42 protein-coding genes, 1 tRNA gene and 6 pseudogenes (2 of these 49 cut by a window edge) are annotated in these 57,671 nt (G+C 55.4%); 24 read left to right on the plus strand and 25 right to left on the minus strand.

The annotated features are described in order from the left end of the window. The 5 genes and pseudogenes from N6V40_RS15650 to N6V40_RS15670 form a co-directional block, all read right to left on the minus strand. Positions 1-321, minus strand: the 5' end (the start) of a protein-coding gene (locus N6V40_RS15650; RefSeq protein WP_131090116.1) for a PP2C family protein-serine/threonine phosphatase. The gene continues 612 nt to the left of window position 1, outside the view; 321 of the gene's 933 nt are visible here — the first part of the coding sequence; the start codon lies at positions 319-321; its stop codon lies off the left edge, out of view. Next, positions 321-1,531 (minus strand): annotated as a pseudogene (locus N6V40_RS15655) (adenylate/guanylate cyclase domain-containing protein). Before N6V40_RS15655 ends, N6V40_RS15650 begins: the two are co-directional and overlap by 1 nt. Then, on the minus strand, positions 1,528-2,076 hold the full coding sequence (locus tag N6V40_RS15660) for a hypothetical protein (protein WP_262198183.1): 549 nt from the start codon (positions 2,074-2,076) through the stop codon (positions 1,528-1,530). Before N6V40_RS15660 ends, N6V40_RS15655 begins: the two are co-directional and overlap by 4 nt. An 85-nt stretch (positions 2,077-2,161) precedes the next feature. Beyond that, positions 2,162-3,028: a biotin--[acetyl-CoA-carboxylase] ligase gene (locus N6V40_RS15665; RefSeq protein ID WP_131090119.1), complete on the minus strand. Its 867-nt coding sequence runs from the start codon at positions 3,026-3,028 to the stop codon at positions 2,162-2,164. A gap of 40 nt (positions 3,029-3,068) precedes the next feature. Beyond that, complete coding sequence (locus N6V40_RS15670) at positions 3,069-3,926, minus strand: SDR family oxidoreductase (RefSeq protein ID WP_131090120.1); 858 nt, start codon at positions 3,924-3,926, stop codon at positions 3,069-3,071. Positions 3,927-4,121: 195 nt separating this feature from the next. Between N6V40_RS15670 and N6V40_RS15675 the strand changes: the two are divergent. From N6V40_RS15675 to N6V40_RS15685, 3 genes and pseudogenes are all read left to right on the plus strand, one after another. Next, a pseudogene (locus N6V40_RS15675) lies at positions 4,122-5,731 on the plus strand (acyl-CoA carboxylase subunit beta). A 43-nt stretch (positions 5,732-5,774) separates the two neighbouring features. Beyond that, a complete protein-coding gene (locus tag N6V40_RS15680; protein ID WP_165477360.1) occupies positions 5,775-5,996 on the plus strand; it encodes an acyl-CoA carboxylase subunit epsilon in 222 nt (73 codons plus the stop codon). 197 nt (positions 5,997-6,193) lie between these two features. Beyond that, positions 6,194-7,860, plus strand: a pseudogene (locus tag N6V40_RS15685) (DUF885 domain-containing protein). Positions 7,861-7,908: 48 nt separating this feature from the next. Here N6V40_RS15685 and N6V40_RS15690 read toward each other — a convergent pair. Next, on the minus strand, positions 7,909-8,298 hold the full coding sequence (locus N6V40_RS15690; RefSeq protein WP_131090124.1) for a VOC family protein: 390 nt from the start codon (positions 8,296-8,298) through the stop codon (positions 7,909-7,911). 322 nt (positions 8,299-8,620) lie between these two features. Here N6V40_RS15690 and N6V40_RS15695 point away from each other — a divergent pair, with 322 nt between their 5' ends. From N6V40_RS15695 to N6V40_RS15725, 7 genes are all read left to right on the plus strand, one after another. Then, the gene (locus N6V40_RS15695) at positions 8,621-10,000 is read left to right on the plus strand and encodes a dicarboxylate/amino acid:cation symporter (RefSeq protein ID WP_131090125.1); all 1,380 of its coding nucleotides are present in this window, start codon (positions 8,621-8,623) and stop codon (positions 9,998-10,000) included. A 122-nt stretch (positions 10,001-10,122) separates the two neighbouring features. Then, on the plus strand, positions 10,123-10,794 hold the full coding sequence (locus N6V40_RS15700) for a TetR/AcrR family transcriptional regulator (protein ID WP_131090126.1): 672 nt from the start codon (positions 10,123-10,125) through the stop codon (positions 10,792-10,794). Positions 10,795-10,798: 4 nt separating this feature from the next. Continuing rightward, the gene (locus tag N6V40_RS15705; protein ID WP_262198187.1) at positions 10,799-11,275 is read left to right on the plus strand and encodes a hypothetical protein; all 477 of its coding nucleotides are present in this window, start codon (positions 10,799-10,801) and stop codon (positions 11,273-11,275) included. Positions 11,276-12,026: 751 nt separating this feature from the next. After that, positions 12,027-14,300, plus strand: coding sequence for an MMPL family transporter (locus N6V40_RS15710; protein ID WP_262198189.1), 2,274 nt, complete (start codon positions 12,027-12,029; stop codon positions 14,298-14,300). Then, positions 14,297-14,938, plus strand: a complete 642-nt coding sequence (locus N6V40_RS15715) for a Maf family protein (protein ID WP_131090128.1) — start codon at positions 14,297-14,299, stop codon at positions 14,936-14,938. The genes N6V40_RS15710 and N6V40_RS15715 overlap by 4 nt, the downstream gene beginning before the upstream one ends. 260 nt (positions 14,939-15,198) lie before the next feature. Further along, on the plus strand, positions 15,199-15,717 hold the full coding sequence (locus tag N6V40_RS15720) for a CGNR zinc finger domain-containing protein (RefSeq protein ID WP_131090130.1): 519 nt from the start codon (positions 15,199-15,201) through the stop codon (positions 15,715-15,717). A 268-nt stretch (positions 15,718-15,985) separates the two neighbouring features. Continuing rightward, positions 15,986-17,767, plus strand: a complete 1,782-nt coding sequence (locus tag N6V40_RS15725; protein WP_131090131.1) for an acetyl/propionyl/methylcrotonyl-CoA carboxylase subunit alpha — start codon at positions 15,986-15,988, stop codon at positions 17,765-17,767. 83 nt (positions 17,768-17,850) lie between these two features. Here N6V40_RS15725 and N6V40_RS15730 read toward each other — a convergent pair whose 3' ends face one another. The 3 genes from N6V40_RS15730 to N6V40_RS15740 all read right to left on the minus strand — a co-directional run bounded on the left by N6V40_RS15730 (position 17,851) and on the right by N6V40_RS15740 (position 21,861). Next, the gene (locus N6V40_RS15730) at positions 17,851-18,591 is read right to left on the minus strand and encodes an SDR family oxidoreductase (protein WP_165477361.1); all 741 of its coding nucleotides are present in this window, start codon (positions 18,589-18,591) and stop codon (positions 17,851-17,853) included. Between the two features lie 146 nt (positions 18,592-18,737). Then, entirely contained in the window at positions 18,738-20,126 is a 1,389-nt protein-coding gene (locus tag N6V40_RS15735) for an MFS transporter (RefSeq protein WP_131090133.1), read from the minus strand. A gap of 331 nt (positions 20,127-20,457) precedes the next feature. Continuing rightward, positions 20,458-21,861 carry an NAD(P)H-quinone dehydrogenase gene (locus tag N6V40_RS15740; protein WP_131090134.1) on the minus strand — a complete coding sequence of 468 codons (1,404 nt, stop codon included), beginning with the start codon at positions 21,859-21,861 and terminating at the stop codon, positions 20,458-20,460. A gap of 123 nt (positions 21,862-21,984) precedes the next feature. Between N6V40_RS15740 and N6V40_RS15745 the strand changes: the two genes are divergently transcribed. From N6V40_RS15745 to N6V40_RS15765, 5 genes are all read left to right on the plus strand, one after another. Continuing rightward, on the plus strand, positions 21,985-22,794 hold the full coding sequence (locus N6V40_RS15745) for a purine-nucleoside phosphorylase (protein WP_396268018.1): 810 nt from the start codon (positions 21,985-21,987) through the stop codon (positions 22,792-22,794). Between the two features lie 52 nt (positions 22,795-22,846). After that, a complete protein-coding gene (locus tag N6V40_RS15750) occupies positions 22,847-24,577 on the plus strand; it encodes a phospho-sugar mutase (RefSeq protein ID WP_262198195.1) in 1,731 nt (576 codons plus the stop codon). A 59-nt stretch (positions 24,578-24,636) separates the two neighbouring features. Next, complete coding sequence (deoC, locus tag N6V40_RS15755; protein WP_131090137.1) at positions 24,637-25,323, plus strand: deoxyribose-phosphate aldolase; 687 nt, start codon at positions 24,637-24,639, stop codon at positions 25,321-25,323. A gap of 35 nt (positions 25,324-25,358) precedes the next feature. Next, positions 25,359-25,616: a hypothetical protein gene (locus N6V40_RS15760; RefSeq protein ID WP_131090138.1), complete on the plus strand. Its 258-nt coding sequence runs from the start codon at positions 25,359-25,361 to the stop codon at positions 25,614-25,616. 91 nt (positions 25,617-25,707) lie between these two features. Then, positions 25,708-26,202, plus strand: a complete 495-nt coding sequence (locus N6V40_RS15765; RefSeq protein ID WP_262198196.1) for a tetratricopeptide repeat protein — start codon at positions 25,708-25,710, stop codon at positions 26,200-26,202. A 23-nt stretch (positions 26,203-26,225) separates the two neighbouring features. Here N6V40_RS15765 and mfd read toward each other — a convergent pair whose 3' ends face one another. After that, the gene (gene mfd, locus N6V40_RS15770) at positions 26,226-29,837 is read right to left on the minus strand and encodes a transcription-repair coupling factor (RefSeq protein ID WP_262198197.1); all 3,612 of its coding nucleotides are present in this window, start codon (positions 29,835-29,837) and stop codon (positions 26,226-26,228) included. Positions 29,838-30,082: 245 nt separating this feature from the next. Between mfd and N6V40_RS15775 the strand changes: the two genes are divergently transcribed. Continuing rightward, positions 30,083-30,577 carry a DUF2505 domain-containing protein gene (locus N6V40_RS15775; protein WP_262198198.1) on the plus strand — a complete coding sequence of 165 codons (495 nt, stop codon included), beginning with the start codon at positions 30,083-30,085 and terminating at the stop codon, positions 30,575-30,577. 168 nt (positions 30,578-30,745) lie between these two features. Next, positions 30,746-32,097: pseudogene (gene nhaA / locus N6V40_RS15780) on the plus strand (Na+/H+ antiporter NhaA). Positions 32,098-32,183: 86 nt separating this feature from the next. Here nhaA and sufU read toward each other — a convergent pair. The 8 genes and pseudogenes from sufU to N6V40_RS15820 form a co-directional block, all read right to left on the minus strand. Further along, on the minus strand, positions 32,184-32,636 hold the full coding sequence (gene sufU, locus N6V40_RS15785) for a Fe-S cluster assembly sulfur transfer protein SufU (RefSeq protein ID WP_131090143.1): 453 nt from the start codon (positions 32,634-32,636) through the stop codon (positions 32,184-32,186). Then, the gene (locus tag N6V40_RS15790; RefSeq protein WP_131090372.1) at positions 32,637-33,929 is read right to left on the minus strand and encodes a SufS family cysteine desulfurase; all 1,293 of its coding nucleotides are present in this window, start codon (positions 33,927-33,929) and stop codon (positions 32,637-32,639) included. Positions 33,930-34,188: 259 nt separating this feature from the next. Continuing rightward, a pseudogene (gene pth, locus N6V40_RS15795) lies at positions 34,189-34,769 on the minus strand (aminoacyl-tRNA hydrolase). Between the two features lie 30 nt (positions 34,770-34,799). Then, positions 34,800-35,084: a 50S ribosomal protein L25 gene (locus N6V40_RS15800; RefSeq protein ID WP_131090145.1), complete on the minus strand. Its 285-nt coding sequence runs from the start codon at positions 35,082-35,084 to the stop codon at positions 34,800-34,802. 588 nt (positions 35,085-35,672) lie between these two features. Continuing rightward, a complete protein-coding gene (locus tag N6V40_RS15805; protein ID WP_131090146.1) occupies positions 35,673-35,978 on the minus strand; it encodes a hypothetical protein in 306 nt (101 codons plus the stop codon). 469 nt (positions 35,979-36,447) lie between these two features. Continuing rightward, entirely contained in the window at positions 36,448-37,428 is a 981-nt protein-coding gene (locus N6V40_RS15810) for a ribose-phosphate diphosphokinase (protein ID WP_131090147.1), read from the minus strand. A gap of 72 nt (positions 37,429-37,500) precedes the next feature. After that, positions 37,501-38,950, minus strand: a pseudogene (gene glmU / locus N6V40_RS15815) (bifunctional UDP-N-acetylglucosamine diphosphorylase/glucosamine-1-phosphate N-acetyltransferase GlmU). A gap of 132 nt (positions 38,951-39,082) precedes the next feature. Continuing rightward, positions 39,083-39,157 (minus strand) — tRNA-Gln (locus N6V40_RS15820). 163 nt (positions 39,158-39,320) lie between these two features. On the opposite strand from N6V40_RS15820, the gene N6V40_RS15825 reads away from it, so the two are divergent. Both N6V40_RS15825 and N6V40_RS15830 read left to right on the plus strand, forming a co-directional pair. Continuing rightward, entirely contained in the window at positions 39,321-41,114 is a 1,794-nt protein-coding gene (locus N6V40_RS15825; protein ID WP_131090149.1) for an ABC-F family ATP-binding cassette domain-containing protein, read from the plus strand. A gap of 118 nt (positions 41,115-41,232) precedes the next feature. Further along, entirely contained in the window at positions 41,233-41,511 is a 279-nt protein-coding gene (locus tag N6V40_RS15830) for a putative quinol monooxygenase (protein WP_131090150.1), read from the plus strand. Positions 41,512-41,538: 27 nt separating this feature from the next. Here N6V40_RS15830 and N6V40_RS15835 read toward each other — a convergent pair whose 3' ends face one another. From N6V40_RS15835 to N6V40_RS15860, 5 genes are all read right to left on the minus strand, one after another. Further along, positions 41,539-42,909, minus strand: a complete 1,371-nt coding sequence (locus N6V40_RS15835; protein WP_262198199.1) for an NAD(P)/FAD-dependent oxidoreductase — start codon at positions 42,907-42,909, stop codon at positions 41,539-41,541. A gap of 149 nt (positions 42,910-43,058) precedes the next feature. Then, a complete protein-coding gene (locus N6V40_RS15840) occupies positions 43,059-43,991 on the minus strand; it encodes a 4-(cytidine 5'-diphospho)-2-C-methyl-D-erythritol kinase (RefSeq protein WP_131090152.1) in 933 nt (310 codons plus the stop codon). Between the two features lie 2 nt (positions 43,992-43,993). Further along, positions 43,994-44,878: a 16S rRNA (adenine(1518)-N(6)/adenine(1519)-N(6))-dimethyltransferase RsmA gene (gene rsmA, locus N6V40_RS15845; RefSeq protein WP_262198200.1), complete on the minus strand. Its 885-nt coding sequence runs from the start codon at positions 44,876-44,878 to the stop codon at positions 43,994-43,996. A 99-nt stretch (positions 44,879-44,977) separates the two neighbouring features. Further along, positions 44,978-46,267: a resuscitation-promoting factor gene (locus N6V40_RS17470; RefSeq protein WP_315973716.1), complete on the minus strand. Its 1,290-nt coding sequence runs from the start codon at positions 46,265-46,267 to the stop codon at positions 44,978-44,980. Between the two features lie 257 nt (positions 46,268-46,524). After that, positions 46,525-47,481: a TatD family hydrolase gene (locus N6V40_RS15860; protein WP_396268025.1), complete on the minus strand. Its 957-nt coding sequence runs from the start codon at positions 47,479-47,481 to the stop codon at positions 46,525-46,527. A 208-nt stretch (positions 47,482-47,689) separates the two neighbouring features. Between N6V40_RS15860 and N6V40_RS15865 the strand changes: the two genes are divergently transcribed. From N6V40_RS15865 to N6V40_RS15875, 3 genes are all read left to right on the plus strand, one after another. Further along, on the plus strand, positions 47,690-48,652 hold the full coding sequence (locus tag N6V40_RS15865) for an AAA family ATPase (protein ID WP_262198201.1): 963 nt from the start codon (positions 47,690-47,692) through the stop codon (positions 48,650-48,652). 159 nt (positions 48,653-48,811) lie between these two features. Continuing rightward, complete coding sequence (locus tag N6V40_RS15870) at positions 48,812-49,984, plus strand: DUF58 domain-containing protein (protein WP_262198202.1); 1,173 nt, start codon at positions 48,812-48,814, stop codon at positions 49,982-49,984. Continuing rightward, positions 49,984-52,398, plus strand: a complete 2,415-nt coding sequence (locus tag N6V40_RS15875) for a transglutaminase TgpA family protein (protein WP_262198203.1) — start codon at positions 49,984-49,986, stop codon at positions 52,396-52,398. The genes N6V40_RS15870 and N6V40_RS15875 overlap by 1 nt, the downstream gene beginning before the upstream one ends. 86 nt (positions 52,399-52,484) lie before the next feature. Here N6V40_RS15875 and N6V40_RS15880 read toward each other — a convergent pair whose 3' ends face one another. After that, positions 52,485-53,972, minus strand: a complete 1,488-nt coding sequence (locus N6V40_RS15880; RefSeq protein ID WP_262198204.1) for an NAD-dependent succinate-semialdehyde dehydrogenase — start codon at positions 53,970-53,972, stop codon at positions 52,485-52,487. Between the two features lie 136 nt (positions 53,973-54,108). Next, positions 54,109-54,969 carry a 16S rRNA (cytidine(1402)-2'-O)-methyltransferase gene (gene rsmI / locus N6V40_RS15885; RefSeq protein ID WP_131090160.1) on the minus strand — a complete coding sequence of 287 codons (861 nt, stop codon included), beginning with the start codon at positions 54,967-54,969 and terminating at the stop codon, positions 54,109-54,111. 158 nt (positions 54,970-55,127) lie between these two features. Between rsmI and N6V40_RS15890 the strand changes: the two genes are divergently transcribed. Together N6V40_RS15890 and N6V40_RS15895 are read left to right on the plus strand one after the other, a co-directional pair. Next, positions 55,128-56,648: a dolichyl-phosphate-mannose--protein mannosyltransferase gene (locus tag N6V40_RS15890; protein WP_262198205.1), complete on the plus strand. Its 1,521-nt coding sequence runs from the start codon at positions 55,128-55,130 to the stop codon at positions 56,646-56,648. Between the two features lie 77 nt (positions 56,649-56,725). Continuing rightward, positions 56,726-57,671, plus strand: partial view of an AMP-dependent synthetase/ligase gene (locus N6V40_RS15895; protein ID WP_315973717.1) — the 5' portion only. It continues 614 nt past the right edge of the window; 946 of the gene's 1,560 nt are visible here — the first part of the coding sequence; its start codon is at positions 56,726-56,728; its stop codon lies beyond the right edge, outside the window.

Raw genomic sequence — 57,671 nt, forward strand, 5'->3', positions numbered from 1 at the left:
CGCGCAGAGCGTGGTTCCGCCGCGAGCTTCCAGAGCTTCACGGATTCGGTCATCGGCCAGTTGCACCTGACGCTGCACCTCGGCCACGGTGGGAAGTTTGCGTACCGATGTCTTATTGGCGAAGGTGCAAATTTCTTGCATGGTTTCCACCGCAAGCTGGCTAGCAACTTCCCCGGCTTCGTGCCCACCCATGCCGTCAGCTACCGCATATACGATGTCATGCAGCAGGATCCGGTCCTGGTTTTCGGCACGTTTGCGGCCCACATCGGTCAGCCCGGCAGCAGCAAGCGTAAATGGAACTGCATTTGGTTCGGCGTTCATCAGTCAATCACCAGTCCGGCTCCTCGCCAGGCGAGAGTTCATAAGGTTGAATGTCACCGAAGCCACGCACCGCGGTAATTTCTTGGGCAGTGAGCACAAAGCGAGCGTCGTTGCGCAAAGTATTGGCGGTGATCGCGTCGGTGAGTACCGCTCCTGGCTCAGCTAGAGAGGTTAGTCGCGCGGCCATGTTGACGGTGGGACCGTAAATATCGCCAAGTCGCGAAAGCACACGACCCCAGACGACCGCTCCACGCGTTTGTGGGAACAGTTCGTCCTTGGCTAGTTCGCGAGACAGCGAGAGCGCGATAAGGGCGCCTGCCTGCGGAGTTTCGGCCACATAGAGCACTTCATCACCGATGGTCTTGACCAAACGTCCACCACCCACAGAGATAACCTCCGCACATTTGGCTTCAAAGCGTTGGACCAACTGTGCCAGCGTGCGTTCGTTCATCCGTCGCGACAGGGAGGTATAGGAAACCAAGTCAGCAAAACCGACGGCACGAGCAAGCGGCAACGGGGTGCCTCCGTCAGCGTCGGTGGTGTCTTGTTTGTAAGCAGCCACACCGGTTTCCACACGCAAGGCCATGCGGTGCACCGCAGAGTTCAGCTGGCGGCGCCACGAATAAAGCAGTAAGTCTTCAATGGCAGGGATGATGTCTGGAAGCATGCCAAAGAGCTGACGGCGGGCTTGGCGGTCAGACATATTTTGGTTTGCGATCATGTCTTCCACCAAGGCTTCGATCTGCCACACCACCATGCGGTCGGTCATCTGCCCCACCGAACGCATCAGCGAAATGGCGGTCTCTTCGGTGAGTTTTCCTTCGCGCACCATGTCCACCATGGTGCCCAGTGCAGCTTTGTCCGCTTTGGTGAAGAAGACTTCATCATCACTGAGTTCAGGGAATCCGATGGCGCGCCAGAGTTTGCGCGCCGAGTGCAACGAAATTCCGGCTTCAGCAGCTACTTCGCGGCGGCGGAATTCGCGTTGGCCACCAATAAGACGGTTCTCCAGGGAGGCGACGTTGTCGCGCACCGCATCTGGGGTGTGGGCCGGAATGCGCAGCGGGCCTTCCATGGCTTGGGCCAGCTCCAGAATCGGATCTGACTCGCCCGGGGCTTCAACGACAGGGTGTTGACGGGCTTCGCGGGCGGCCTGTGCGGCGGACTGCGGAGAATCCGGCCGGGGTGGATTGGTGTGCTCGGTGCTCATGCCCCCATGCCTTCACTCTTCGTCGTTTCGGTGTGCGCCGCACCTGGATTGTTTCGTAGGTTGGTCATCGTTTCCACGGCCAATGAGCGGAAGTACCCAACGGCCGGTACGTGGGAAATGCGAACATATCCTTGATTCATCACGATGTCCAAGGTGCCCGCTCGTGTCATCGCGTTATTGGACTTCGCGTAGGCAACAAGATCACGAACCGTAAATAATCCTACAGATTGCAGTTTGCCTTGGCTGTAGGTGGAGCGGAACATGATCCGTTCGGTGGTTAGCACCACCAAGCTACGCGTCCAGCGAATCCACGGAAGCAGTACCCAGATGAGCACCAGTGCCGCCCACAGCACTACGCTCACGATCATCCAGACGTTGGCATTGTTAGCCAACCAATCCGAGAGGTCCTCACGTGAGAGGTAGCCTAAGGCAAAAGTGCACAGTGCGGTGAGGATGAGGAAGGCGGTGATCGGCTGTCGCAATACCCGGGAGTGCTCGCGAGTTTTGATGACCACTCGCTCCCGTTCATGTAGCGGCAACTTCATCGTATGGGTCCTCGCCCCTCCCCTTCAGACATAGTGCTTCGGTCAGTACCTTCAATAATAGTCCCGGTACTAGGCCCAACACCTATTAGGCATACTTTCCGTCGGCGCGCCGCACATGGTGCACGTCCCCGGCCAGTACTTCTCGGCGCTTGCCTGCTGCGTCTTCTAAAATCAGTGCGCCATCTGTGCCAAGCTGCACCGCTGTGGCTTCAATCGTGGAACCGTCCGGGAATTCTACGCGTACTAGATGCCCCAAGGTTGCCAGTTTGGCGCTGACCATTTGGTGAAGTGACTGACCATCAAATCCAGGCAATGGCACGTGGACGGATCCAGCAACTTGACGGAAGCTGCGATCCAACCCGACCAGTTCCTTGAGGTACTCAGCCAATAGCCCGGTGCGGTCGATCGAACCAGAGCTAGCTAGGCGTAGCGAGGTTGCTGTGGGTACCGGCAATTCTTCTCGGTCTTGATCCACGTTCATCCCGGTACCGATGACTACGCCGTAACCGTTGGCCACCGGAACCAGTTGAGCAAGGATGCCGCAGATTTTGAATTCTCCAGCAAGCAAGTCATTGGGCCACTTGATACTTACCGGAACTTCAGCGACCCGTTCAGCGGCTCGACTCCACGCCAAGGCTGCGATCATTGTGTACCAAGACAAGGCCTCGGTCGACACATTGGCACCGGGAATCACAAGCACACTGACGGTGATTGATGAGCCTAACGGGGTTACCCAGCTACGACCCAGTCGACCTTTTCCTGCTTGCTGATGTTCGGTGAAGTAAACGCTGAGGTGCCCGGCTTGGCCGGCAGATGCCAGGGTCGCTAGCTCCGTGTTGGTGGAACCAGAGACCGCCTTGAGCTGCACAAGCCCTAGCTGCAACTGATCGGTGAGCTTAGTTAGACGACTCGGATCAATAGCAGCGCGGGCGGTGTCAGAGGAATTATCCATAGCTAAACCCTAAGACACCGCCAACTGAGTCAACGCGAGTTTAGAGGAAGATGTCTTCCACCAATGGCACCTCGGGCTTTAGTGAATACTGCTCCAAATCGGTAACGCCGGCAGATTTCAGCACCTGGCCATCGGTGAAGAAGTTTCCACTCAATGTTTGCGGGTTGCTGCTCAAGATGGCCATCGCGGCATCGGCGACAATTTGTGCGTCGCGCGCCCCCTGGATCATCTTTTGCCCACCAGGCAGGTTACGAATGGCCGCGGTATCAATCAGGGTTTCAGGCCATAGTGAGTTCACACCCACGCCTTCGCCCTTCAGTTCCTCGGCCAGACCTAGGGTGGTGAGCGACATGCCGTATTTGGCCATGGTGTAGGCCAGGTGTTCTCCGGCCCACCGCGGGTCAAGGTTCAGCGGTGGAGAGAGTGTGAGGATATGTGCGTGCTTTGAGGCACGCAGGTATGGAAGCGCGGTTTTGGATAGCAAGAAGGTTCCACGGACGTTGATGTCCTGCATCAGGTCGTAGCGTTTCATATCTACCTGGTCAGTTTTGGCGAGGTTGATGGCTGACGCGTTATTCACCACGATGTCGATTCCACCAAATGTTGCCACGGCTTCATCAACTGCTCGTTGTACGTCGGCGTCGATACGAACATCGCCAACCACTGCTAGACCTTTACCGCCGGCCTGATTAATTTCTTGTACTGCGGTGTGGATGGTGCCTTCGAGGCTGGGGTGTGGATCCGAGGTTTTAGACAGCAACACCACGTTGGCACCGAGTGCACCGGCGGCTTTTGCTATGGCTAATCCGATACCGCGGCTTCCGCCGCTCATCAAGATTGTGCGATTCTTGAGGCTCTGCGCATCAGGGGCGATCTGAGTTCGAGGTTCATTAGTCATGTGATCTAGGTTACGCGAAGATTCTCCGCTAAGCTACTGGGCAGTAACTTATTCTGGCGTGCCACGCACTGGATATCTATCCAATTTGTAAGATTCCTACAATCAGAACTCGCGTTTCCCCAGTTAGACTGGCTTAGATGACATTTTTCTTGTGTCATTCCTACACATTGAAGACAACTCGAGGGAGTCGAAGGCATGACGCAGGGCAGAACCGAGGCAGACGAAGCGATCGACCTGTCCACCACCGCCGGCAAACTCGCTGAATTCCGCCGCCGCCAGAAACTCTCCGAGGCACCTAGCGGCCAGGCAGCTATCGAAAAGCAGCATTCCCGTGGCAAGAATACCGCCCGCGAACGCATCGAGATGCTCATGGACGAGGACTCTTTTGTCGAATTTGATGCTCTAGCCGTTCACCGTTCCACCGCCTTCGGAATGGAAAAGAAGAAGCCCCTAGGCGACGGCCTGGTTTCTGGCTACGGCACGGTTGACGGTCGTTTGGTTGCCGTCTACTCCCAAGACTTCAGCGTTTACGGCGGATCGCTCTCGCAGGTCAACGGTGAGAAGATCGTCAAGGTTCAGGAATTTGCGCTGCGCAACGGTTGCCCAGTTGTGGGCATCCTCGACGGTGGTGGCGCTCGTATTCAGGAGGGCGTTGCCTCGTTGGCGATGTTCGCTGATATCTTCCGCAATAACGTTCACGCCTCCGGCGTAGTACCTCAGATCTCCTTGATCATGGGCCCTTCAGCTGGCGGTGCGGCCTACTCCCTGCCTTGACTGATTACGTGATCATGGTCGACAAGACCAGCCACATGTTCATCACCGGTCCAGACGTGATCAAGACCGTCACCGGTGAAGAGATCGACATGGAAACTCTCGGTGGCGCGCGTCAGCACAACGCCAACACCGGTACCGCTACCTACTTGGCTAGCGATGAAGAAGACGCTGTGGAATTCTGCAAGGAACTGCTGGACTTCCTACCTTCCTCAAACCTTGCCGATGCACTGATCGCAGAATTCGATGAAGATCTGGAAATCTCCGAGGAAGATCTCGGACTTGATACCTTGATCCCAGACTCCGCAAACCAGCCTTATGACATGCGTAAGATCATCGAGTCCATCGTGGATGACGCACACTTCTTTGAGATGCAGTCACTCTACGCACCAAACGTGATGATCGGTTACGCCCGCATTGAAGGTCGCACCGTAGGCATTGTGGCTAACCAGCCAATGCAGTTTGCCGGCACCTTGGATATTGCGGCCTCCGAAAAGGCCGCCCGCTTTGTACGCAACTGCGACGCCTTCAATATCCCAATCCTCACCTTCGTGGATGTGCCAGGCTTCCTCCCGGGCAAGGATCAAGAATTCCAGGGCATCATTCGCCGCGGCGCCAAGTTGCTTTACGCTTACGCCGAAGCCACGGTGCCAAAGCTGACCGTCATTACCCGCAAAGCCTACGGCGGAGCGTACATCGTGATGGGCTCCAAGAAGCTCGGAGCTGACCTCAACTTGGCTTGGCCAACCGCGCAGATTGGCGTCATGGGTGCCCAGGGTGCGGTAAACATCCTTTACCGTCGCGATTTGGCAGCGGTAGAAGCTGAAGGCGGCGACGTCGAAGCTCGTCGCAAGGCCATCATTGATGACTACGAGGCTGAGTTGCTCAACCCGTACCAGGCTGCCGAACTCGGTTACGTTGACGCTGTTATCGCGCCAAGTGATACTCGTGTGCAGCTGGTTCGAGGACTGCGAGCGCTCCGCGAGAAGCATGCAGTCTTGCCTCCAAAGAAGCACGGCAACATCCCGCTGTAAGCGTCACCGGTCAAACATTCGAGCACTACCAAGGAGCAAGCCAATGGAACAGGACGCCGCGAATACTGCAGTTCCGCAGATCCGTGTGACCAAGGGCAATCCCACCGCAGAAGAATTAGCAGCGGTCACTGCACTGCTGTGCGCGCTAGGGAATGCTCCTGCTCAGCAGAGTGAGACGGCAGCTCCTGAGAAAAAGCGGGTAACGCGGATGCGCAAGCGTCGTGCGCTGACTCCTCGTTTGGGTTGGACCATCGGGCGCCGGTAATTTCTGGCAGCACGCACTAAACATCACTCAAGGCTTGATGCTCTGTTACTCAGAGCATCAAGCCTTGAGTTTTTGCGTCTCGAGGACATTGAAGTCATGTTCGCAGTCTTCGTTGCCCAGATGAAATCAATGATTTTAGTCAAAAAGCAGATGTAAAACTCTTCAACAAATCTTTCATATCAACTAGTGTTAGCGTCATGACATCATCCTCCTCGCACCGCGAGCCTTCAGCAATCGACAAGATTGCTGAAGACTTCTTCACCCAGAGCCTTGAGCTCACCCCTGAATGGGGCGTTTCACTAGGTATAGCCGGTCACGAGTCCGACTATGGTGACTACTCCCCCTTGGGCACCACTGGGCAAATTCGACTTTTACGTGACACTTTAAGTGCACTGGCTAATTCAACTGCCGCTGATGCCATCGACGAGGTCACCCTCGACGCGATGACCGAGCGGTTGAGTTTGGAATTAGAAATCTTGTTCTCCGGGCGCACGGAACTGAACAATATCGCCAGCCCCGCACAAGAGATCCGCTCCATCTTTGACTTGATGCCTCAAGAAACAGCTGAGGATTTTGCTTTCATCGCTCAGCGTTTGGAAAATCTTCCGGCTGCAATTGACGGTTACATTGCTTCACTGCGGGACTCGGCATCCAACTCGCTGGTTCCTGCCAAGCGGCAGGTTCGTATCGTCAACACCCAGTGCATCGATTACGCCAAGGATGGCGGCTTCTTTGATCAGCTAGCCGCCTCAGGAAAAAAGTTGACGCTGGTCTTGAGGAACGTCTGGCAAATGGTGCCAGCCTTGCCAAGGACGCCTATCGCCGGTTGGCAGAATACCTAGAGAGCGAATTACTTGCTCAGGCCCCTGAACAAGATGCGGTGGGTCGTGAATACTACTCGCTGATGTCGCGTCGTTTCCTTGGGGCCACTGTTGACTTGGATGAGACCTACGCATGGGGCGTGGCCGAACTCGACGCCATCATCGCCGAGCAGCAGCGTGTGGCGCAGCAGATCAAGCCAGGTTCCACCATTGAAGAAGCCAAGCGCGTACTCAATGAGGATCCAGCTCGAAAGCTCAGTGGTACCGACGCACTGCGTGAATGGATGCAGGGCAAAGCGGACCAGGCTATTGCGGACTTGTCGAAAGAGCACTTTGACATTCCGGCTCCCATGGACCGTATTGAGTGCATGATTGCGCCTACTGAAGATGGCGGCGTGTACTACACCGGACCGTCTGAAGACTTCAGCCGTCCCGGTCGCATGTGGTGGTCGGTGCCGCCAGGCGAAGACCAGTTCACCACGTGGGCCGAGCTAACCACCGTGTACCACGAAGGTGTCCCCGGACATCACCTGCAAATCGGAACAGCACAAATGCAGGCAGCCACACTTAATAGCTGGCGCCGGTTGATGTGCTGGGTATCTGGCCAAGGTGAAGGTTGGGCTCTTTACTCAGAGCGCCTGATGCATCAATTGGGTTACCTCGACGATCCGGGCGATTACATGGGCATGCTTGATGCGCAACGTTTGCGCGCAGCTCGCGTTGTTTTTGATATCGGAGTTCACCTTGGCTTGCCGGTGCCAGCACAGTGGGGCCAAGGCATCTGGAACGCAGAGAACGGCTACGAATTCTTGAAGAAGAATCTGGATCTGTCTCAAGGCCAACTCGACTTTGAATACAACCGCTATCTCGGATGGCCCGGGCAAGCACCGTCATACAAGATCGGCCAGCGTCTATGGGAACAGATCCGAGATGAATATGCCGCTACCGAGGGTGATTCCTTCTCTCTCAAGGCCTTCCACACCTCAGCTCTACAGCTGGGCTCAGTCGGTCTGGACACCTTGAAGCGCGCGCTACTTAAGTAAGTATTGCCAAAAAGCCAGGGCTCCGAATGATTATTCGGAGCCCAGCTTTTATGGCTGATAGCTGGATATCTGAATCAGATTTCCGCAAGTATCATCGAAAGTTGCGACAAAGACAGTGCCTGCGTCCGTTGGGCCTTGCGTGAAGTGCACACCCAAGTCGCTCAAGCGCTCATATTCGGCTTGAACATCATCGACGGCAAACGAGGTGATGGGGACACCATCAGCTTTGAGCGCTTCTCGATATGGTCCAACAGCCCTGTGGGCCGCAGGCTCCAGCAGAAGCTCGGGCCCATTTTCCTGATCAGGTGCGACTAGGGTCAGCCAACTGTAGGGGCCGACTGGCACATCATGCTTAACCTTAAAACCCAAAATGTTTGTGTAGAACTCTTTGGCTTTTTCTTGATCATCAACAAAGACGCTAGTGATGTATACGCGCATTCCCTTAGTCCTTAGCTTTGCTCCATATATCAGTGACTCTCAGCTTTCCATGCTGTGAGCATTTCTCAAGGCCTGAGCGCAGGCCTGACGTATGCCACACACTGACTGACTAATCCAACTCACACCTAAGCGCTGAGGTGCCCGCGGCCTCAAACACGCAGAAATTGTCGGTGAGAGAGTCGAGGGAATATTGGCGAAAATTCCCTTATTTCAGCGCTTGGAGACCGCGAAAAGTATGTCAATACCCACAATGAGCACTTATTTGTAACACCTCGTACTATTGAGTGCGGCGGAGATTAGCGATCACCCTAGCCTTAAAGACATGTCTAACTCCGCGCCATCATCCAAACTCCCTAAATGGATGACCAGCTTCGGGCCGCAAATCATTGCAGCACTGATTGTCGGTCTCGTTCTGGGTCTTATTGCAAAGTACACCGGTAGCACCGCCGAGGAACCAAACGGGCTAGGTCGATTCCTTTCGATCATTGGCTCAAGCTACGTTTCTTTGCTTCGCACCGCAGTAATCCCCCTGATCTTCTTCGCAGTAGTGGCGTCTATCGCCAACCTTTCCAAGGTCACCAACGCCGCACGTTTGGCATGGCAGACCCTACTGTGGTTCGCAATTACCGCACTGGTCTCTGTAACCATCGGCATGCTCCTGGGCGTAGTATTCCAGCCAGGCGCCAACACCGGCCAGAGCGCACCAGCAGACTACGAAGGCAAAACCGGCGATTGGCTCGGCTTCCTTACCGGTCTAGTGCCATCGAACTTCCTCGGCTTGGGAGCGAGCACCACTATTGCAGATGGTGCAGCCACCACCTCGGTCAGCTTCAACGTGCTGCAGATTCTCGTTGTTGCCATCGCCGTGGGTGTTGCCGCACTCAAGGTTGGCAAAGCTGCCGAACCATTCCTGACTTTCTCCGCTTCGGCACTGGCTATCATCCAGAAGGTTTTATGGTGGATCATCCGCGTTGCCCCGATTGGCACCGTCGGCTTGATCGGTAACGCCGTCGCTACCTACGGCTGGGACACCATTGGTGCCCTGGGTAAGTTCACCGTAGCTATCTATGTTGGCCTCGCCCTAGTGCTCTTTGCGTTCTACCCAATTTTGGTTCGTAGCCATGGCCTATCCGTCAAGCAGTACTTCTCTGGTGTGTGGCCAGCCGTGCAGTTAGGCTTTGTCTCCCGCTCGTCAATCGGCACCTTGCCTTTGACCCAGCGTGTCACCGAACGAAACCTCGGTGTACCTTCGGGCTACGCATCCTTCGCAGTGCCACTGGGTGCAACCACCAAGATGGATGGTTGCGCTTCGATTTACCCAGCTGTGGCATCGGTATTTGTCGCCCAGTTCTTCAATATTGATCTGAGCTTCACGGACTACATCTTGATTGCCATTGTTTCGGTGCTGGGCTCAGCTGCTACCGCTGGTACTACCGGCGCTGTGGTCATGTTGACCCTGACCCTGTCGACTTTGGGATTGCCACTTGCCGGTGTGGGCCTGCTTATGGCCGTAGACCCAATCATTGACATGGGCCGTACCGCGCTGAACGTTGCTGGCCAAGCCTTGGTCCCAACGATTGTGGCTAAACGTGAGGGCATCTTGGATCTTGAGATGTACAACGCTGCGCGTAACGGCAACCCATTTGCTGAGGATTCCTTTTCGGATAACAACACAAACGCAGAGCCAGTAGCTGCCAAATAGCTTCTGAGTACTAGCGCGAAGGCGTCCGAGCAATTGAGCTCGGACGCCATTGTCGTTAATCACCTATCTCTTTAAACCAAAAGAAGTTGCACAGCGTGCAAGTTTGCACGTAGTGTAATTATGTGACTACCCTGAGCGCCGGCACTCGCCGAGAACAAAACAAACGTGCCACTAAACAGGCCATCGTGGATGCTGTTGCGCAGCTTCTCCATCAAGGATCCTCAACTGCACCGACCGCGAACGACATCGCCGACGCTGCTGGGATTTCCAGGCGCACGCTGTTCAACTACTTCCCAACAGTGGACGCCGTCTATTCCTATCCCCTGCATCAGCTACTAGATGTCACGGTGGAAACCATGAGTGAGCCGACCGAGACTTTCACCCTGCTTGACTCGATTATGCAGGCTCTAAAATCTGACAAGGTTGCTCAGCTTCTGGGTCAGGTGGCCTACTTTGGCGCTTTTGTCATAGCCGATGAAGACAGCCGTTGCCTGCCGGCCAATGTCAGCGAATGGCAAAAGGCAACCAATGATCTCTTTGCAAAAGTCATCGCCCGCTACCCGCAAGCAGACAGTTTTTCACTGCGTGTTCTCACCCATTCAGTTTTGGGCGCTGGCCAAGCCGCCTTTGATGAATGGATGGAACACGTCCCGTCCAATGTGAACGCAAGCATGGACATCACTCCTGAGCTCATTGCTAAGTTCCACGCATTGGTAACCAAGGCAATGAACACACTGGATCAAGGATTCGCACCACCTGCGATGAACAGCATCAGCACTTCGAAGGACATCTAAGCTCATGGCATCATTCCTCTACCGCCTGGCACGGTGGGCACATCTGCACCGTTTCCGGGTCATTTCCATGTGGTTAGCAACGTTCATTTTCATCGGAATCTGCGCCAGTCTGTTCATGGGACAGCTCTCCAACACGTTCACCTTGCCCGGCACTGAAACCCAGCGAACCCTGGACCGGATGAAGGAAGAACTTCCTGATCTGGCCGGCGGCTCTGGCTCGATCGTCTTCCGCGAAAGCACCGGCAAACAGCTAAGCCCCTCTCAGCAGAAATCCATTGGCGAGTCCTTGGAGCAGCTTTCACTGCACCCACAGGTTGCTGACGCGATGAGCCCTTTTGAGCTTCAAAAGAAGCTTGATGATGCCCAGCCTGAACTTGATAAAAACAATAAGAAGCTCGTTGATGGTCAGAAGAAGCTAGAAGACGCCAAAAGAAAATTGCTGACGGCAAGGTACAGCTCGAAGACGGTCGCGAAGAACTAAAAACCGGATGGGCACAGTACTTCGACGGCGAAAAGAAGATCAAAGATGGCGAACCTCAGATCACCGCTGCCGAAACAAAGCTGGCGGACAGTCGCGCGCAGCTGAATGCCGGACAAGCCGAACTCGACTCCGGAGCGTCCAAGCTTGCGGCCGGTGAAGCCAAGTACAACGACGGTCTAGCGAAGTACCAAGCGGGCAAGCAGTCTTATGATGCTGGCCAGGCTCAGTACACCGCGGGAGAAAACAAACTTGCCGCCGCACAAAAGCAGCTGGCTACCGGTGAACAGCAGTATGAAGCCGGAGAAAAGAAGCTTCTAGGCAACTCTTCACGAAGCGAATTCGAAGCCTCATTAGCTACAGGAAAGAAGAAAGCACAGGCGGGCCTTTCGCAGGCGGAGGATGGACTGGCCAAGGCCACTGCCGGTGTTGAACAGGCAGATGCCTCCATCAAACAGCTCAACGAGCAGATCTCGGCCACCGAAAAGGCACTAGAACAAGCAAAGAGCGATGAGGATGAACAAGCCGTTGCTCAATACACCGAAACACTAACTCAGCTCCAAGCCGGATTGGCGCAAGCTGAAGAGGGCAAGGCCACCGCGCAAGCAGGGGTCAAGCAAGCCCAAGCCGGCAAGGAAGAAGCCAATGCCGCGTTGGACCAGATTGCTCAGGGCGAAGCTGGTTTAGTCAAGCTTGATGCGGCAAAGAAAAACTTGATGATGGCCAAGCGCAGATCACCTCGGGCCGTAAAGAATTGGACGCCAATAAGCCCCAACTCGCCGCAGCCAAGTCTCAGCTGGCTGACGCAAAGGCCGAGCTGGATAAGGCAAAGTCTGAAATTGCAGCTAACAAAGCCAAGCTGAATCAGGGGCAGGCACAGCTAGATTCTGGTTGGGCCAAGCTGAATGCTGGTCAGCAAGAATTCGACCAGAAGAAGGCCGAGTTCCTCGAAGGTAAGGCGCAGCTTGCCGCGGCCAAAGCAAAGCTTGAGACCGGCGAAAAAACCATTAAGGAAAAAACTGCCGAGCTTGAACAAGGCGAAAAAGACGTAGAAAAGGGCGAGAAAGAGTTAGCCTCTGGCCAGGCCGAACTGCAGTTCGCTTCACGTCAGGTTGGCGCCAATTCGGATATGCGTTTTGTCTCTGAAGATCAGAGCACTGCCGTCTCCCAGGTCAGCTTCAAAGTGCAGACCGATGCATTAACGCCGGCAGACCGCGAACAGATCAAAGCCATCGCCGCTGGCCCGCAGGCCAATGGTGTTGAGGTGCTGTTCTCCAAGGACATCATGCAGGATATGTCTGAGGTCTTCGGCTCCTCGGAAATCATTGGTGTGGTCATTGCGGCCATCGTTCTGCTGGTCATGCTGGGCACCTTTGTTGCCGCTGGTCTCCCGCTGGTACTAGCAATACTGGGTGTGGGTGCCGGCGTTGGTACCACCATGGCCTTCTCCTCACTGATTGACATGGCCTCGATTACTCCCGCCCTCGCTTTGATGCTGGGCCTCGCGGTGGGTATCGACTACGCACTGTTCATCATTCACCGTCACCGCACGCAGTTACTTGGTGGCATGGAGGTGGGTGAATCCATCGCGCGTTCGGTTGGCACCAGTGGCAACGCCGTGGTGTTCGCCGGTTTGACCGTGATCATCGCGCTGGCCGCGTTGGCAGTGCCGGGCTTGCCATTCTTGACCGTGCTGGGTCTATCGGCGGCGTTCACCGTGTTCTGCTCGGTACTGTTGAACATCACCTTGCTGCCCGCATTGCTCTCCTTGGTCGGACACCGCCTGGTTTCCAAGCGTGCCCGCAACAAGGCCGCGACGATGGTAAAGAACCCAGAAATTAAGGAGCCGCTGTCCGCACGTTGGGTTCGCACCGTCACCAAGTTTGCCGTTCCAGTCACGCTGTTGGTTGTGGTGCTCCTTGGGGCAATCGCCCTGCCTGCGTCCCAGATGCGCACCGCGTTGCCAGATGGCAGTGCTGAACCGGCTGACTCACAGGCATTCCAAGCCTTCGAGCAGACCAGCGATAAATTTGGTGCCGGCTACAACGGTCCCCTGCTGGTCCTGGCTGATCTGCCGGAGAACCTGAACGAGCGGGATGCGCAGACCAAGTCGTTGGACGTGGCTGACAAGATCCGTGAATACGACGGAGTGGTCGCAGCCATTCCGGTCACAATGACCGATAACCACCGTTTGGCAGCCATCCAGGTCATTCCGACCGGCGGCCCCTCCTCCGAACAGACCGAGGCGCTGGTTCACCAGTTACGTGCTGACCACACCAAGATTGCGGACGCTACCGGCGCAAGCATCGCGGTGACCGGTCAGGTGGCCGCTCAGATCGATGTGTCTGAAAAAGTCACCGCGGCACTGGTTCCTTACCTGAGCATTGTGGTTGGTCTGTCGCTGATTCTCTTGCTCTTGGTTTTCCGCTCCGTGGTGGTTCCGCTCTTGGCAACCGGCGGCTTCCTGTTGTCTTTGGCAGCGGCCTTTGGCGCGAGCACCTTGGTCTACCAGTTCGGTTGGTTCTCCAAGATCTTCGACGTCAATGTCCCCGGTCCCTTGCTCAGCTTCCTGCCGATTCTGCTCACCGGTATCCTCTTTGGTTTGGCCATGGACTACCAAGTGTTCTTGGTATCGGCCATGCGTGAACGCTACGCGCACGGTGAGCCAGCCAAGGATGCAGTTCGTTCCGGCTTCTCGATGGCGGCTCCGGTGGTTACCGCGGCAGCGTTGATCATGATCTCCGTCTTTGCCGGATTTATGTTCTCGCATCTGGCCATGCTCCGCCCGTTGGGCTTTGCCTTGGCATTCGGAGTGCTCTTCGATGCCTTCATCATCCGCATGACCTTGATTCCTGCAGTGATGCACTTGCTGGGCGACAAGGCTTGGTACCTGCCAAAGTGGCTGGACAAGATCCTGCCCGATGTTGATGTGGAAGGATCTAAGTTAAATCAGATGCTTGAGTCCGAGGACTCTGGCAACGATGATGAGCGAGATCAGGACTACACCAAGGAAAATGTCTCGGTATGAGCGATTTGAATAAATCAACAGCGCAACTGGTTTTGGCCTCGGCTTCATGGGGACGCAAGAAAGTGCTTAGCGATGCTGGTCTGCAATTTGAAACTCAGGTTTCGAAGGTGGATGAAGATGCGGTTTTAGCCAATGCAGTCGCTCAGTTCGGTCAACAGAGTCCAGCGCAAACAGCGCAGCTACTGGCTAAGGCCAAAGCTGAAGATGTCGCAGCTGGCCAGCATCCTCAAGGCACCGTGGTGCTTGGCTGCGACTCGGTCTTTGAACTGAACGGTGTAGCCTACGGCAAACCGCACACTGAACAGGTTGCGCGTGAACGGTGGCAGCAACTAAGCGGTTCCACCGGAATTCTGCATTCTGGTCATTGGCTGATTGATCCAAATGATCCAAGCAAATCTGCTGGAGAAGTCTCCTCGACGGTCGTGCATTTTTCCACGGTCAGAGAGGCGGAGATCCAGGCTTACGTGGCCAGTGGTGAGCCACTACCTTGCGCCGGAGCCTTCACCATCGACGGACTGGCCGCAGCCTTTATCGAATCCATCGAGGGCAACTTCCAGAACGTTGTCGGTGTGGACGTATTTGTTCTACGCAAGCTTTTGACTCAAGGCGGAATCAGCATCATAGATCTTTGGAAATAATCACTGAATCACGCGCCTAGGAGCACTGCTCCTAGGCGCGTAGTTCTTTGCTGGCCAAAGTTGTCTGCGCGCTCAAACCAAGCTGGCGCACCTGGTGCGTGCGGCAGTCGTGGCACTGTAGGTATTGCACAATCCCCTGGGAGGTCTGGTGACTAGATTGCACTTCCCAGAAGTGCTCATGGCTGGTCGTTGAGGATCGTTGATCAATGCTGGGGCTGTAGTTCGTTGTGGTCATAGAATCAGCATGATGTAATGTCCTTATGCAACTCAACCCTTACGGAGAGTATGCGGTTTTACTCGCTGCTTCCTTGGCAAATAACTGGCCGGAAAACCGCGATGAGATCGAAGCGCGCACTCGCGAGGTCGGCATGACCATGCCTTTTCCGCGGCGCAGTGCCGACCATAGTCAAACGCGCGCCATGATTGATGACTGGTTGCGCATCGTTGATGCGGCTTCGGATGAAGAACGTGCTGAGCTATTAAATCTGCAGATGGCCCAAGCTTCCGCGTATCCACGCATGGTCAATCACGATGGAGAAGGGTGGCATCTGCACTATCGCGATAACGGGCAGAATATGCCACTGGTACTGCGGTCGGTCATTGCGGTGGGAACGGCCCTGCATCTGAGCACCCGCGGCATGCACCGATTGCGTCGATGCGAAGCCGAACCCTGCACCCAGGTGGTTGTGGATGTAACGCGCAATGGACGACAGCGTTACTGCTCGGTGCGCTGCGCCAATCGAGCTGCGGTCCGTCGCCACCGCGTGCGTCAGGCCTAAAGGTTCATCGGCAAAATCCCACGCGGACATCCCGGACAGCAATCAAGCTTTCACTTGTAGTTCCTCCTACGTCCCCTCACGTTCAGCCGCGCCTACCCCGCTGGCTCTGCTCAGCTCCGCTGAACAGCCTTTCAGAGACCTAATATTTGTAGGATTCCTCCAAAGTTTCATCTCAAACACCCGGGTTTGGCGGGTTAACTACATATAGTTCCCACAAAAACGATAGGCTCCTAGATGAGAAACCCTATTTTTTGAAGACAGGTTCACGATGAATCAATTGACGAAGGTGCTAATCGCCAACCGCGGCGAGATTGCAGTGCGCATTATCCGTGCCGCACGCGATGAAGGAATCGAGTCCGTAGCGGTCTACGCCGACTCCGACCGCGATGCACTGCATGTGCGTTTGGCTGATGAAGCCTACGCGCTGGGCGGCATCACCGCTGCCGAGTCATACCTTCGCATTGAGAAGATCTTGGACGCTGCCGAACGCTCCGGCGCGGACGCTATCCACCCGGGTTACGGCTTCTTGTCGGAGAACGCGGAATTCGCTCAGGCAGTCATCGACGCCGGCCTGACCTGGATCGGCCCTTCGCCAGATTCCATCGATCAGCTCGGTGACAAGGTCAAGGCCCGCCACATCGCTGAGAAGGTTGGCGCTCCGCTGGTACCAGGTACCAAAGATCCTGTCGCTTCAGCTGACGAGGTCTACGCCTTCGCCGATGAGCACGGTCTGCCACTAGCCATCAAGGCTGCCTACGGTGGCGGCGGACGCGGTATCAAGGTGGTTCGCAACCGCGAGGAAATTGGCGAGCTTTATGACTCTGCAGTTCGCGAAGCCGTCGCAGCCTTCGGCCGCGGCGAATGCTTCATCGAACGCTTCCTGGACGCACCGCGCCACGTAGAAACTCAGTGCTTGGCCGACGTGCACGGCAACGTTGTTGTTGTCTCCACCCGCGACTGCTCGCTACAGCGCCGCAACCAGAAACTGGTTGAAGAAGCTCCGGCACCATACTTGAGCGAAGATCAGATCACCCGACTCTACGAAGCGTCCAAGGCGATCTTGCGTGAAGCTAAGTACACCGGCGCTGGCACCTGCGAGTTCTTGGTGGGCCAGGACGGCGTGATCTCCTTCTTGGAGGTCAACACCCGCCTGCAGGTAGAGCACCCAGTCTCCGAGGAAGTGACCGGACTGGACTTGGTTCGCGAACAGTTCCGCATCGCCCGTGGCGAAGAGCTGGGCTACACCGATCCAGAAGTTCGTGGTCACTCCTTCGAATTCCGCATCAACGGTGAAGACGCTGGCCGCAACTTCATGCCAACCCCGGGCACCATCTCCAAGATGAACCTGCCTTCGGGTCCTGGCGTGCGTGTTGACTCGGGTATCGAGCAGGGCGAAAGCGTCTCCGGTAACTTCGACTCGATGATCGCTAAGCTCATCGTCACCGGCGGCACCCGTGAAATTGCTGCAGCACGTGCCCGTCGAGCACTGGAGGAATTCCAGATTGATGGCATGGCTACCGTTCTTCCATTCCACCGTGCAGTGATGAGCGACCCAGCATTTGTTCCTACACAAGGTGCTTTCACGGTCCACACCCGCTGGATCGAGACCGAATTTGCCACCGCCATTGAACCGCACCCAATGCCAGGAGCGTCAGAGGACGCTGAAGATTCGCAGCGCACCAGCGTCACCGTTGAGGTTAACGGGAAGCGCCTAGAAGTGACCCTTCCTTCCTCGCTGGGCTCAATCTCTGCCGGCAGCGCCGATCAGGGCGGAGCTAAGAAGAAGCGTAAGTCCAGCCGTAAGGCAGCTGCTGGCTCCAGTGCCAACAGCGCTGAGCTGCGCTCCCCTATGCAGGGAACGATCGTGAAGGTCGCCGTTGAAAATGGCGCAGAGGTAGCTCAGGGCGATCTGATCGTGGTGCTTGAAGCCATGAAGATGGAACAGCCGATCACCGCGCACCGCGATGGTGTGGTTAGTGGCCTAGAGGTAGCTCCCGGCGAGACCTTGTCTTCCGGTGCTGTGATCGCTTCGATTGGTGACGCAAGCTAGTTTCTTTCGCAAAACTGGTGGGGGTTCTTTTAAGGTATTTTCCTTGAAAGAACCCCCACCGGTGTTCTAACTTTCCTGTATGGCTACTGGGCAGCAAGCCAATCGGTGAAGTTCACTTGTCCTAGCCGGGCAGAGCTACCAGGCAGGATTCCGCCAGTACGCATCGCTTTACCCATGGCACCGGGAACCGGGACTTCAACGATCTTTGGTGATTTGCCTTGGTGTGCAAGGTACTGGGCAAAAAGATCCGGCATGCTCTCTTCTTGCGGTCCGGCCAGATCCTGAACCACACCCTGAGCAGGAGCCAACGCCAGCTCGGCTAGCGCGATCGCTACTTCACTGCCGGCAATCGGCTGGAGACGCATTTTTGGGGCCATTTGCACGGGGCCTGCGCCAAGGCGAGTGATGTTTTGACCCACAAATTCATGGAACTGAGTGGTGCGCAACAACGTGTATCCGCCGTCCAGCATTTGCAGCATACGTTCTTGGGCAGCTTTGCCGGCATAGTAGCCGGAGTCGATAGCTGCAGCACCGATGATGGACAGAGCCACGTGGTTCTGCACCCCGGCCTCGCGTCCGGCGCTGACCAGGTTCGCGGTGGACTGGGTGAAATAACGCATCGAAGCTGATGCGCTGGTGGTCGCGGAGCCAGAGACGTCAATGACCGATTCGCAGTCGGTCAGCCACTGCCGTACGGAGTTCTGGTTAGTCAGGTCGCATCCTGAGGAACGTGAAAGAACCAGCGGCTCATGACCAAGAGTTCTGAGTACTTCAACGACTTGGCGTCCTAACATTCCGGTGCCTCCGGCAACTGCAACGCGCATGACTGCTCCTTTTTGATCCACAGTGACTGTGTTCCCATGCTCGCACATCTATGTACGGATGCAACGAACGGAAACAACGAACTAAGGCCTGCCCAAACACCATCATGTGGTGTTTGGGCAGGCCTTAGGCGTGAAGCGCAGTTCAATTATTCAATGAATTCTTCCATGTCAACATCCGAAGTGTCTCGGGTGAGGAACAGGGCAATCAAGGTCAGTACTGCGGCAATTGAGAGGTAGATACCAACACCAACGGTGTTGCCGTCTCCGGCCTTCCACAGGGCTACTGCAACAAATGATGCAGGAGCAGCGCCGATCACCGAGGACATGTTGTAGGCAACCGCAGAGCCGGTGTAGCGAACGTTGGAAGGGAAGAGCTCAGGCAGGTAGGAAGCCATTGGGCCAAAGGTCATGCCCATCAGCGCGAAACCAACAATCAAGCCTGCCATAGCGGCTGCCTGACCTGGACCGAAGAACAAGGTCCAGGCAAGGCCGAAGACCAAGATGCCGGTAGAAACCCACATCAGGAACTTACGACGGCCGAACTTCTCAGCCAGTGGGCCGGAGACAACGGTGAAGATACCGAAGAAGACAACACCGATGATCAGCATGGTCAGGAAGGTTGGACGTTCAATGCCCAAGCCTGGAACAAATCCGGCTGCGTCAAAGGCCTTGCCCTTGGCTGCAGCAGCCGCAGAAGCCGTCTCAACGGTAGCGGGCTGGGTGCCATAGGTCAGGGTGAAGGAAGTCATCAGGTAGAACAGCACGTAGGTTGCCAGCATGATGAAGGTACCAGCCAAGGTTGGACGCCAGTGCTTCTTCATGGTCACCGCGAATGGCGACTTTACAACCTTCTTCTGATCCAGAACCTTCTGGAAGGAAGCGGACTCAACCAGCTTGAGGCGAACCCACAAACCGATGAGAACCATAACAGCCGAGAAGAAGAACGGAATACGCCAGCCCCATGCTTGGAACTGCTCTGGGGTGCTCCAGGTCTGCAGAGCCACAAAGATTAGGTTGGCAATGATGAAACCGATTGGTGCGCCCAGCTGTGGGAAGGTGCCGTAGATGGCACGCTTGTTCTTTGGAGCATTTTCTGTGGCCAGCAGTGCTGCACCGGACCACTCACCACCCAAGGCCAAGCCCTGTGCAAAGCGCAGGATGACCAAAGCTAGCGGCGCCAAGATGGTCCAGTGACCGGCAGCTGGCGGCAGGAAGCCAATCAGGAATGTCGCAATACCCATGAGCAGCAGCGAGGCAACTAAGGTGCCTTTACGTCCCAGCTTGTCGCCGTAGTGACCGAAGACAATCGATCCCAATGGACGGGCCAGGAAGGCAACACCGAAAATCGCGAACGAAGAAAGGATCGCGTTGATTGCGGTGGCGTTCGGGAAGAACAGTGCTGGGAACACGAGCACCGACGCGGTGGCGTAGGCGTAGAAATCGAAGAATTCGACTGTAGTGCCAATCATGCTGGCGAATAGCACGCGTCCGCGTGAGTTCCCCTTGGGCACCACTGTCTGGTTAGCCTGCGACATTGAGGCTGCTCCTTAGAGTGAAAGTACGAGTTGGTCGTTCATTTACGAATGTCACAATCTTAAGCCTCGCTGCCCAGTATTCGGATATTGATGTCCATTATTTGGACACCAAATCCCCACCTGACGTTCACTACCCTCTTACTTCCCGGGAAAATAGCCGAATTTCGCCGTTCACATAATGAGATATGACTAGCAAAAAGAAAAGTTTTCTTCCGCTGAAGGCAGGGTCAAGGTGAAAACAATCACTATTACTTGCGACTCCCTTAAACAACACAAGAACGGCAGCTGAGTTGTGAAAACTCAGCTGCCGTTCTTGGATGCTAACCGGTGTTTAGAGGTGTCGGTGAAGGCGCCGTGCCGCCTCGCCCAACGAACCGGACAAGGATGGGTAGACCGTGAAGGTCTCTGCCACGTCATCAACGTGCAGGCCGTTCTGAACTGCCAAGGCCAGCGAGTAAATCAGTTCACTAGCTCGCGGTGCTACCACCACACCGCCAATGACGGTGCCTGAGCCCTTGCGCGAAACGATCTTCACAAAGCCGTGCTCCACGTTCATCATCTTGGCGCGAGCGTTGGTGTTCAAGTCCACCTTGATGATGTTCGCCTGGTACTTGCCCTCAGCTACTGCGCGCTGGGTGACACCAACGGTAGCGATTTCTGGGGAAGTGAAAACGTTCGAGGCAACCAAATCCAAGTTCAGCGGCTTCACCGTGTCGCCAAGAAGGTGAGCTACGGCAATACGGCCCTGCATCGCAGCTACCGATGCTAGTGCGAAGACGCCGGTGCAGTCACCGGTGGCGTAGATGTTGGTTGCGGTAGTACGCGAAACACCGTCGACCTTGATGTGTCCAGATTCGCTGAGCTGTACGCCAGCTTCTTCCAGACCGAGGTTTGCGGTGTTGGGGATGCCGCCAACTGCAACGAGGCAGTGGCTTCCTTCAAGTACACGGCCATCGGCCAAGGTGACAAAGACCTTGTCGCCCTTGCGCTCTACGCCTTCGGCGCGAGCCTGGGAAACAACGTTAACGCCGTTTTCCTTGAAGGCATCTTCCAGCACTGCCGCTGCGTCTGCGTCCTCGCCCGGAAGGACTCGGTCACGCGAGGACACCAAGGTGACCTTGGCGCCTAGCAGCTTGTAGGCGGAAGCGAACTCAGCGCCGGTGACACCAGAACCGATCACGATCAGGTGCTCTGGCACCTCGTTCATGTTGTAGATCTGGGTCCAGTTAAAAATGCGTTCGCCATCTGGCTTAGCCGTAGGCAATTCGCGTGGGTGGGCACCGACGGCCAGAAGAATGGCGTCAGCATCGATGTTCTGCTCGGTTCCATCCGGGTGAGCCACAGCGACGGTGTTCGCGTCGAGAAGACGACCTTCACCAATCACAATGCGCACGCCACCACGTTCTAGGGTGTTGCGAATGTCCGAGGACTGCTCTTTGGCCAAGGCCAAGAGTCGGTGGTTGACCACCGAGAAGTCGGTAACCGCTGAGTCGAGTCCTTCAACGTGGACTCCGAATGCTTCAGCTTGCTTTACGCGGCGCACAGCGTCGGCGGTAGCAATTAGGGTCTTGGATGGGACGACATCGGTCAGCACTGCCGAACCGCCCATGCCGGCACGTTCTACAACGGTGACGTTGGCGCCCATTTGGGCTGCTCCGATGGCAGCTTCATAGCCACCAGGTCCTCCGCCGAGAATTACTAAACGGGTTGCTTCACTACTACTGTCTGCGCTCACAATTTCTATTGTTCACCATGTGCGTTCAATGCGCACATCGAAAGCCAGATTTTGGACGTGACATTGATTCTGAAGCACTAGCTTCACCTGACAAATAGCCCCGCTACCGGTAGCGTATTGCCCGTGACTGATACGCATAATGACCCACAGGCTCTAGCAGCGCAGGCTGCACAGGTAATCGCTGAGCAGACCAACGTCGAAAAACACGACATCGCGCTAGTGCTGGGCTCCGGATGGGGCCAGGCCGCCGAATTGATCGGCGAAACCACCCACACCTTGGACGCCACCACGATTCCAGGCTTCCACGCCTCGGCCGTCCCAGGCCACAAGGGCAGCATCTCCTCGATCCTGACCTCCACCGGAAAGCGAGTGCTCGTACTGGGCGCACGCACCCACTACTACGAAGGACGCGGCGTTCGCTCGGTCGTCCACCCAATCCGCACCGCTGCAGCCGCAGGATGCGAAACCCTGGTACTGACCAACGGTTGCGGTGGCCTGAATGAGAACTGGACCCCCGGCACCCCAGTGATGATCTCCGATCACATCAACCTCACGGCCACTTCCCCATTGGAAGGCGCCACCTTTGTTGATCTGACCGATCTTTACTCTTCACGCATTCGTGAAATCGCTCGCGAAGTAGATTCAAGCCTGGATGAAGGCGTGTACGTGCAGTTCACCGGCCCACACTACGAAACCCCAGCCGAGGTGCAATACGCCAAAACTATTGGTGCAGATTTGGTTGGCATGTCCACCGCGCTGGAAGCGATTGCCGCACGCCACGCTGGCATGGAGATCTTTGGCATGTCATTGGTGACGAACCTGGCCGCTGGTATTAGCCCAGTTCCACTGAGCCATGAAGAAGTCATCGAAGCTGGCCAGGCTGCTGGCCCGCGCATCTCCAAACTTCTAGCCCAGATCATCGCCAAGCTCTAAGGTTATCCGGGCGGTATAGGCAAATAATGGTGTTTTTCTCAAAGGGAAATCAGTGAATCATACAGATAAGATCGAGCTGCTCGATGTGGCCGGCAAATGGGCTGCCCAAGATCCGGACGCCGAGACTCAAGAAGAGTTGAACTTGCTCATCGAGCGGGTCACCGAAGGTGACGCGTTGGCCTTCGAGGACATCTCTGACCGTTTTTCTGGTGTGCTCGAATTTGGCACGGCCGGGCTGCGCGCTGAACTGGGTGCCGGTCCAATGCGCATGAACCGCGTTGTTGTTTTGCGTACCGCCGCAGGTATCGCTCGATTCCTCAAAGAGAAGGCAGCATCTGCCTATACCCCCAAAGTTGTGATCGGCTTTGACGCTCGGTTTAACTCTGACGTTTTTGCCAAGGACTCGGCCGGCGTGTTCGCCGCCGCCGGCTTCGAGGTATTGCTGATGCCTTCCCCACTGCCAACACCCGTCTTGGCGTGGGCAGTGCGTGAATTTTCTGCTGAAGCAGGGGTCATGGTCACGGCAAGCCATAACCCACCACGCGATAACGGTTACAAGGTCTACGTGGGCGGGCGGATTACCGATGACTCGGGCCGTGGCGCACAGATCGTCTCCCCTATTGATGCTCAGATTGCTGCCTTGATTGATCACCAACAGCCTGTTGCACAGATTGAGCTGGCGGACTCTGGGTGGGAAGTACTTCCCGCGCTGGGCACTGAAGGTGATATTGAGGCAGCTTACTTGGCTGCGATTCATCCGGTGATCCCAGAAGATCAGCCCGAAGGATCGTCCCGCAAGAACCTGCACGTTGTTGTTTCTGCCATGCATGGGGTTGGTGGGCACACCATGAAACAGGCATTGCTCAATGCCGGTTTTAGCGACGTTCACATGGTTGTCGAACAAGAGCGTCCAGATCCACTCTTCCCCACTGTAAAGTTCCCAAACCCTGAAGAACCAGGAGCCATTGATTTGTCTTTGGCCTTGGCTCGTGAGGTGAACGCGGATCTAGTAATCGCCAATGACCCGGACGCTGACCGCTGCGCAGCAGCGATCATCGATGGGGATACGTGGCGTATGCTGCGCGGTGATGAAGTCGGTTGGCTTTTGGGTGACCAAATTTCAAAGACTTTGCCCGAGGGCAAAAAGCTGGCTAATTCCATCGTTTCCTCCCGGATGCTGGCAGCTATTGCCAAGGACGCGGGGCGTGAGCATGAGGAAACCTTGACCGGTTTTAAGTGGATCTCACGAGTTGAAGATCTTGGTTTTGGTTATGAAGAAGCACTGGGCTACTGCGTCGCTCCAGATCTTGTCCGCGACAAAGATGGAATCTCTGCCGGTATCGCATTGGCCGACCTAGCTGCCCAGCTCAAGGATGAGGGCAGCACAATTTCGGCCCGCCTTGATGAGCTAGCTGCCCGTCATGGTGTGCACGTCACCGACCAATTGTCTTTGCGTTTCACGGACCTGGCGCAGATCCCTGTGTTGATGGATCGCTTCCGTCAGAACGCTCCTGAGTCCCTAGGTGGTTCGGAAGTTTCTGAGGTCACGGATCTGTCCAAGGGCACAGATAAGCTGCCGGCAACCAACGCCATTGTTTTGCACACCTTCTCCGGCGCACGCGTCATCGTTCGTCCTTCGGGCACCGAACCAAAACTCAAGTGCTACTTGGAAACCATTGAACCGGTTGACCAGCTGGAACAGGTTCCTGCTGCACGTGAACGCGCCACCGCACAGGTCCAAACCATCAAGCAGGAATTGGCAGCATACCTAAATGCCAACTAGGCTTACCCCTTCAAGACTTTCAGCTGAATGGCTTGAACCCGTATTTGTTAGAGGAAAAGATGACTGAACTTACCGCCCGCGACATTGCTGGCTACATTGATCACACCCTGTTGGCTCCCAACGCCTCCCGGGAACAGATTGTGCAGATCTGCGAAGAAGCCAAGAAGTATGAATTCAAGTCGGTATGCGTCAACCCACTGTGGGTTTCCACCGTGGCTCGCGAGCTTGAAGGCTCCGACGTCTTGACCTGCTCGGTGATCGGCTTCCCACTCGGTGCTTCGGCCACCGACACCAAGGTTTTTGAAACCAAGCACGCAGTAGCTGACGGTGCCAACGAGATCGACATGGTCATTGATATTGCTGCTGCACTGCGCGGAGATCGCGACGCGTTGGTCAACGAGATCTTTGCTATCGCTCAGGCCGCTCACGAGGGTGGCGCGATCTTGAAGGTCATCATCGAAACCTGCCTGCTCACCGAAGAAGCCAAGGTTTTGGCTTGCGAGGCCGCTAAGGCAGCAGGTGCTGACTTCGTGAAGACCTCCACTGGCTTCTCCACCGGCGGGGCCACTGTTGAAGATGTCGCATTGATGCGCCAGACCGTCGGCGCTGAACTCGGCGTTAAGGCCTCCGGCGGGGTGCGCAGCGTTGAAACTGCCCGTGCCATGATCACCGCTGGAGCAACCCGTCTGGGATCTAGCTCAGGAGTTGCTATCCTAGAAGGAGAGCAAAGCGGTTCCAGCTACTAGGACATCGCACCGATCTGTTTCCTCAAGGAGAAAAAGTGTACTCGAACGGCAAGAACACTGCCCATTCAGGTGAAGGCCGCCTTGTCGGCAACATTGTTAGTTTTGTGATCTTCTTCGTGATGTTCTCAGCTGGCATTTACACCCTGGGCTTCTGGGAACTGGACAATGCGTGGTTGCCAACTCTTCTGGGCTTCGCCCTGATGTTCTTGGCTTTTGCTATTCCAATGCACCTGATGAGCCACTCCGAAAAGGCTGAAGCTCGCATCGCTGCAAGCGCTGCTCACCAGCAGTAATTCAGACTTTCGATAGTTGGGCGGTCCTACGGGATCGCCCAACTTTTCTTTAAGCTGTAGTGAATCCAAAAGCCGGCCATAAACTTGGGTTATGGATAAGTCGTGGGATCAGCAGGTAGAAGATTATTGGAACGCTTCGGCGGCAAAGAGCGGCGAGCAGCTTCGTGCTGAACTTGATGAACTACTATCCGGCTTGGACCCCAATGATCCACGTGTCCTATTTGAAATTGCTTCCCTGCATGATTTTCTCGGTGAAGAGCAACTGGCAGTAGAGCCCTACAGCAAGGCACTGCAGGCTGGTCTACCGGGTCAAAAGCAGGATGAGGCTCGGATCCAACTAGCGAGCACATTGCGAAATCTTGGAGATTTTGACCAAGCAATTAGCCTGTTGGAACAGGTTTCCCCCGACTCCGACTTACACATCGACGCACAGGGGTTTCTCACGCTCGCCTTATCGGATGCCGGTCGACAGACCGAAGCCGTGCGAATTGCTGTGACTGCTCTGGCGCCAGCGAGCAAACTCTACGCCAGAGCCTTATCCGCCTACGCCCATGACCTTTCCGCCCCGGGCGTAGCGCAAAGCTAAGCCCTTCTCCGTCTGGCCGGCGGTTATTTCGTAGCCGGTGCCGGGGTTGGTTCGAAGATCGCGTAGAGCAGCTTTTCGGCCCACTCCAAAATTTCTTCGTCCACTAGGTCGCGCCCGCCAATAGGTGACGTTCTTGGCTTTGGAATGAAGATCGAGTTAAGCGCTGGCTTATTTGCTGCCCCTGGGTACAGGCGTTCCAGTCGGACTTGTCGTGACGCTGGTAGGTCTTCAATCTTGGCTGGTGACACCTTGATGTTGTTGCCAATCTGCTGAATGTCATTGAGCCCGACAGCCCGAGCACGGATGCGCAGTGCTGCTACCCGCATCAGGTTCTCCACCGGTTGCGGTAGCTTTCCGTAGCGGTCCACCAGTTCTTCACGCACCTCGGTCAGCGCCTCGTCGGTTTCCGCGGCGGCGATATTGCGGTAAGCCTCCAAGCGCAGACGTTCACCGGGAACATAGTCGTGCGGTAGGTGAGCGTTGACCGGCAGGTCGATTTTCATCTCGGTGGCTTCTTCTTCACCCTCACCCTTGTAGTCGGCGACAGCCTCGCCCACGAGGCGCAGGTACAAATCAAAGCCAACCCCAGCAATATGTCCGGACTGCTCTCCACCAAGTAGATTGCCAGCTCCACGCAGCTCCAAGTCCTTCATCGCTAGTTGGTAGCCGGAACCCAACTCATTGTGCGCTGCTACCGCTTTGAGGCGTTCAAGAGCAATCTCGCCCAACGGCTTTTCTACATCCCACAGGAAGTAAGCGTAGGCACGCTCACGGCCACGACCGACTCGTCCACGAAGCTGGTGCAATTGGGAGAGACCATAGTTGTTGGCCCGGTCCACAATCAAAGTGTTGGCGTTGGAAATGTCCAAGCCGGTTTCAATAATGGTGGTGGAGACCAGAACATCAAATTTCTTTTCCCAGAAGTCCTGGATGATCCGTTCCAGTCGTGACTCACTCATCTTGCCATGCGCCACTTCAATGCGCGCTTCAGGGGCCAGCTCGCGAAGTTCTGCTGCCACTCGCTCAATGGATGAAACTCGGTTGTGGACAAAGAAGACCTGCCCATCGCGCATGAGTTCACGCTTGATGGCTGCCGAAATCTGCTTGTCGCTTCGCGGGCCAACGTAGGTCAAGACCGGATGACGTTCTTCCGGTGGCGTGGCCAAAGTGGAGGTCTCACGGATTCCGGTGAGCGACATTTCCAAGGTACGCGGAATTGGCGTGGCGCTCATTGCCAGCACATCCACGTTAGTGCGCAGCTTCTTAAGTTCTTCCTTGTGCTCAACACCAAAACGCTGTTCCTCATCGATGATGACAAGGCCAAGATTTTTGAACTGAACGTTTTTGGAGAGCAAACGGTGGGTACCGATGACGATATCAACACTGCCATCTTGCAGTCCGGCCATGATCTCCTTGGATTCCTTGGCCGTCTGGAAACGTGACAGTGTTTTCACTCGAACCGGGAATCCCGAATAGCGTTCGGTGAACGTCTGCTGATGCTGGGAGGCAAGCAATGTGGTCGGTACCAGTACCGCAACCTGCTTTGAGTCTTGAACGGCCTTGAAGGCTGCACGGACAGCAATTTCGGTTTTGCCGAAGCCCACGTCACCAGAAATCAACCGATCCATCGGGATTTCCTTTTCCATATCCGACTTAACCTCATTGATTGCGGTTAGCTGGTCAGGAGTTTCGATGAAGGCAAAGGCCTCTTCGAGTTCATGTTGCCAAGGAGTGTCTTGGCCGAAGGCGTGCCCACGGCTGGCCATGCGTGCCGAATACAGCTTGATCAAATCGCCAGCGATCTCCTTGACCGCTTTGCGCGCTTTGGACTTGGTGCTGGCCCAGTCTGAGCCACCCATCTTGGACAGGGTGGGTGCTTCGCCGCCGACATATCGGGTAACCATGTGCAGCTGGTCTGTGGGAACGAATAGTCGGTCCCCCGGTGCGCCACGTTTGGAGGAGGCGTATTCAACGACCAAGTATTCTCGTTTGGCGTCTTTGCCTGAACCTGCAACTTTGCGAGCCATCAATTCAACAAATTTACCGATGCCGTGCTGCTCATGGACGATGAAGTCCCCTGCCTGCAGGCTGAGTGGATCTACGGCATTGCGCTTGCGCTTTGCGGTGAGCTTGCGTCCCTTACGATTTGGGTACGCGCTTGAACGACCCAAAAGGTCGGCTTCGGTGAGTAGCCCAAGCTTGAGCTCTTCAAAGACAAATCCACGCCCAGCGGTCGCTTGGGTGATTTCGATAAGTCCCGCGGTTGGCGCCTGGTCAAGGGTTTCAACTCGGTGGGCTGGAATGCTGAATTCAGCGAACAGCTCAGATAGCCGTTGCGCTGGACCAGGTCCGTCGGTGGCCACAACAAAACGCCACTGATCTTTAACTCGTGAAGCGATGAATTCCATCATCGCCTCAATGTCGCCTTGATAGCCGTGTGGTTCCCGCGCAGGGATGCGAATGGTTGACGCGCCGACTTCCAGCTCTTCATCCTCGCCCATGGCGGTCAGCGCCCACCAGGACACCTTCGCGGCCTTGGCGTGCTCAAGGGTTTCGGAAAGCGAGGCAAAATCGCCGCTAGCGAGCTTGCGCTCCGAGCTGGCGGTGTTCAAATCCAGTGGGGCTGTGGCGCCATCTGAGGCCGAAGCCCACGCGGCAGCAAGGAACTCCGCGTTAGTGGCATTCAGATCCTGTGCACGGGCGCGCACTCGTTCTGGTTCCATGACCAGTGCAATCGAGGATTCCGGCAGGAGGGAAAGCAACGGAACCATGTGGTCCACCAGAAGGGGTGCCAGAGATTCCATACCCTCCACGGCGATGCCACCAGCAATTTTGGTGAGCATTTCTTCAGCGGCTGGGAAATGGTTTTTCAGGTTGGCAGCCCGGCTCATGACCTGTGGTGTGATCAACATTTCTCGGCACGGCGTGGCAATAATCTTTTGTGGGCCCTGGTCATCGGTGGAGCGCTGATCGGCGATGGCGAAGAAACGCATCGAATCAATTTGGTCACCGAAAAAATCGATACGGACCGGATGGTCCAACGTTGGTGGGAAGACATCGATGATGCCACCACGTACGGCAAACTCGCCTCGGTGCGTGACCATGTCCACCCGAGCATAGGCAGCTGATGCGAGATCCTTGATGACCTGATCAAATCCAGGTTCGGCGTCTAGTTCCAAGGTCACCGGGCGCAGTTCACCTAGGCCAGCAACGAGTGGTTGTAGCACTGCTCGGATGGGTGCGATCACCACGTTGAGATTTTCGTCCCGGTTGTGTAGCCGGCGCAGTACTTCGAGGCGACGTCCCACCGTGTCACTACGAGGTGAGAGACGTTCATGCGGCAAGGTCTCCCACGACGGGAATTCAGCAATCTGCTCTGTTGGAAGAAAGGCGTTCAGTGAGCTTGATACTTCTTCGGCTTCACGACCGGTGGCAGTGACAATCAGGGTCACTCCAGAATGTTTGCTCTCGCTTAGCGCCTGAGAAATCTGGGCAGAGAGGATCGCACGCATGCCTTGCGGGGCCGCGATCTCCAGCTCTTCACTACGCGTAGAAAAGCTATTCGCTGCACTTTGGCGGATGCGACGGAAGGATGGTTCCTCGCGCAGGAAGTCATGAAGTCCGCTCAGGCTCATGGGGGTTCGTATCCTCTCGTGCAGGCGCTTGAAGCCGTAGGTTCAGTTGTATTCCTGAACCAATTCGACACCACGAACACCGACCGCAAATGATATTCCGCGGTCGACTCAACGCCAATATGTTGTTTTAGGTGCAGTCCTAGCCTACCTAATACATCCCAGCGGATAGTGTTAATACTGTCCGTCCCCGGGCGTGCACTTTTTGTTGCCCGCCCAGCCAAATTTCCAGATTGGGATTAGCTTTCATGGCATTGAACGCAAGTACTCAGATCGGCCATCCTGCACAGCAGGTCATCGCTACTTTAAGCGATCGCGGCTTCGCCGAGCATCTGACCAAGGTCGCCAACGGCACCCTGAACGAATTCACCGTAGATGGCGATGTCGCAGGGGCCTTTACGCTAACGACAGTCCGTTCCGTGCCTACTGACCGGGTTCCTGACTTCGCTCGCAAGTTTGTTGGAGCCTCCATTGAAATCACTCAGGTAGAACAGTGGACCGCACCGGATGCCGGCGGAAGCCGTTCTGCAACAGTGCGAATCACCATCGGCGGCGTTCCGGTGACTGTCACTGGCACCGAGCAGCTCACCGGACAAGGCGAAACCTCGCAGCTAGCCGTTGATGCCAAAGTCTCTTCCTCGATTCCATTCATCGGCGGCAAGCTTGCTTCCGCCGCCGAACCCTACATTGGCAAGGCCCTGAACTTGCAGGCAGAACAGGTTAACGCTTGGCTCTCCAAGTAGGCCAACGACTCAAAAGATCGCTCTGAGCGCATTCCCCGGATCTGCGAATTTCGCAATACATCCGGGGATTTGTGCTCTTGATCATCGATCGCGATAAGCTGGAATAAGGTGTGCCGGGAAGTCTGGTCGGCGAGAAATATTCATTTAACGAAGTAAGCGAGTTAACGTATGAACCAAACTCCGTCTTCGGGTTCCGACAAGAGCCTGTTTTCCCGCCCAAGCTACAAAGAGTCCGTGCGCATCGGAGATATCCTGCGCAAAGAAACCGTCGGTGGCATGGTGCTTATCGCCGGAGCGTTGCTGGCACTAATCTGGGCCAACACTCCCCTACGCGAGTCCTACTTTGCACTGCGTGATTTCCACTTTGGCCCAACGCTGTTAGGTGTAGATCTAAATCTCTCCATCGGCCACTGGGCTGCGGACGCGCTGCTTGCGGTGTTCTTCTTCCTCACCGGTTTGGAACTGAAAAAGAATTTGTCATCGGTGACCTGCGTAACGTGAAGACTGCAGCTGTCCCTGTGGCTGCAGCATTCGGCGGTGTCCTCGTACCGGCGCTCATCTTTGTGGCCATTGCTTCGGGCTCTGGCGGTGGCCAAGAACTACTACGCGGTTGGGCCATTCCAACAGCCACTGACATTGCCTTTGCTGTCGCCGTGCTGGCCGTCATCGGTTCGGCACTTCCAGCCGCACTAAGAATCTTCCTGCTCACCTTGGCAGTGGTGGATGACCTAATCGCCATCATCATCATTGCCTTTGTTTTCACTGATGAACTTAAGCTGGCCTATCTTGGGCTATCGCTGATCCCGATCATTCTTTTCACTCTCTTGGCACGCTACTTGGGCAAGTTCTTTGCCAAGCGTGCTTGGGCTGCCTGGGTGATCTTGTTGCCATTGGGCATCATCACCTGGATCTTCGTCTTTGGCTCCGGCATTCACGCCACCATCGCGGGCGTAGTCTTGGGCTTCTGTGTCCCAGTCAAGCGCACGGACGGTCGCGAAGGAATCGGGCTTGCTGAACAGTTTGAGCATCGCTTCCGCCCGTTGTCATCCGGTATCTGCATCCCAATTTTTGCGTTCTTTGCGGCCGGCGTGAGCGTAGTTTCATCCGATCCAGCCAGTGGCAACGTATTTACTGACCCTGTCTTCTGGGGCATTGTTCTGGGTCTTGTGTTGGGCAAGCCGATTGGCATCATGGGATCAACCTGGTTGCTGACCAAATTCACCAAGGCTTCCTTGGACAAGGATGCTCAGTGGGGTGACTTGCTCGGGGTAACCCTGTTGGCAGGAATTGGCTTCACCGTCTCGCTGCTGGTTTCCGAGCTGTCCTTTGGTCTGGAATCTGCTCACTATGAGCATGCGAAGGTTGCCATCCTCAGCGGTTCGTTTATCGCAGCTATCCTCGGCGCCCTGTGGCTTGTCCCGCGCAATCGTCGCTACAAGGTGATCAATGAGCGTGAGACTCGGGACGCTAATGCTGATGGTGTGCCTGATGTGTATCAGCAAGATGGCGAAAATAACTAGCGTGCAGAATTCGTAGCTAGTAGTTAAAGACTGTGGCGCTTGCCCTCCGGGATGGAGAGCAAGCGCCACAGTTCTTTGCGTGCTGGCTACTTATTAGCGCCAAACATGGCCGCTTCAGCAGCGACCCAAGCGAGCATCGCGCACTTGACGCGAGCAGGGAACTTGGAGACGCCCACGAAGGCGGCAGCGTCCTCTAGGACCTCTTCATCTGGTTCAAAGGTTCCCTTGGAGCGCATCATCTCGCGGAAGATCTCCAGCTTGTCCAAGAACTCTTCCTTGGTCATCTCCGGGAGCATCTCGCTGAGTACTGAGGCCGAGGCCATGGAGATAGAACAGCCATCGCCTTCCCAGCTCATGGCTTCAAAATGGTCTTCATCGTTCAATTCCACGCGCACGCGGATCTGGTCACCACAAATGGGGTTGTGCTGGTGTGATTCACCGTGCAGAAGCCCTTCGGTGGTCTCCACCAGTGGCGAGCCGAAGCGTCGCTTGGAGTGATCCAGGATGACCTGTTGGTATAGCTGATCTAATTCGTTCACTTAGACTCCAAAGTATTCGCGCACGGAGCTCAAGGCGACTAGTAGAGCCTTGATATCGTCTTCCGTGTTGTACAGATAAGTGCTTGCACGAGTGGTCGCAGTGACGCCCAGGGCTCGGTGCAGTGGTTGTGCGCAGTGATGTCCTACTCGTACGGCAATGCCACGCGAGTCTAGGTATTGCCCTACGTCGTGTGGGTGCACTCCTACGACCTCAAATGGCACGGTACCGATTCGACGGACGTCGCTTGGTCCAAAGACGCGCACGCCTTCAATCTTGGATAATCCTTCAAAGAGCAAAGTACCCAGGTGTTCTTCCCACTGAGCGATGCGGTCCATGCCAATTTCTTGCAGGTAACTTACCGCGGTAGCCAAACCATGGGTCTGGGCAATGCGCTGGGTCCCGGCTTCAAAGCGCTGCGGAGCCGGAAGAAATTCTGCGTGCTCCATATCAACCACGGTGATCATTGATCCGCCGGTGAGGAACGGAGGCATGGCGTTCAGTAGTTCTTCACGACCATAGAGCGCCCCGATGCCGGTTGGCCCGAGCATCTTATGTCCTGAGAAAGCCATGAAATCCACGTCAAGGGCCTTCACGTCTACCGGAAGGTGCGGTACTGACTGGCAACCATCAAGAACAGTCAGTGCACCAACCTTGCGGGCAGCATCGACAAAACGCTGAGTATCGGTGATAGTTCCCAAGACGTTGGAGACGTGGGTGAAGGCTACAAGCTTGGTCTTCTCGGTCACCAACTCATCGATCAAGTCATAACGCAATGATCCGTCTTCGCTGACAGGAACGTAACGCAAGGTAGCACCAGTGCGGAACGCAAGTTCCTGCCACGGAATCAGGTTGGCGTGGTGCTCAATTTCGGTGGTGAGAATTTCATCGCCAGGACCAATGCGGAAGCGTGCCGCGGCTTCTCCTCCGCGGCCCAATGAGGCATTGGAGATTGAGTAGCTGATTAAGTTCAGTGCTTCTGTTGCGTTGGAGGTCCACACCAGTTCATTGGTGCGTGCGCCGATGAATTTCGCGACGGTCTCGCGCGCCTCTTCATAGATTTCGGTGGCCTCAACGGCTAGCGTGTGAGCGCCACGGTGTACGGCCGCGTTAGCGTTTTCGTAGTAGTGCTGCTCCGCTTCATACACGCAACGTGGCTTTTGGCTGGTTGCACCAGAGTCTAAGTACACGACGTCGGTGCTGTTGACTTGATGCTCCAGAATTTCAAAGTCTGCCTTGATTCGCTGAACCTCGACGGCGCTGAGCGATACATTGGCTTCTGGCTGACCGGTCATCGTCTGCACGTGGTCCTCCGAATAATTGTCATGGGATGCCATGTTTCGCCGGTTGTCAGAAACCGTTGAAGGATTAGGCAAGGTGTACATTGGGTAATTATTCCACTCCGGCTCAAGAAGTACATCTAAGTTTGGCCTTAGTAAGTAACACCTCAAACGGGACCTATTTAACGGATCAAGGACCGCGGTGAGTTGGCTGAGCCATCCCGCGATCCTCGAAAACTAAGTGTGAGCACAATGCAAGGCAACGTGATACAGATTAGCTGGTATGGAATTTTGTTTGGGCTGCTTCGAGACCCGAGCTCATTAGTAGCTCAACAGCGTCTGCGCAGTTATCAATCAAAAACGGAAGATCTTGCTTTTCCGTCTTCGAGAAATCTTGCAGGACCCATTTAGCCGTGTCCATGCGTCCTGGTGGACGACCAACTCCTGCGCGAACGCGCAGATAGTCTTTGGAACCCATTGCTTTGGAGATATCGCGCAGACCGTTATGTCCACCTTCTCCCCGCCACGTTTGAGTTTGACGGTGTCAAAAGGAATATCGATCTCATCGTGAACGACGATCAGGTGATCAACGTCGATTCCAAAGAACTTAGCGGCGTTGGCCACCGGCCCTCCGGAGAGATTCATTAATACCGTCGGCTTGGCCAGCACGATGCGCGGACCGCCGACACCCATGCGGCCTTCAACGATTTGTGACCGTGAGGAGTGAGATTTGAATTTCGATCCCACACGGTTGGCCAGTTCATCGAGCACCATTTGCCCAATATTGTGTCTATTGCCAGCGTAGCCGGACCCGGGATTCCCGAGTCCGGCTACGAGCCAAGTGCCATCACTCATGATGCTTAGCTAAAACCTAGTTCGCTGGAATTAGGCAGCGATCAAGAGGTCCAGGTGATCAACGGTGCGGTTAAGCGCGTGGATCTGGATGTCCTTGATGCTGGTCTTTACGGTCTTGCCTTCAACGTTCAGAACGAGCTCAACGCTACGGTCACGAACAGCAAGGGTGGTTTCGTGGATTGGCAGCAATACGTGCTGTGGCTCCGAGCCTGCACCGTAGATTACTGCTGGGATCTGGCCGTCGCGACGAGCCTGGCGGGCAGCGCCCTTACCGAAATCGGTGCGTACTACGGCGTCAAGGTTTACAGATGCCATGATGATTCTCCTTAGGAAATAGATGCTTCGTTAAGGCCCTTGCGTGGACTCGGGAAGCAACTAACATCTAAGAGATCTAGAGCTTTTCCGGCCTTGTCGATAACGGTCCCACCATTTCTGGTGATTCCCTCGCCTGGGCACAGTCAATAATTCTACCAGTTCCGCTTCCAAGGAAGAAAACCTGTAGCGAACGCCACTAAATCAGCTTAGTTGTCGAAACGATAACAATTCGGTAATAACGCTCCCCCGCTGCTTAGTTAGATTCCACGAAGAATGCCTTCGCGGCTCACAGCGAAGGTCCTCACTGTCATCCAAAGGCAGAGATCAGAGTAGGCGAAGGTCAAGTCGTTGCCTCCATTCAGAGTCACCCGTTCCATGGAAAAGCCATCGACCGGGCAACTCGCATCGATGCCTCTCTCCCCATTATCTATTTTGACAGTCTCCAAAAGAGGATCATAGGGACTGTCTGCCGACTAGTCTCGGCGTGGTGTCTTGCCCCTGACTAACCAATGATCCGGAGTGTTTTCACTGAGACTGGAATGGCAGCAGAGCATCTACAAATTACTACCTTTCCCAAAAGGGAATGAGTCACCAGTCAAAAAGTTCTATGTACAGTTCTGAGTCCGGATCAAGTGCTGAAAGCCGCTCAACAATCCCTGAATAGAGTTCAATGGACGATGGAACGGATGATTTGTCCAGTTCCGTCTTCATTCGATCCAAGACAGGTTGAACCTTGCCGGACAGACGATACTGATAGGTCGTTTTCCCATCCTCTACTTTGTGTAAAGAGCGCTCGTCCCATAAGTCATAGATTGCTTTCCCGAGCCAATAGTCTTCTTTGCCGCCGATGTAGTCGCCGTCGAGTTTTCTGATACTTGTGATCCACGTACCCATGCTTTTCTCCTTAGTACCCTCACTCGTGACCCTACCGTGCGTCACCGACAGGTTAAGTCACCCAAATACTGACGGATACTGTCGCACTCATCAGCGATCAAATTACGGGCTGAGCCTCTAGGCTGATCTTGAGGTTGACTCAAATCTTCTAATGGATGAAGTCGGAGGGCGTGCCTTTCCCATGCCAATTACGAATCCGGACCAGACGTCGTTCAGCTGGCCAATGCCTGCGCCATCTGTCAGTCCGGATCTGCCCAGTCATGGTTTCACCAACCAAGACCGTTTTGATTTTGTCTAGACACAGCCGTCCGGCTACTATCTCGATCAGTTTCAACTGCACTAGAGGACGTTGATTCTGCATAGTGTAGGAGAGGCTCAAGCCCTTTACCTGAGCTTCTCAGCAACTCGGCTTAACCGCTTCTGGCCGGCCCCAAAGGGACCGGCCAGAAGCTATGCGAAACGAGGGCTACTAAGCGCGGCCGTCAAACAGGTTCGTGACCGAACCGTCGTGGAATACTTCCGAGATCGCGCGAGCGATAGTCGGTGCAATGGACAGCACCGTCAGGTTCTCAAAACGCTTGTCTTCAGGGATTGGCAGGGTGTTGGTGACAACAACTTCGCGTGCACCACAATCAGCCAAACGCTGAGCAGCAGGATCCGAGAAGACAGCGTGGGTAGCTGCGATGATGACGTCCTTGGCGCCGGCTTCCTTCAGCACGCGCACAGCACCTGCGATGGTTCCACCGGTATCAATCATGTCGTCAATCAGGATCGCGGTGCGGCCCTCAACCTGACCCACAACGGTCTTGGACTCTGCCTGGTTAGGCACGGTCAAGTCGCGGGACTTGTGTACGAAGGCCAGAGGAACGCCGCCCAAACGGTCAGCCCACTGCTCTGCTACGCGAACACGTCCGGTGTCTGGGGAAACCACGGTGGCTTCGTTAACATCAATTTTGGTCTTGATGTAGTCCGCCAGCATTGGGAAACCAAAGAGGTGGTCAACCGGGCCGTCGAAGAAGCCCTGAATCTGCGCGGTGTGCAGGTCGCAAGAGATGATACGGTCTGCGCCGGCAGTCTTGAATAGGTCGGCAACCAGACGAGCCGAGATAGGCTCGCGGCCACGGCCCTTCTTGTCCTGTCGTGCGTAAGGGTAGAACGGAGCTACCACGGTGATACGACGAGCCGAAGCGCGCTTCATCGAGTCAATCATGATCAGCTGTTCCATCAGCCAGTTGTTTGTTGGCGCTGGGTAGGACTGCAGCAGGAAGACGTCCTTACCGCGGACCGACTCGTCCGAGCGCACGTAGATCTCGCCGTTGGCGAAGTCATAGGCGTTCAGCGGCAGAAGTTCGGTGCCAAGTTCCTTGGCGACCTCGGCGGCTAGTTCCGGGTGTGCACGACCGCTGGCCAGCACCAGCTTTTTGTCGACGTTATGGCTGATTTCACTCATTGGGTATGCTTTCTCGCTCGCTTCGCTATCACGTATGAGGTTGTTGTCGAGGAAATAAAGTCCGTGACCGGATTACTCGGTGCCCGAGGAATTCAGAGAGGACTTGAATGCGGCGTCTGCCGAAGGGGTACCTGGGCGCTTTTCAAGCGTCCACCCCTCAGAGTTACGCTGCGGGGCCACAGACAGTGCCAAGGCACCGGCGGGGACGTTTTTGCGGACGATGGCGCCAGCTCCGGTGTATGCGCCGTCCCCAATTTCCACTGGGGCAACAAATACGGTGTTAGAGCTGGTGCGCACGTGCGAACCAATCTTGGTCCGGTGCTTCTTTTCGCCATCGTAGTTCGCGGTGATATTGCCACACCCGATATTGGTGAATTCACCGATTTCAGCATCGCCGGCGTAGCCGAGATGCGAGAGCTTGAGCCACGACCGATCGTGACGTTCTTGGTTTCGTAGAAAGCGCCAATCTTGCCATCGACACCCAAATCGGTACCTGGGCGAAGGTAAGCGAAGGGACCAACCGAGGCGCCTGCAGCGATGCGCGAGTCGGTGGCGTCGGTGCGCTTGACGGTGGCCCGCTGGCCAACCACGACGTTGGTCAATGTGGTGTCTGGGCCGACGATGGCGTTATCGCCAATAATCGTTTCGCCGTGCAGCTGAGTGCCTGGCATCAGAGTGGTGTCCTGACCGATGATCACGTCTGCATCAATCCACGTGGTGGCTGGATCAACGATGGTTACACCCTGACGCATCCAGAATTCGGTTTTGCGCTGGTTGTAAATACGAGCCAAGTTGGAGACCTGGACGCGGTCGTTAGCGCCCTCAATCTGCCAACGGTCAGCGATCTGCGAGGAAGCAACACGGCCGCCACGACCGCGAGCGATAGCCAAAACGTCGGTCAGGTACATCTCGCCCTGCGCGTTGTCGGTAGTGACCTCGGTCAGTGCCGAACGCAGCATCTGTGCATCAAATGCGTAGATTCCGGAGTTGATTTCCTTGATCAGCAGTTCATCTGCCGAAGCATCCTTCTGCTCGCGGATTCCAGCAACTTCGCCGTTCTCGTCGCGCAGAATACGACCATATCCGTTGGGGTCTTCCAACGAGGTGGTCAGCACGGTCACCGAGTTGCGGTTGGTCTCGTGGGTAGCCACAAGATCCTGCAGTACTTCGCTGGTGAGCAATGGCACATCACCGTAAGTCACCACGACGGTGCCTTCAAGGGATGGGTCCACGGCTTCAAGGCCCTGTGCAACTGCGCGTCCGGTGCCCGGAATTTCATCCTGATCAGCGACGGTGATCGAAGGGAACTGGCTGAGGATGTGCTCAGCTACCAGGTCTCGCTGGTGGCGAACCACGGCCACAAGATTTTTGGTTCCAATGCAGAAGCTGCGTGAAGTGCGTGCCCAATCATGGATCGACCTGCGATTTCGTGCATGATCTTCGGCTTGGCGGACTTCATCCGGGTACCAGCGCCGGCGGCGAGGACGATGACAGCTACTGGTGCATTGACCTGATCGCTCAAGTGCGTTCTCCTGCATATTAGATTCAAGGTTTCGGGCAGAGAAGAATAACCCTTAGACAAGTCTAACGTGCATAGCCAGATTGGCTGAACTGGTTAAAGAATAAAAGCGCCACATGCGTGACGCTTTTTCTTTGGTTCCGCCCCTAGGATTCGAACCTAGAATACACAGCTCCAAAGGCTGGAGTGTTGCCATTACACCAGGGCGGAAAACGGCTTATGTGGGTCATCCCCCACAAGCACGCTAATTATTCTGCCATGTTCGGCCCCGTGAGTGAAATCGCAAAACGCCATGGCTAAATACGAGTACACGAAGTGGCACCTGGCACCGCGCTCAGACTTCGATTTGCACCCGGAACGTAAAATAGAAATCGTGGCTCATTTACTCGGGGGCGAAGCCCTACATCTCGAATATCCCACCCATACTGTCTTCGAATCGATCACCATCGGTATTTCCGATGGAGACCGTATCGGCTTGGTGGGACGCAACGGCGAAGGCAAGTCCTCGCTGCTCGGTATGCTTTCGGGCAAAATCGAACCCAATTCCGGACGTGTCACCTCACGCAACGGCCTGCGGGTTGGCGTGTTGGATCAGTCTGACACCCTAGATCCTGAGGCTACCGTGCACTTCAGTGTGGTCGGCGAGATGGATGATCACCAGTGGGCTGGCGAAGCTCGTATTCGTGACGTCATTGCCGGTCTCGTAGCCGACTTGGACTGGGAGGCAAAGGTCGGCACGCTCTCCGGCGGCCAGCGCCGCCGTGTTGCCCTAGCTGCTCTATTGGTTCAAGACTGGGACGTTGTCATCCTCGATGAGCCTACTAACCACCTTGATGTTGAAGGCATCTCCTGGTTGGCTGAGCACGTTAACAACCGCTGGTCCAAAAACTCCGGCGGCCTGATGGTTGTCACCCACGACCGTTGGTTCCTTGACGAAGTGTGCACCACCACGTGGGAAGTACACAACCAGATCGTGGAACCTTTTGAAGGTGGCTACGCCGCCTACGTACTGCAGCGCGTAGAACGCGACCGCATCGCCGCGGTCACCGAAAACAAGCGCCAGAACATGATGAAAAAGGAACTCGCTTGGCTACGTCGTGGCGCCCCAGCCCGTACGTCCAAGCCAAAGTTCCGTATCGAAGCCGCCAACCAGCTGATTGCTGATGTGCCACCGGCGCGTAACCCGCTGGAACTGCAAAAGATGGCCACCAGCCGTCTGGGCAAAGACGTCATTGATCTGTTGGATACCGAGGTTTCCTTCGGTTCCAAACAAGTCCTCAAACCCTTTACCTGGCGAATCGGTCCGGGCGAGCGCAGCGGCTTGCTTGGCGCCAACGGAGCGGGCAAGTCTACGTTGCTGGGTCTGATCGCTGGCACCGTCGAACCTACCGGTGGCAAGATCAAGCGGGGGCAAACCGTGAAGCTGGCTGTACTGGATCAGCAGTTCCGCGAGCTGGAGCAGATCGGACAGGACAAGGTCCGCGAAATCCTGGCCCGCTACCGCACGACCTTTAATGTGGACGGCAAGGACCTGACTCCGGCACAGCTGCTGGAGCGCCTTGGTTTCTCTTCGGCACACCTATCCACCAAGGTCGCTGAGCTTTCTGGTGGGCAACGTCGTCGCCTGCAGTTGCTGATGATCCTGATGGATGAGCCCAACGTAATGATCCTCGATGAGCCGACTAACGATGTTGATACCGACATGTTGGCGGCTCTAGAAGATCTCTTGGATTCTTGGCCAGGCACCCTGATCGTGGTCTCCCACGACCGTTACTTACTTGAACGAGTCACTGACCAGCAGTACGCCATTTTGGGCGGAAAATTCCGTCATGTGCCAGGTGGCGTAGATGAGTACCTAAAGCTTCGCGCCGCTGAAGGCTCTACTGGTGGTTCCAACCCATCGCAGTCTCAGAGTGACTCCTCGGCTGCCAAGCCAGCAGGTCCCTCCGGCGCCGAATTACGTGCGGCTCAAAAGGAACTGAACGCGAACGAGCGCAAGGTTTCACAGCTGAACGAAAAAATCGCCAAGGTGCATACCAAAATGGCTGGTCATGACCAAAGCGACTATGCAGGTCTGGGCAAATTCACCGCGGAAATCGATGAATACCAAGCTCAAATTGATGAGCTGGAAGAGCGCTGGCTGGAACTGACTGAACTGTTTGAGTAGTCCCCGCTAGCTGCGAGCGACAACCATTCGTTGGCCCGGAATCTTTTGAGATTCCGGGCCAACGTCGTATTCAGCCACTGCTGCCAGCGCTGCACAGCGAATATGACAGACTCTAAATATGGAAATTGTTAGCCTGACCGGGCGCCTTATCTGCCGCAATCCTTCTGAAACGGATACCGTACGTGCTTTATTGCCGAGCCATATCCAACTGACTCGGGCCGAGCAAGGTTGTATTTCATTTGAAGTGCAACCCACCGAAGACCCGCTGGTGTGGGAGGTCGCTGAGCGATTCGTCAGTCCCTCAGCTTTCCACGCGCACCAGCAGCGCATGGCTTCCAGTGCATGGGGTCAAGGGACTACAGGGATCCAGCGCGACTATCGTATTGAGGGTCTGTAACCCGACATCACATGTGCGGCCCTGCGGTTAGGGTTTGCCGGTGATCTTGTCGGCAAGCAGGGCTAGTGGCGAAGACGTTTCCCTTCCACGCAGCTCGCTTCGATCCGCTGCGCCGTAGGCAGCATAAAGTCCCTTGGTGGCCAGCCAGCGTAGGGGTTCAGGTTCCCATTTGCGTACAGCATGGTTGACCCACGGCAGTTCTGTCAGTGCCGTTTGTTCCCCAAGGATCAAATCTCGCAACGTGCGACCAGAAAGATTGGTTGTGGCTACTCCCGTGCCCACGTATCCGCCGGCCCAACCTATGCCGGTCATGGGGTCCAACCCCACCGTGGCAGCCCAGTCCCGAGGAACACCTAAAACGCCAGACCAGGCATGATCAATTTTTGCGTGATGAGTTTGTGGGAACATCCTGTGCAGAACATCCTGCAATCCATCGATGGTGCTTTGCGGGGTTTGCCCATCGGTGTCGGTGCGCGAACCATATTTGTAGGGCACTCCACGCCCACCGATAGCGATTCGATTATCGGCGGTGCGCTGGGCATACATGTAGACATGGGCAAAGTCGCCTAACACTTCTCCCTGGCTCCAATTCAACTCATCCCAAACAGAAGACGGCAGTGGCTCGGTCACAATCATCGACGAGTTCATGGGCAACCACAGCCGCTTGTGACCGGTAAGTTGCGCGGTGAATCCTTCGGTGGCACGCACAATGTATTCCGCGCTAACCGTCCCGCCTTCGATATCAACCTGACGGGGACGAATAGAGCGCACCGGAGTATCTTCGTAAATTTTCACGCCGAGACGTTCCACCGTTTGGGCCAGACCTCGGACAAGCTTTGCTGGTTGAATTCTTGCAGCATGTGGGTGCCATAGGGCTGCTCGTGTTCCGGCAACACTGATCTTGCATTGTGCTTCGGCGGCCTCTAGCAATCGAACATCTGTGTGCTCCCAGCCCTGATCAGCTTCTGCTTGAGCGCGTAGCCGATGTTCTTGGGCAGGGGTGTAAGCGACTTCAAATTCTCCACCGCGCAAGATATCAGCATCGATATTTTCCGTTTCGCAGACCTTGATGACCTCTTCAACGGAGTCATTCATGGCTAATTGGAAATCATTGATGGCCTGAACCGGATGTGTTTTCAGGTAGCGTTCACGGCCAGCGGTGATGGTATTTGTCAGCCAACCGCCGTTACGTCCTGAAGCGCCGTAGCCAAAATGTCTAGCTTCAAAGATCGCGATATTCAGTTCAGGAGCCGACTTGGCTAGGTAATAGGCCGTCCACAATCCGGTAAAACCACCGCCAACAATGGCGACGTCAAAAGTGCCGTGCCCGCGCAGGTTGGGGCGAGGCTCCTGAGCACCAATTTGTTGCCACCAATGCGAAACCTGTCCATTGAGCATGGTCTACTCCCCCGAACTCCGTAAATGAACCACTTTCATTCATCGCTTGGAAATCAGCCTATGACCAGTTTTATTGCACGACAAGAGGCATGGGTGGAAGTTAACTTTGCGGTTACACGAAGCTACAAGGATCTACAAAGTAAGGTCAGCTACTCACTGAGCGTGACATATGCTCCGGCAGCTGGGGCGGTAACCGGGATCGTGGCTACTCCTACCTCATCGCCCAACTGCGCGATGACTTCCTGAGCATGCTCGTGATCGCGCACCAGTAGAGCAAGGGTTGGCCCTGAGCCGGAAACCATCGCGCGTAGCGCACCGGCGCCTTCGGCCAGATCACGCATGGTGCCCAATTCTGGTGCTAGGGCTAGGGACGCTTGGGTCAGGTCGTTGGCCAGAACTTCGGCAAGAGCCGGTGCGTCAGAGGCCATCAACGCTTCAATGACTGCAGGATCAATTTCCTGAGGTACGTCAATTTCCATACCTGCGCGCAAACGATCTAACATGCCGTAGACCCGAGGCGTGGACAGACCGTAGCTGGCGGGGATGAGTACCCACTGAGTTTTGGCGCGGGTAAGCAATGGAGCCAACTTGTCTCCAATGCCCAAACCGATGGCTGCGCCACCCATCAAGGCAAAAGGTACGTCAGCGCCAAGCCGTGCACCTAATCGTCCTAGTTCCTCGCGGTCTAGGTGTGTCTGCCATAATTCGTTGCAGGCCACCAGGGTGGCGGCAGCGTCCGCTGATCCCCCACCCATTCCGCCTGCGATGGGTACCCGCTTGGTGATGTGGAGGTTTGCACCCAGAGTGGTTCCGGTGTGCTCACGCAGTAGCGAAGCAGCTTGGTACACGAGGTTGCCTTCACCCAAGGGGAAGTTTTCTGGGTCGTGGACTACCGGCGAATCTGGTTCCAAGCTCAGCAGAAGCTCACCATCGGTGCGTACGCTGGCTTCAATTTGCTCGGTCAGTGACACTGCTACGTACAGGCTTGCCACTTCGTGATAGCCGTCTTCGCGAGGCGGACCAACACGGAAATAGCAGTTGATCTTTCCCGGCGCAGTGGCGATGACTCGTTGCTTGGCCACGATTAACCCTCGCTGGCTGGTTCGTCGGCAGGAACCTGCTGTGCGGCTCGAGCGATATCGATGTACTTCTCGACATCCAGCTTTTCGCCGCGTTCCTTTGGATCGATACCGGCCAACACCAAAATCTTTTCGGCACGAATACCGGAGCCTGCCCAACCGGACAGAGCTGCGCGTAGTGTCTTGCGGCGCTGGGCAAAAGCGGCGTCGATGATGGCAAAAACTTCCTTGCGATCCGGCGCATCACTGCGGTCCTTGTCCCGGGTGAACGAGACTAGACCAGAGTGGATCTTCGGAGCTGGCCAGAAGACGTTCATGCCAATAACGCCAGCCTTGCGCATGGTGCCATACCAGGCACCCTTGACCGATGGGATGCCGTAAATCTTGTTGCCCGGAGTTGCGCTCATGCGGTCAGCAACTTCGTCCTGAACCATCACCAGTCCATGACGGATGCTTGGGAAGTGCTCCAGTAAGTGCAGGACTACCGGTACCGCAACGTTGTAGGGCAGGTTGGCCACCAATGCAGTGGGGTTATGCGGCAGTTCGGTGACCTTCATGGCATCACTGAGGATCACCGTCAGGTCATCTTCACGCCCTGGACGGAACTCAGCCATGGTCTGTGGCAGGCGCTTGGCTAGTGGAGGGTCAATTTCCACCGCGACAACTTTGGCTGCAGCATCCATGATGCCAAGGGTCAGCGAACCGAGCCCCGGGCCGACTTCCAGCACGGTCTCGGCTGGGTCAACGTTGGCGGCGGCAACGATGCGACGGATGGTGTTTCCATCAATCACAAAGTTCTGCCCCAAGGTCTTGGTAGGGCGGATTCCTAGCTCTTCGGCCAGACGACGGATTTCGGTGGCCCCAAGCAGCGGCAAAGATTCCTTAGACATCACAAGTCCAATTCTAGTTCAGTCAGATAGATCCAAACATAACAACGCGACGCGTCCACCGTGATGGTGAACGCGTCGCGTCGTTAGGCTTGTTAATTTTTAGCGCAGGCCCAGCTTGGACGAGCATGCTGGCCAGTGCCCCCAGCCGCCCGATGCACGAAGCTTTTCAGCTGCTGCGATCTGTTCTTGAGGCGAAGCCTGGTGTGGAAGTGGTGCGTACTTGGTACCGCCGACTGCCCTCCATGAAGAAGCAGAGAACTGCAGGCCACCGTAGTAACCGTTTCCGGAGTTGATCGCCCAGTTACCACCGGACTCACACTTGGCCAGAGCCTTCCAGGTGGAGGAAATGTTGCTGGTGTTGGTGGAAGGCTTCGGAGCGGATTCTTCCTTTTCTTCGCTGCTATTGGAAGATTTCTCTTCCTTAGCTTCGCTCTTCTTAGCTGAAGATTCTTCTTCCTCAGCCTTCGCTTCGGCTTCCTTGTCGGCCTTTTCCTTGGCTTCCTGAGCTTCCTTGGCAGAGTCCTTAGTGCCGACGCTGACTACCTCAACCACAGGTTCCTTGGAGACCTTGGACTTGAGAACTTCTTCCTCACCCTTTTTGCCGTTTCGGGTTTCCTGACGAAGGGTCAGCTCGCGCTCGCCCTTTTCGCCGGTGGTCTCTACTTCGGTTTCACCCTTTTCCAAGGAGTCGTCTTTAACTTCCTTGGTATCAAAGTCGATGTCGCGGGTTTCGTCCCAAGTCTTTACGGAGACGTCGATAACCTCAACTTCAGCGCCAGCTTCGATAGCTACGCTGTCCTTGACGTTTTTGTCCTTCTTATCGTCAACCTTGACGTTGATTTCGTCGTTGTCGTCAACCTTGATTTTCTGCTCGGCGAGCAGTTCTTTGATGGTTGACGCGGTGCTTGCGACAGTCTTCTTTTTGTCGTTAACAATCAGCTTTACGTCTTTAGGAGTGATCACTTCAAGTTCGTCGCTCACTGCGGTGAGCTGCATGTCTTCATCGAGGGAAACTTCTGAGCCCTTATCAAGGTTCAGTTGGTTAACGACGTCTGCCACGGTCATGCCAGTGGTGTGAACGACTCGCTCGGTTCCGTCGATAGTTACTTCAACGGACTTGTTGCGCTTGATATCGATCTGCTGGTTGTCCGACAGTCCGGATTCTGGCGCGGCAGAAATTTCGTCGCGTTCCGCCAAGGTGATTTCTTGCTGATTCAGCAGTTCGCTGACAGTTGCTGCACGAGTGGAGACTTCTTCTTGCTCTCCGTCAACGGAGATGACTACGGATTTTTGACTGGCAACGTAGAACACGGCACCGGCGATAACCACAGCCACGGCGAGCGCCTGAGCCAGGTATTTAACCCAGGTTTTCTTGAGCAAGTGAGTCACGGTAGTGAGATCCCCATCGTTTAATGGCTCAGGAGCTGAAGGTAATTCAGCTTTCAGTTGAGCCCAGCAGCACCCGCTGCTTAGTTAGTAATCAAATTCTTGGCCATTTTCTCGCTTGATAAACAAGCGAGTTTCAGGCTGCCTCGACTCAACGCCGCCACTTTAGTTGACAGGAATTATCTCGAACATCACATCTACCGTAACCGAATCGTTACATTCATTGCAACAGTTCTGTAACCAGACGCACGCAAGCGGGTCTAGAATCCTCCGTACACTTCACCGGTATTTGCATTAATCTGTGCACAGAATTCTTCAAGATCCATACCCAATGACTGCGCCATGAACCGGGTGGTGTACGGAATCATGTAGCTTGCGTTGGGGCGTCCGCGGAATGGATGCGGTGTCAAAAATGGTGCGTCAGTTTCAACCAGCAGCAACTTTGGGTCAGCAATCTGCAGCGCTTCTCGAAGACCAAACGAATTCTTAAAAGTCACCGTTCCAGAGAATGACATGTACCAGCCATTGTCGTTACAGATCTGCGCCAAGTCTTTGTCTCCGGAGAAGCAGTGAAAGACCACTTTCTCAGGGAGTTTGGAACTCTTGAGAATTCGCACCACATCTTCGTGCGCGTCACGGTCATGAATCTGCACAGCTTTGCCCAGCTCGACTGCAATCCGAAGGTGTTCACGGAAGGATTGCTCTTGAGCGCCTCGTCCCTCCTCACCGGTACGGAAGTAGTCCAGGCCGGTCTCCCCCAGCGCACGTACCCGTGGGTCTGCAGCCAGCTCTTTAATTCTCGCCAGTGCACTTGTCAGCTCGTCGCGTTCGGCAAGTCGTGCAGCATCATTGGGATGGATGGCGACTGCTGCCAGAACATTCGGGTATTCGTTGGCAAGTTGCACGGCAAATTCCGATGACTCTACGTCGCAACCGACTTGGATCAGTCCTTGAACGCCTACAGATTCGGCTGCGGCCAGTGCATCAGCGGGTGAGACTTTGACGGTGCCGTCTAAGAAATCCAAATGCGTATGGTTATCTACCACGGCTATCGGCAAGGCTTCGGGCGCTTCGGGATACTGCAGGTTCCGTTTACTGCCACCCTTTTCACTTTCGCTCTTACGAGCCCGGCCCTCGTGACCAGCCGGCAGCTCTCCCAACGTGGGTCGGTAGGCCTCAGGGATTCGGGTGATGTCGGTATCCAACTTCTTTGACACGATTTTCCTTTGCACTTTGTTACTACAGACCACTATCAATTTTAGTCTGTCATCAACTCGCAAATGAGCCACATTTATTTTTTGTCATTGAGCCAGTTAGCCTATTTATACGGATAAAACATGCCCATATGATAGTCACTAAGAGTTTGCTGAATACCTCAGGATGCGAAGTGTCTCGCGACTGAACCACTGCGCAGGAGGAACTTGAATGAGTGCCAACCCCACGATGCCGTCGTTGGATTCAACATTCCGTACAAACTGCGAACGGATATCTGGTGCTGTGCAAACGGTGATCACCGGTAAACCAGAGGTCATCACTAACGCGCTCATCGTTTTGTTGGCACAGGGCCATCTATTACTCGAAGATGTCCCGGGCGTCGGCAAAACCATGCTGGCGAAGTCCTTGGCAAAGAGCGTCAACGGCACGGTTCATCGCATCCAGTTCACCCCTGATCTTCTGCCAAGCGACGTTACTGGCGTTTCGGTGTATTCACCACAAACACACGAGTTCACTTTTCATCCTGGGCCGGTATTCGCCAACATTGTCATTGCTGACGAGATCAATCGTGCCAATGCTAAAACACAATCGGCGCTTCTTGAATGTATGGAAGAAGCTCAGGTGACGGTGGACTCTATCACTCATACTCTTGAGCATCCTTTCATGGTTGTTGCCACACAGAATCCATTGGATTCAGAAGGTACTTTCGCTCTTCCTGAAGCACAGCGTGACCGTTTCATGGCACGAATTTCACTTGGGTACCCAGAACGAGAAGCCGAGATCTCAATGATCGCTGGCCACCATCAGCATGAACCGATTGAGTCATTGGAGTCAGTACTTCAGCTCGTCGATTTGCAGCAAATGATCGAACAGGTCAATTCGGTCACCGTGACCGAACGGCTGGGGACCTACGTGGTGGATCTTGGTCGCGCGACGCGTAACCATCCGCAAATAGAGCTAGGCGCCTCACCGCGTGCCCTTCTTCAGTGGGTCCGTGCGGCCAAAGCGCATGCGGCCATCAACGCCCGGGACCATGTCTTGCCAGAAGACATTCGCAGTGTGGCACACATGGTCTTGAACCACCGATTGATTTTGACCAGACGAGCTGTCGCTGAAGGTGCAGAAGTGTCAAACATTATTCAAGACCTGCTGTCCAATACCCCGGTTAGCTAGCTGGCACCCCATGGGCAAGATCCCCCGCTATGACTCAAGCGATACTCTTTCGTGGGTACGCTCGGAAAGTTCTGTGCCCTTAGCGCTACGTCGATTCCGATTAGATCTATTTACGATTCGTGGCTGGTGCACCATTGGTGCAGGAGCCCTCATGATTTTTTGGCTTACCTATTCGGTCGCCACGAGTTGATGGCTCTCGGGATCTGTTTACTGGTCTTGGCGATCATCAGTTGGGCGTTGGCATCAAGCCTTCGAGCACGTACTCAAATACACCGAGAACTTGTTTCCGTGGAACCCAGCGTCGGGGACGTATCTAGATTCCGTCTAAGCGCCAGTGAATCATCGATGATTCAGGAGCAGCTACCTGAGCCTTTCGCCCGTGGACCGGTTCTTGATGCACCCGGCTACTGTGAGTACGAATTGGTGTTCGGAACCCGTGGCGTCCACCAGGTTGGTCCGGCACAGCAAATCATTACCGACTCCTTGGGCCTCATCCGTGGGATGGTCAACGCAGGAGATACCCTCAACGTCCCTGTCCGTTCCAAGCTCTTGGATCTCCAGCGCTTCGCGAACCTCGGCGAACAAATGCTCTCGGGCGATGCACGACATTCGCATAGCACCACAGCTGATTACTATGACGTGGCCATCCGTGACTATCAACAGGGTGACTCCATCCGACAGGTTCATTGGAAGGCTAGCGCGCGTCAAGGCAAGCTAATGGTTCGTCAAGAGAATCACGTAGCCACCGCTCATGCTCTGCTGATTTTGGATACTGACCATGAACACTGGTGTCAAAATGGTTCAGATCTTCGTCTAGCGATCCCCAACGGTTCCCAAGAAGACTTACCAAGTAGCCGTCGCTTTGAGACGGCGCTGTCCTTGGCAAGCAGTATCGGACTTCGTTTTGCCAGCAGCGGCTACAACTTATCGTTCCGTGACCTATCGGGAACACCGATTATCGTCGGACAGCACCAGGTAGCTTCGGATCATTCAGCGCATCGAAGCTTTGACACTTTCCATGCCGCCACAGCAGGACTTGCTTTAGACACGAGCACTCAAGCAACTGACCCAACTGAATTATTGGGTTCAGGTCTGCAAAAGGACATGCTAGATTCTCGCGAAGAACCAGTGATCATGATCTTGGGAGAACTCACCGTTGCCCAAGCCAGCTGGCTAGCAACATTGGCTCGCACGGTACGACGTGTGGAGCTATTTATTCTCGTTACCCACCCAGAACGATATGCGGCGGTTCAGCAAGAGCTCTCAACAACCGGTTGGAAAATTCATCTCCTGCCCGGCACCTCTGGCGTCGAACAGATTTGGGGAAACTAGTGGGTGTCGAAGAGCAAGATTCACCAGTGACCAACCCTTCTGAGGCTCAGCCGTCCGTTGAGTCTTCTCGCGCGCCAGCAATAGATCATTTACTAGCCCGAGGCCTGGCTGCGCTTTGTTTAGCACTAGCGGTTCTGGCCGGAACAGCATCACTGACCGGAGTGGTTGAGGGCACCTCATGGCTGCCCTACCTGATCTTCCCCGTTGTTGTACTTCATCTGGTTTACGGGTTGATCCGCGGGATCCGGGTGATCCGCTGGTTAGCTTTGCCAGCTGCAGCCCTTGTAGCTTTGGCTGCGGTCATGAGCCACGACGCCATGGACTCAAATGCCTACGGTCTGTCACCAATGCAGTGGTTTTTCTCTTCGATCTCTGAAGCAGGATTGCAACTGGCAACTCAAGTTCCGCCGGTGGCTAGCTCAGCGTATATCGACCTCTCGATACTGGTTCTTGCCCTCGTAGTGAGTCTGCTGACGCAAATACTTGCCACATTCCGACGCACCGCTTTGCTGGCCGTTATTCCGCTGTCTTTTGCCCCTATAGTTGCGTCCCTGTTTAAGCAGGAAGGTGCCGGAATAGGTTTTCTCGCCCTTCTGGTCGTTGGTGTACTGGGCTATGTAGCTTTGTTGCCGTACACGTTCACTTCCGTTTCTCAGGGCGCAGCTCAACATAAATTCCCGCCAGCCAAGACATTGGGCGTCTTTGGAATTACTGCACTGGCCTGTATAGGTTCGCTGTTCGCCGCGAGTTTATGGATGCCCGGTTTTCGTGCAGGCATGTTCCCCGAGGGTAAACGCCCCTCGGGAGAATTGCTGGCCAATAACGTAGACCCACTCATCAATTTGGGGCGAGATCTACGATCAAACGGCAAAAAACCGTTCTTGACGTATTACACCAGTGCAGACCAAGCTCCATATCTGCGAACCCAAGTCATCACAGATTTGACCCAGCAACGCTGGGAACCGAGCGAGAACCTTTTCTATTCTGATTACTACGGTGACACCGCGGTCACCAGTGATTACTCTTCGTTTGGTAGTTCTGAACAAGTACTGCGAATGACCTGGCCCAATAACAACACCAACCCGTTACTCCCGCTGCCGACTCAAAGTTATTTTGTCCAAGGCATCCAAGGCGATTGGCGTTGGACTCATGAAACCTCTGTGGCCAGACTCAGTGGCGACGCGTTAAGCGCAACCAAAGATATCTCCGTAGCTTATGAACAACTTCAATTCACGCCTGAACTAGTTGAAGAACTTGCCGGGTGGGGTGCGATGAGCGGGCCTAGCGTGTCCAGCGAATATTCTCGGCTTCCGACAGATGAAGAAAACTCGCTGCAGCCCTTGTTGCGAGAGACCCTCGACGAAGCCTATGCGGATGGGGCGAGCCCGGACACCGAATTGGCTAAGGCCGCAGCCATCCAAGATTTCTTCCGTTCTGGAAAGTTCGCTTACTCAGAGCGCACCCCATTGCGTGAAGGTTACGACGGAGCCAACGCACAAGTGGTCGAGGCGTTCCTAGACCGCAGGCAGGGATACTGCGTTCACTTTGCTTCGGCAATGGCGCTGTTGGCGCGTGAAGCAGGAATCCCTTCGCGCATTGCCGTGGGCTACGCCCCAGGCGTTGCTACGGGTGAATCCATTAATGCTGAAGAAATTGGAAGTCCGCAGAGGTTTGAAAGAACCGCCAAGCCTGGCACCAAACTTGAAGGCTATACCGTCAGCGGACAACAGGCGCACGCATGGCCTGAGCTATTTATCACCGGCCTAGGCTGGGTTCCCTTTGAGCCAACACCAGGTCGAGGCTACACCCCAAGTTATGCGCCAGAAGCAACCCGGAGCGCGGCCCCTTCGGAAAGCACCGCACCTGAAGTACCTACAACCCGCAGTACTCCGACTCGTACACCATCGGCAACTCCCTCGGCTCAGGCGGCAACGCCACAAACCAGTGAACAGGGTGCAACGAACCTATGGTTGCTTCCTGTGGCGCTGGTGTTGATTGGCGCTGTGTTGTGCATCGGCCCTTGGCGTCGTAATCGCATCCGGCAGGAACGTCTGAAACAAATCCGTGCTGGCACACCAGAGGCTGCCCAAGCCTTGTGGGCGGAACTGCTCAGTGTCGGAGCCGACGCGAAGCTCCCGGCTGGTACTCACGAGTCCGTTGGAGACTACACGGTTAGATTATCTGTTGACTACCCGGCTTTGGCCCCAGAGCTCCAACAGATTCAGCAAATCGTTGAGCAGAGCTTCTACGCCGATCGCCACCCTGGTGAAACCGATGACGCACCTGTGCTCAATGCCCTGCACAGAATTCAAGAGCAACTGCGTGCTCAGCTGTCGGTCTGGCAACGACTAACTACATTCCTTGTCCCGCCGTCGTTACGGTCAGGCATCGGCGGCAAACAACGTTCCAGATAGGGACGACCACACTAGTTTCTTAAAGAAATGAGGCCCAGCCAAATGGCTGGGCCTCATTTCATGATTGGCATCTATGGATGCACAGATTACTTCTTTGCAGCGTATGGATCGGCGATGCCGATGTACTGCACGGTGGTGTACTCGGCCAAGCCTTCAGCGCCGCCTTCGCGACCCAGACCCGACTGCTTCACGCCACCGAATGGTGCTGCAGCGTTGGAGATGACGCCAGCGTTGAAGCCAACCAGACCGAATTCGATCTGCTCCGAAACGCGGAACATGCGGTTGAAGTCCTGCGAGTAGATGTAGGAAGCCAGACCGTACTCGGTGGAGTTAGCCAGCTTGATGGCTTCTTCTTCCGAGGTGAAGGTGGTGACAGGTGCAACTGGGCCGAAGATTTCCTGGGTAAGGATCTTGGCGTCGTTGGCAACGTTAGCCAGCACAGTTGGCTGGTAGAAGTAGCCTGGGCCTTCAACTGGTGCGCCACCGGTCACGGCGGTTGCGCCAGCGCTGATGGCAGCCTCGACCAGTGCATGCACTTCGTCGCGGGCCTTCTCTTCAACCAGTGGGCCAACGGTGGTGCCCTCTTCGGTGCCACGTCCTGGCTTGAGAGCCTTCATCGCTTCAGCGAACTTCGCGGTGAACTCTTCGGCAACGTCAGCGTGAACCAAGAAGCGGTTAGCTGCGGTGCAGGCCTCGCCCATGTTGCGCATCTTGGCAGCCATGGCGCCCTCAACTGCAGCATCCAGGTCAGCATCCTCAAAGACGATAAATGGTGCGTTGCCGCCCAATTCCATCGAAGTACGCAGAACCTTGTCTGCGGCATCCTTCATCAGCTGCTTGCCCACTGGGGTGGAACCGGTGAAGGAAACCTTGCGCAGGCGGTCATCCTGCATCAGTGGAGCGGAGATCTTCGAAGCCGAGGAGCCCGAAACAACGTTGAGCACACCTGCTGGAAGGCCAGCTTCCATCATGGTGGCTGCGAACAGCTGGGAAGTCAGTGGGGTCAGCTTTGCTGGCTTGAGCACCATGGTGCAACCTGCAGCAATCGCTGGGCCGACCTTACGGGTGGCCATCGCCAATGGGAAGTTCCATGGGGTGATCAACAGGCATGGGCCAACTGGCTTGTGCTGAACAAGGACCTTGTTCTTGCCCTCTGGGGTGGTGATGTAACGGCCGTAGTGGCGCACGGTCTCTTCGGAGAACCAGCGCAGGAACTCAGCACCGTAGGTCACTTCGCCGTAGGCTTCGGCCAGTGGCTTACCCATTTCAAGGCTCATCAACAGGGCAAAGTCATCTTTGCGTGCGGTGACCAAGTCAAAGGCACGGCGCAGAATTTCGGCACGTTCACGTGGTGCGGTCAAGGCCCATTCAGCCTGAACCGCGTCGGCTGCATCCAGTGCTGCCATGGCGTCTTCGCTGGTGGCACTGGCTAGGGTCAGTAGCTTTTCACCGGTGGCCGGATCAAGCACATCAAAAGTGCCGCCGTCCGAGGCATCGCGCCATTCACCGTTAATCAAAAGACCGGTTGGAACCTTGGCAAGCAGTTCTGCTTCGCGCTGGGCAGTGATCGACATACGCGCATCTCCTGAATCTCTAAATGAAACTAATCGTCGTTGATGCCTACGCTATTCTCGGCATGAGCAAACTGTAAATCGCCCTGTGCACTATAAAAGCGTAGATTCATTGTGCAATCAGCCTATGCGAATTTTGCTATTTCTTCGCTTCGTGACGTTGTGCCAAGACAGCCTCATACAGGTCACGTTTTTTGGCACCGAACTTTTCCGCCACCTCAGCCACGGCTTGCTTCATTCGGGTGCCCTGCTCCACGAGATCTGAGACTTTGGGCAGCAGTTCCTCAATGGTTGCTGGCTCAGCTTCTTCGGCACCGTGGATCACCACCACGATTTCTCCACGCACTCCAGGCTCGGCCCAAGTCTTCAAGGCACCCAGTGAGTCACGACGAACCTCTTCAAACTTTTTGGTCAGTTCGCGAGCCACCGCAGCTTGGCGGTCTTCGCCAAAAGCTTCAATGGCAGCGTCAAGAAAATCACTGAGGCGGTGTGGTGCTTCAAAGAAGACCATGGTGCGTTCTTCATGGAGCAACGTGTCCAGACGTTTGCGTCGCTCCCCCGCCTTACGAGGCAAGAAGCCCTCAAAGGTGAAGCGTCCTGTGGGAAGTCCGGAAAGGGCAAGTGCGGTCAGTACGGCTGATGGGCCAGGTACTGCGGTGACCCGGACCCCCGCGCTGAGGGCAGCAGCCACCAGTGGGTAACCGGGGTCAGAAACTGCAGGCATGCCAGCATCCGAGACGACCAGGATGGTGGCACCCTGCGCAGCCAGTTCAATGACTTCGGAGAGCTTGTGAGCTTCGTTGTGCTCATGGAGGCTCATGACCTTGGCGGTGATCTTGATACCGAGGGCGTGAGCGAGGTGGTGGAAGTTTCTAGTATCTTCCGCAGCGATAATATCCGCGCTGGTCATCATCTCCCGCAATCGCGGGGATGCATCGGATAAATTGCCAATCGGGGTGGCGCCCAGGACGATTACGCCCTCATTCTCTGAGATCTGCACATTCTTAAGCCTACGCGAAGTAGGAAAAGCCCACTTTCTGTACTTTCCGCCGGTAGCATGAGTTGGTGATGGGCACCTCGACTTTATACTCCGCGGACGCTGGCCATGTCCGCTCAGCACGGCAGGCCTACACTTTTCAGAGCCTGAAAGCTCGGCTCTTGCCAACCGCTGTGGCCTCCGGTCCGCTGATGTGGATTATCCCGTTAGCCGTCACGCTGTTGGCCGGATTGCTCCGCTTTGTAAATCTTGCCCACCCTCACATGCTGATCTTTGACGAAACCTATTACGTCAAAGACGCTTTTTCGCTACTCCAAAGTGGCTATGAGCGCGAATGGGCAGACGAAAGCGATCCGCAGTTCATTGCTGGAAATCCGCAGCTGTCCGCAGACTCCTCCTTCGTGGTTCACCCACCCTTGGGTAAGTGGTTAATCGCTCTGGGCATGTTGGTCTTTGGCGACTTCAACGGATTCGGTTGGCGATTCTCCACCGCCTTATTCGGCACCTTGGCGGTCCTTCTAGTGACCTTGTGTGCACGGTTGCTCTTCGGCTCCCACACACTGGCCGGTATCGCCGGTCTACTGATGGCCATTGATGGTCACTCAATTGTGATGTCCCGTACCGCTTTGTTGGACATCTTCCTGATGTTCTTCGTTTTGGCGGCCTTTTACGCACTGCTCAAAGATCGGGTTCATGGGCGCACACAACTGGCCCGCAAATTAGCCGTCCCAGAAGGCAACCGCCCCGATGACTTTTTACTAAAACAAGGTCCCATGCTCTGGTGGCGTCCTTGGCGTCTGATAGCAGCCGTCATGCTCGGTGGCGCCGTCGGGATCAAATGGTCCGCCTTGTCCTTCGTCGCGGTTTTCTGCTTGCTCGCCGTCCTGTGGGATTTTGCTGCTCGCCGTACCGCTGGCATTCATCAGTGGCAGCGTTCGACCTTCACTCGTGACGGAATTTACTCCTTCTTCACCATGGTGCCCTTGGCATTTATGACCTACCTGTCCACGTGGGCCGGATGGCTGGTCACAACCGGTGGACGCTATCGGCACTGGGCCGAGGAAAATCCTGGCCAAGGAGTCAGCTGGTTGCCAGCGCCGCTCCGGTCCTTGTGGCACTACCATCAGGCAGGCTACGAGTTCCATACCGGGCTGAGTTCAGAACATGGCTGGCAGTCCTCACCATGGACCTGGCCTTTTGCCGGGCGCCCTGTGCTGTTCTACTTTGAAGGCTACGACAAGGGCGCCAACGGTTGTGATCTCAAGCGTTGCACCGAGGTCATCACCGATCTTCCCAACCCGCTATTGTGGTGGGCTTGCTCCATCAGCATGTTCTTGCTGATCCTGTGGTGGATTGGCGCGAGAGATTGGCGCGCAGGGGCAATCTTGTCCTCAGCTGTAGCTGGTTTCCTGCCTTGGCTGATGTACCCGGAACGCACCATGTTCTTCTTCTACACCTTGCCGCTGGTCCCGTTCATGATGCTTTCGTTGACGTATATGATTGGCAAGTTCGTTTCACGGGAGTCGAATTCTGCCCTCGAGTACCGCTCACGCATCGTCGTGGTCACCTTAGTGCTAGTGATATTCCTAGTCACTTCAGCATTCTTCTGGTCAATCTGGACTGGGGAAATGATAGCGGATGAACTGTGGCGCCTCCATGTGTGGATCCCTAGCTGGGGCTAGGCACCGGTGGTCGCTGGGCCTAAAGCCATAAGATAGGCCACTTTGATGATTTTCGATTCAAGAAGGATTTAGCTTCCATGCAAGAAGTTTCCGTCGAGCTACTAACCGAGCTACCGCCCGAGTTTAATACGACGAATCTACTCCTTGACCGCGTCGCCCGCGGCTCGGATCTGCCCCTGTTCAGCGTGCAGCGCGAGAGTCAGTGGCACGATATCAGTGCAGCAAAATTCCTCGTTGACGTGAAACGCCTTGCCACCACGCTGGTCAATGATGGCTTGCAGCCCGGCGACAAGGTCGCGATCATTTCTCGCACTCGGTACGAATGGGCTCTTGCTGAAGAAGCCATCTGGTTTGCTGGCGGAGTTTCGGTGCCCATCTATGAATCCTCCAGTCCCTTCCAAATTGAATGGATCTTGCGTGATTCAGGTGCTCGGGTTGTCTTTGCCGAGGATCATGAGCTGCGTGCCAACGTCCGTCGCGCGGTGGCACAATTGGGTGAAGAAGTACGCACCCACATTTTTGAAGGATCCGATCAGGCGGACAAGTCGCTGATCCCCTCGGCTGGTCTACACCAGCTGCTGGTTGCCCCTGAACGGGTGAACGAGGAGCTCATTGAATCCCGCCGTTCTTCAATGAAGCTCGAAGATGTCGCCACGATGGTCTACACCTCCGGCACCACGGGACGGCCCAAGGGTTGCAATATGTCCCACTCGAACTTTGCCATGGTGGCTCACAACCTCGCAGGCAATATGCCCGACGTCCTAGGCAAGGACCGTCGTACCTTGATGTTCTTGCCGCTGGCGCACGTCTTGGCCCGTGCGGTGCAGCAGACCTGCATCCATGGCGGGTCGATCGTCGCACACTCAAGTTCGATGGGCACCCTGATTCAAGATATGGCCGCTGTGAAGCCAGGGTTCTTACTGGCAGTACCGCGCGTCTTTGAAAAGATCCGCACCACAGCGCTTGCTACCGCCGAAAGCAGTGGCAAGGGCGAGGTCTTCCTCAAGGCTGAAGCAGTTGCCA

Origin of the sequence: Glutamicibacter sp. M10 (assembly GCF_025452055.1) — a bacterium.
Taxonomy (GTDB): Bacteria; Actinomycetota; Actinomycetes; order Actinomycetales; family Micrococcaceae; genus Glutamicibacter.

Bases quoted from the DNA above. Each gene is read 5' to 3' on its own strand.
- deoC (WP_131090137.1), top strand. From the start codon at position 24,637: ATGACTGAACTTACCGCCCGCGACATTGCTGGCTACATTGATCACACC.
- N6V40_RS15715 (WP_131090128.1), top strand. From the start codon at position 14,297: ATGAGCGATTTGAATAAATCAACAGCGCAACTGGTTTTGGCCTCGGCT.
- N6V40_RS15695 (WP_131090125.1), top strand. From the start codon at position 8,621: ATGTCTAACTCCGCGCCATCATCCAAACTCCCTAAATGGATGACCAGC.
- N6V40_RS15810 (WP_131090147.1), bottom strand. From the start codon at position 37,428: ATGAGTGAAATCAGCCATAACGTCGACAAAAAGCTGGTGCTGGCCAGC.
- N6V40_RS15730 (WP_165477361.1), bottom strand. From the start codon at position 18,591: ATGCGCGTTGCAGTTGCCGGAGGCACCGGAATGTTAGGACGCCAAGTC.
- N6V40_RS15670 (WP_131090120.1), bottom strand. From the start codon at position 3,926: ATGACTAATGAACCTCGAACTCAGATCGCCCCTGATGCGCAGAGCCTC.
- N6V40_RS15720 (WP_131090130.1), top strand. From the start codon at position 15,199: ATGCAACTCAACCCTTACGGAGAGTATGCGGTTTTACTCGCTGCTTCC.
- rsmA (WP_262198200.1), bottom strand. From the start codon at position 44,878: ATGTCTAAGGAATCTTTGCCGCTGCTTGGGGCCACCGAAATCCGTCGT.
- N6V40_RS15835 (WP_262198199.1), bottom strand. From the start codon at position 42,909: ATGCTCAATGGACAGGTTTCGCATTGGTGGCAACAAATTGGTGCTCAG.
- N6V40_RS15800 (WP_131090145.1), bottom strand. From the start codon at position 35,084: ATGGCATCTGTAAACCTTGACGCCGTAGTACGCACCGATTTCGGTAAG.
- N6V40_RS15680 (WP_165477360.1), top strand. From the start codon at position 5,775: ATGGAACAGGACGCCGCGAATACTGCAGTTCCGCAGATCCGTGTGACC.
- mfd (WP_262198197.1), bottom strand. From the start codon at position 29,837: ATGAGCCTGAGCGGACTTCATGACTTCCTGCGCGAGGAACCATCCTTC.
- N6V40_RS15690 (WP_131090124.1), bottom strand. From the start codon at position 8,298: ATGCGCGTATACATCACTAGCGTCTTTGTTGATGATCAAGAAAAAGCC.
- N6V40_RS15765 (WP_262198196.1), top strand. From the start codon at position 25,708: ATGGATAAGTCGTGGGATCAGCAGGTAGAAGATTATTGGAACGCTTCG.
- N6V40_RS15705 (WP_262198187.1), top strand. From the start codon at position 10,799: ATGGCATCATTCCTCTACCGCCTGGCACGGTGGGCACATCTGCACCGT.
- N6V40_RS15660 (WP_262198183.1), bottom strand. From the start codon at position 2,076: ATGAAGTTGCCGCTACATGAACGGGAGCGAGTGGTCATCAAAACTCGC.
- N6V40_RS15665 (WP_131090119.1), bottom strand. From the start codon at position 3,028: ATGGATAATTCCTCTGACACCGCCCGCGCTGCTATTGATCCGAGTCGT.
- N6V40_RS15725 (WP_131090131.1), top strand. From the start codon at position 15,986: ATGAATCAATTGACGAAGGTGCTAATCGCCAACCGCGGCGAGATTGCA.
- N6V40_RS15735 (WP_131090133.1), bottom strand. From the start codon at position 20,126: ATGTCGCAGGCTAACCAGACAGTGGTGCCCAAGGGGAACTCACGCGGA.
- N6V40_RS15775 (WP_262198198.1), top strand. From the start codon at position 30,083: ATGGCATTGAACGCAAGTACTCAGATCGGCCATCCTGCACAGCAGGTC.
- N6V40_RS15790 (WP_131090372.1), bottom strand. From the start codon at position 33,929: ATGACCGGTCAGCCAGAAGCCAATGTATCGCTCAGCGCCGTCGAGGTT.
- N6V40_RS15880 (WP_262198204.1), bottom strand. From the start codon at position 53,972: ATGTCGATCACTGCCCAGCGCGAAGCAGAACTGCTTGCCAAGGTTCCA.
- N6V40_RS15865 (WP_262198201.1), top strand. From the start codon at position 47,690: ATGAGTGCCAACCCCACGATGCCGTCGTTGGATTCAACATTCCGTACA.
- N6V40_RS15805 (WP_131090146.1), bottom strand. From the start codon at position 35,978: ATGGGTACGTGGATCACAAGTATCAGAAAACTCGACGGCGACTACATC.
- N6V40_RS15830 (WP_131090150.1), top strand. From the start codon at position 41,233: ATGGAAATTGTTAGCCTGACCGGGCGCCTTATCTGCCGCAATCCTTCT.